This window comes from Pseudarthrobacter sp. NPDC080039 (genome assembly GCF_040702335.1).
Lineage (GTDB): Bacteria > Actinomycetota > Actinomycetes > Actinomycetales > Micrococcaceae > Arthrobacter > Arthrobacter enclensis_A.
Genome location: NZ_JBFBKY010000002.1, coordinates 220417 through 275963, shown reverse-complemented (window position 1 = coordinate 275963; position 55547 = coordinate 220417). Strand labels below are relative to the sequence as shown.

General features: G+C 66.1%; 54 protein-coding genes and 1 pseudogene (1 of these 55 running past the window's edge). 24 read left to right on the top strand and 31 right to left on the bottom strand.

What is annotated here, in order from left to right:
• Together mgtA and AB0313_RS03205 are read left to right on the top strand one after the other, a co-directional pair.
• A protein-coding gene (gene mgtA, locus AB0313_RS03210; protein WP_366303533.1) for a magnesium-translocating P-type ATPase crosses the window boundary here: on the top strand, nt 1–1554 show its 3' portion. 1164 nt of this gene lie to the left of the window's left edge; the window shows 1554 of its 2718 coding nt (coding positions 1165–2718); the start codon falls outside the window, past its left edge; its stop codon occupies nt 1552–1554.
• Nucleotides 1555–1677: 123 nt separating this feature from the next.
• On the top strand, nt 1678–3357 hold the full coding sequence (locus AB0313_RS03205) for a GAF domain-containing protein (protein WP_366303531.1): 1680 nt from the start codon (nt 1678–1680) through the stop codon (nt 3355–3357).
• Between the two features lie 28 nt (nt 3358–3385).
• Here AB0313_RS03205 and AB0313_RS03200 read toward each other — a convergent pair whose 3' ends face one another.
• The 3 genes from AB0313_RS03200 to AB0313_RS03190 form a co-directional block, all read right to left on the bottom strand.
• Nucleotides 3386–4072, bottom strand: a complete 687-nt coding sequence (locus tag AB0313_RS03200) for a response regulator transcription factor (RefSeq protein WP_366303529.1) — start codon at nt 4070–4072, stop codon at nt 3386–3388.
• A 90-nt stretch (nt 4073–4162) separates the two neighbouring features.
• Nucleotides 4163–4504: a hypothetical protein gene (locus tag AB0313_RS03195; RefSeq protein WP_366303527.1), complete on the bottom strand. Its 342-nt coding sequence runs from the start codon at nt 4502–4504 to the stop codon at nt 4163–4165.
• A 19-nt stretch (nt 4505–4523) separates the two neighbouring features.
• Nucleotides 4524–5063 (bottom strand): hypothetical protein, encoded by a 540-nt coding sequence (locus AB0313_RS03190; RefSeq protein ID WP_366303525.1) that lies wholly within the window; start codon nt 5061–5063, stop codon nt 4524–4526.
• 340 nt (nt 5064–5403) lie between these two features.
• Here AB0313_RS03190 and AB0313_RS03185 point away from each other — a divergent pair, with 340 nt between their 5' ends.
• Complete coding sequence (locus AB0313_RS03185) at nt 5404–6105, top strand: hypothetical protein (RefSeq protein WP_366303523.1); 702 nt, start codon at nt 5404–5406, stop codon at nt 6103–6105.
• A 16-nt stretch (nt 6106–6121) separates the two neighbouring features.
• On the opposite strand, the gene AB0313_RS03180 is transcribed toward AB0313_RS03185, so the two are convergent.
• The 4 genes from AB0313_RS03180 to AB0313_RS03165 form a co-directional block, all read right to left on the bottom strand.
• A complete protein-coding gene (locus tag AB0313_RS03180) occupies nt 6122–7192 on the bottom strand; it encodes a tellurite resistance/C4-dicarboxylate transporter family protein (RefSeq protein WP_366303521.1) in 1071 nt (356 codons plus the stop codon).
• Nucleotides 7193–7236: 44 nt separating this feature from the next.
• Entirely contained in the window at nt 7237–8145 is a 909-nt protein-coding gene (locus AB0313_RS03175; protein ID WP_366303519.1) for an SRPBCC family protein, read from the bottom strand.
• Nucleotides 8146–8243: 98 nt separating this feature from the next.
• Entirely contained in the window at nt 8244–9008 is a 765-nt protein-coding gene (locus AB0313_RS03170; protein WP_366303517.1) for an alpha/beta hydrolase, read from the bottom strand.
• A 4-nt stretch (nt 9009–9012) separates the two neighbouring features.
• Nucleotides 9013–9426 carry a TfoX/Sxy family protein gene (locus AB0313_RS03165; protein WP_366303515.1) on the bottom strand — a complete coding sequence of 138 codons (414 nt, stop codon included), beginning with the start codon at nt 9424–9426 and terminating at the stop codon, nt 9013–9015.
• 199 nt (nt 9427–9625) lie between these two features.
• Between AB0313_RS03165 and AB0313_RS03160 the strand changes: the two genes are divergently transcribed.
• From AB0313_RS03160 to AB0313_RS03135, 6 genes are all read left to right on the top strand, one after another.
• The gene (locus AB0313_RS03160; protein ID WP_141940482.1) at nt 9626–10153 is read left to right on the top strand and encodes a hypothetical protein; all 528 of its coding nucleotides are present in this window, start codon (nt 9626–9628) and stop codon (nt 10151–10153) included.
• Nucleotides 10150–11376 carry a divalent metal cation transporter gene (locus AB0313_RS03155; RefSeq protein WP_366303513.1) on the top strand — a complete coding sequence of 409 codons (1227 nt, stop codon included), beginning with the start codon at nt 10150–10152 and terminating at the stop codon, nt 11374–11376. The genes AB0313_RS03160 and AB0313_RS03155 overlap by 4 nt, the downstream gene beginning before the upstream one ends.
• Complete coding sequence (locus AB0313_RS03150) at nt 11373–11783, top strand: hypothetical protein (RefSeq protein ID WP_366303512.1); 411 nt, start codon at nt 11373–11375, stop codon at nt 11781–11783. Before AB0313_RS03155 ends, AB0313_RS03150 begins: the two co-directional genes overlap by 4 nt.
• Nucleotides 11770–12117 carry a PRC-barrel domain-containing protein gene (locus AB0313_RS03145; RefSeq protein WP_307307203.1) on the top strand — a complete coding sequence of 116 codons (348 nt, stop codon included), beginning with the start codon at nt 11770–11772 and terminating at the stop codon, nt 12115–12117. Before AB0313_RS03150 ends, AB0313_RS03145 begins: the two co-directional genes overlap by 14 nt.
• Before the next feature lie 202 nt (nt 12118–12319).
• A complete protein-coding gene (locus AB0313_RS03140; RefSeq protein ID WP_009372930.1) occupies nt 12320–12523 on the top strand; it encodes a cold-shock protein in 204 nt (67 codons plus the stop codon).
• 656 nt (nt 12524–13179) lie between these two features.
• Complete coding sequence (locus AB0313_RS03135) at nt 13180–13965, top strand: plastocyanin/azurin family copper-binding protein (protein ID WP_366303509.1); 786 nt, start codon at nt 13180–13182, stop codon at nt 13963–13965.
• A 76-nt stretch (nt 13966–14041) separates the two neighbouring features.
• Here AB0313_RS03135 and AB0313_RS03130 read toward each other — a convergent pair whose 3' ends face one another.
• Both AB0313_RS03130 and AB0313_RS03125 read right to left on the bottom strand, forming a co-directional pair.
• Nucleotides 14042–14653, bottom strand: a complete 612-nt coding sequence (locus tag AB0313_RS03130; protein WP_366303507.1) for a gluconokinase — start codon at nt 14651–14653, stop codon at nt 14042–14044.
• The gene (locus AB0313_RS03125) at nt 14653–16059 is read right to left on the bottom strand and encodes a gluconate:H+ symporter (RefSeq protein WP_141940488.1); all 1407 of its coding nucleotides are present in this window, start codon (nt 16057–16059) and stop codon (nt 14653–14655) included. Before AB0313_RS03125 ends, AB0313_RS03130 begins: the two co-directional genes overlap by 1 nt.
• Before the next feature lie 251 nt (nt 16060–16310).
• Here AB0313_RS03125 and AB0313_RS03120 point away from each other — a divergent pair, with 251 nt between their 5' ends.
• Nucleotides 16311–17135: an SDR family NAD(P)-dependent oxidoreductase gene (locus AB0313_RS03120; RefSeq protein WP_307307216.1), complete on the top strand. Its 825-nt coding sequence runs from the start codon at nt 16311–16313 to the stop codon at nt 17133–17135.
• Nucleotides 17136–17234: 99 nt separating this feature from the next.
• Here AB0313_RS03120 and AB0313_RS03115 read toward each other — a convergent pair whose 3' ends face one another.
• The 3 genes from AB0313_RS03115 to AB0313_RS03105 form a co-directional block, all read right to left on the bottom strand.
• A complete protein-coding gene (locus tag AB0313_RS03115; protein WP_366303504.1) occupies nt 17235–18953 on the bottom strand; it encodes an alkaline phosphatase family protein in 1719 nt (572 codons plus the stop codon).
• Nucleotides 18954–19013: 60 nt separating this feature from the next.
• Nucleotides 19014–20033, bottom strand: a complete 1020-nt coding sequence (locus AB0313_RS03110) for a DUF6454 family protein (RefSeq protein WP_366303502.1) — start codon at nt 20031–20033, stop codon at nt 19014–19016.
• Between the two features lie 137 nt (nt 20034–20170).
• Nucleotides 20171–21583: a PLP-dependent aminotransferase family protein gene (locus AB0313_RS03105; RefSeq protein WP_366303500.1), complete on the bottom strand. Its 1413-nt coding sequence runs from the start codon at nt 21581–21583 to the stop codon at nt 20171–20173.
• Nucleotides 21584–21608: 25 nt separating this feature from the next.
• Here AB0313_RS03105 and AB0313_RS03100 point away from each other — a divergent pair, with 25 nt between their 5' ends.
• Nucleotides 21609–22508: a DMT family transporter gene (locus tag AB0313_RS03100; protein WP_366303498.1), complete on the top strand. Its 900-nt coding sequence runs from the start codon at nt 21609–21611 to the stop codon at nt 22506–22508.
• Nucleotides 22509–22526: 18 nt separating this feature from the next.
• On the top strand, nt 22527–23150 hold the full coding sequence (locus AB0313_RS03095; protein ID WP_366303496.1) for an FMN-binding negative transcriptional regulator: 624 nt from the start codon (nt 22527–22529) through the stop codon (nt 23148–23150).
• A gap of 3 nt (nt 23151–23153) precedes the next feature.
• On the opposite strand, the gene rlmC is transcribed toward AB0313_RS03095, so the two are convergent.
• Both rlmC and AB0313_RS03085 read right to left on the bottom strand, forming a co-directional pair.
• Nucleotides 23154–24281 carry a 23S rRNA (uracil(747)-C(5))-methyltransferase RlmC gene (rlmC, locus tag AB0313_RS03090; protein ID WP_307307234.1) on the bottom strand — a complete coding sequence of 376 codons (1128 nt, stop codon included), beginning with the start codon at nt 24279–24281 and terminating at the stop codon, nt 23154–23156.
• A gap of 109 nt (nt 24282–24390) precedes the next feature.
• A complete protein-coding gene (locus AB0313_RS03085; RefSeq protein WP_307307237.1) occupies nt 24391–25074 on the bottom strand; it encodes an HAD hydrolase-like protein in 684 nt (227 codons plus the stop codon).
• Between the two features lie 73 nt (nt 25075–25147).
• On the opposite strand from AB0313_RS03085, the gene AB0313_RS03080 reads away from it, so the two are divergent.
• Nucleotides 25148–25609, top strand: a complete 462-nt coding sequence (locus AB0313_RS03080; RefSeq protein ID WP_141940497.1) for an Lrp/AsnC family transcriptional regulator — start codon at nt 25148–25150, stop codon at nt 25607–25609.
• 42 nt (nt 25610–25651) lie between these two features.
• Here the strand turns inward: AB0313_RS03080 and AB0313_RS03075 are convergent, their stop codons facing one another.
• Nucleotides 25652–27094, bottom strand: a complete 1443-nt coding sequence (locus AB0313_RS03075; protein ID WP_366303493.1) for an aldehyde dehydrogenase family protein — start codon at nt 27092–27094, stop codon at nt 25652–25654.
• Entirely contained in the window at nt 27087–28139 is a 1053-nt protein-coding gene (locus AB0313_RS03070; protein WP_366303492.1) for a homoserine dehydrogenase, read from the bottom strand. The genes AB0313_RS03075 and AB0313_RS03070 overlap by 8 nt, the downstream gene beginning before the upstream one ends.
• Before the next feature lie 287 nt (nt 28140–28426).
• Here AB0313_RS03070 and AB0313_RS03065 point away from each other — a divergent pair, with 287 nt between their 5' ends.
• Together AB0313_RS03065 and AB0313_RS03060 are read left to right on the top strand one after the other, a co-directional pair.
• The gene (locus AB0313_RS03065) at nt 28427–29869 is read left to right on the top strand and encodes an amino acid permease (protein ID WP_366303490.1); all 1443 of its coding nucleotides are present in this window, start codon (nt 28427–28429) and stop codon (nt 29867–29869) included.
• Nucleotides 29870–30014: 145 nt separating this feature from the next.
• Nucleotides 30015–30788 (top strand): IclR family transcriptional regulator C-terminal domain-containing protein, encoded by a 774-nt coding sequence (locus AB0313_RS03060; RefSeq protein ID WP_366303488.1) that lies wholly within the window; start codon nt 30015–30017, stop codon nt 30786–30788.
• Between the two features lie 25 nt (nt 30789–30813).
• On the opposite strand, the gene AB0313_RS03055 is transcribed toward AB0313_RS03060, so the two are convergent.
• From AB0313_RS03055 to AB0313_RS03045, 3 genes are read right to left on the bottom strand one after another with little or no spacing between them, the layout of a single operon-like run.
• Nucleotides 30814–31566, bottom strand: coding sequence for an IclR family transcriptional regulator (locus tag AB0313_RS03055; RefSeq protein ID WP_141946171.1), 753 nt, complete (start codon nt 31564–31566; stop codon nt 30814–30816).
• 47 nt (nt 31567–31613) lie between these two features.
• The gene (locus AB0313_RS03050; RefSeq protein ID WP_366303486.1) at nt 31614–32363 is read right to left on the bottom strand and encodes a cyclase family protein; all 750 of its coding nucleotides are present in this window, start codon (nt 32361–32363) and stop codon (nt 31614–31616) included.
• A complete protein-coding gene (locus AB0313_RS03045; RefSeq protein WP_366303484.1) occupies nt 32360–32809 on the bottom strand; it encodes a hypothetical protein in 450 nt (149 codons plus the stop codon). Before AB0313_RS03045 ends, AB0313_RS03050 begins: the two co-directional genes overlap by 4 nt.
• A gap of 124 nt (nt 32810–32933) precedes the next feature.
• On the opposite strand from AB0313_RS03045, the gene mmuM reads away from it, so the two are divergent.
• Entirely contained in the window at nt 32934–33866 is a 933-nt protein-coding gene (mmuM, locus tag AB0313_RS03040) for a homocysteine S-methyltransferase (protein ID WP_366303482.1), read from the top strand.
• Between the two features lie 54 nt (nt 33867–33920).
• Nucleotides 33921–34271, top strand: coding sequence for a hypothetical protein (locus tag AB0313_RS03035; RefSeq protein ID WP_366303480.1), 351 nt, complete (start codon nt 33921–33923; stop codon nt 34269–34271).
• A gap of 2 nt (nt 34272–34273) precedes the next feature.
• On the opposite strand, the gene AB0313_RS03030 is transcribed toward AB0313_RS03035, so the two are convergent.
• On the bottom strand, nt 34274–34822 hold the full coding sequence (locus tag AB0313_RS03030) for a dihydrofolate reductase family protein (RefSeq protein WP_307307265.1): 549 nt from the start codon (nt 34820–34822) through the stop codon (nt 34274–34276).
• A 224-nt stretch (nt 34823–35046) separates the two neighbouring features.
• On the opposite strand from AB0313_RS03030, the gene AB0313_RS03025 reads away from it, so the two are divergent.
• Nucleotides 35047–35538 (top strand): hypothetical protein, encoded by a 492-nt coding sequence (locus AB0313_RS03025; protein ID WP_366303478.1) that lies wholly within the window; start codon nt 35047–35049, stop codon nt 35536–35538.
• 27 nt (nt 35539–35565) lie between these two features.
• Here the strand turns inward: AB0313_RS03025 and AB0313_RS03020 are convergent, their stop codons facing one another.
• Together AB0313_RS03020 and AB0313_RS03015 are read right to left on the bottom strand one after the other, a co-directional pair.
• A complete protein-coding gene (locus AB0313_RS03020; RefSeq protein WP_366303476.1) occupies nt 35566–37737 on the bottom strand; it encodes an EAL domain-containing protein in 2172 nt (723 codons plus the stop codon).
• 152 nt (nt 37738–37889) lie between these two features.
• Complete coding sequence (locus tag AB0313_RS03015; protein ID WP_141161250.1) at nt 37890–38159, bottom strand: GlsB/YeaQ/YmgE family stress response membrane protein; 270 nt, start codon at nt 38157–38159, stop codon at nt 37890–37892.
• A gap of 178 nt (nt 38160–38337) precedes the next feature.
• Between AB0313_RS03015 and AB0313_RS03010 the strand changes: the two genes are divergently transcribed.
• On the top strand, nt 38338–39201 hold the full coding sequence (locus AB0313_RS03010; RefSeq protein WP_366303474.1) for an HAD family hydrolase: 864 nt from the start codon (nt 38338–38340) through the stop codon (nt 39199–39201).
• Between the two features lie 35 nt (nt 39202–39236).
• Here AB0313_RS03010 and AB0313_RS03005 read toward each other — a convergent pair whose 3' ends face one another.
• Both AB0313_RS03005 and AB0313_RS03000 read right to left on the bottom strand, forming a co-directional pair.
• Nucleotides 39237–40610 (bottom strand): UDP-glucose/GDP-mannose dehydrogenase family protein, encoded by a 1374-nt coding sequence (locus AB0313_RS03005; protein ID WP_366303472.1) that lies wholly within the window; start codon nt 40608–40610, stop codon nt 39237–39239.
• Nucleotides 40607–41764 (bottom strand): glycosyltransferase family 1 protein, encoded by a 1158-nt coding sequence (locus tag AB0313_RS03000; protein WP_366303470.1) that lies wholly within the window; start codon nt 41762–41764, stop codon nt 40607–40609. Before AB0313_RS03000 ends, AB0313_RS03005 begins: the two co-directional genes overlap by 4 nt.
• A gap of 259 nt (nt 41765–42023) precedes the next feature.
• On the opposite strand from AB0313_RS03000, the gene AB0313_RS02995 reads away from it, so the two are divergent.
• Entirely contained in the window at nt 42024–42881 is an 858-nt protein-coding gene (locus AB0313_RS02995; RefSeq protein WP_366303468.1) for a PRC and DUF2382 domain-containing protein, read from the top strand.
• Between the two features lie 431 nt (nt 42882–43312).
• The gene (locus tag AB0313_RS02990) at nt 43313–44629 is read left to right on the top strand and encodes a DUF6350 family protein (protein WP_366303466.1); all 1317 of its coding nucleotides are present in this window, start codon (nt 43313–43315) and stop codon (nt 44627–44629) included.
• A 14-nt stretch (nt 44630–44643) separates the two neighbouring features.
• Here AB0313_RS02990 and AB0313_RS02985 read toward each other — a convergent pair whose 3' ends face one another.
• On the bottom strand, nt 44644–45075 hold the full coding sequence (locus AB0313_RS02985; RefSeq protein ID WP_366303464.1) for a hypothetical protein: 432 nt from the start codon (nt 45073–45075) through the stop codon (nt 44644–44646).
• A 39-nt stretch (nt 45076–45114) separates the two neighbouring features.
• On the opposite strand from AB0313_RS02985, the gene purN reads away from it, so the two are divergent.
• Nucleotides 45115–45696, top strand: a complete 582-nt coding sequence (purN, locus tag AB0313_RS02980; RefSeq protein ID WP_141940515.1) for a phosphoribosylglycinamide formyltransferase — start codon at nt 45115–45117, stop codon at nt 45694–45696.
• Nucleotides 45697–45817: 121 nt separating this feature from the next.
• On the opposite strand, the gene AB0313_RS02975 is transcribed toward purN, so the two are convergent.
• A complete protein-coding gene (locus tag AB0313_RS02975) occupies nt 45818–47170 on the bottom strand; it encodes an MFS transporter (RefSeq protein ID WP_366303462.1) in 1353 nt (450 codons plus the stop codon).
• A gap of 142 nt (nt 47171–47312) precedes the next feature.
• Here AB0313_RS02975 and purH point away from each other — a divergent pair, with 142 nt between their 5' ends.
• Complete coding sequence (purH, locus tag AB0313_RS02970; protein WP_366303460.1) at nt 47313–48998, top strand: bifunctional phosphoribosylaminoimidazolecarboxamide formyltransferase/IMP cyclohydrolase; 1686 nt, start codon at nt 47313–47315, stop codon at nt 48996–48998.
• Nucleotides 48999–49064: 66 nt separating this feature from the next.
• Here the strand turns inward: purH and AB0313_RS02965 are convergent, their stop codons facing one another.
• Together AB0313_RS02965 and AB0313_RS02960 are read right to left on the bottom strand one after the other, a co-directional pair.
• Nucleotides 49065–49193: a hypothetical protein gene (locus AB0313_RS02965; RefSeq protein WP_307307301.1), complete on the bottom strand. Its 129-nt coding sequence runs from the start codon at nt 49191–49193 to the stop codon at nt 49065–49067.
• 22 nt (nt 49194–49215) lie between these two features.
• Complete coding sequence (locus AB0313_RS02960; protein ID WP_366303458.1) at nt 49216–50193, bottom strand: hypothetical protein; 978 nt, start codon at nt 50191–50193, stop codon at nt 49216–49218.
• A gap of 331 nt (nt 50194–50524) precedes the next feature.
• Here AB0313_RS02960 and AB0313_RS02955 point away from each other — a divergent pair, with 331 nt between their 5' ends.
• Complete coding sequence (locus AB0313_RS02955) at nt 50525–52744, top strand: NADP-dependent isocitrate dehydrogenase (RefSeq protein ID WP_366303456.1); 2220 nt, start codon at nt 50525–50527, stop codon at nt 52742–52744.
• Between the two features lie 97 nt (nt 52745–52841).
• Here AB0313_RS02955 and AB0313_RS02950 read toward each other — a convergent pair whose 3' ends face one another.
• From AB0313_RS02950 to AB0313_RS02940, 3 genes and pseudogenes are all read right to left on the bottom strand, one after another.
• A complete protein-coding gene (locus AB0313_RS02950; protein WP_366303454.1) occupies nt 52842–53336 on the bottom strand; it encodes a hypothetical protein in 495 nt (164 codons plus the stop codon).
• Complete coding sequence (locus AB0313_RS02945; RefSeq protein WP_366303452.1) at nt 53333–54610, bottom strand: serine/threonine-protein kinase; 1278 nt, start codon at nt 54608–54610, stop codon at nt 53333–53335. The genes AB0313_RS02950 and AB0313_RS02945 overlap by 4 nt, the downstream gene beginning before the upstream one ends.
• A gap of 285 nt (nt 54611–54895) precedes the next feature.
• Nucleotides 54896–55547 (bottom strand): annotated as a pseudogene (locus tag AB0313_RS02940) (hypothetical protein); the annotation flags it as partial.

Here is a 55547-nt window from a genome sequence, read left to right as displayed (position 1 = left end):
GCGCTGGATACCGCGCTGTGGGACAGTCCAGGGGCGGCCGGTTTTGAACCGGCCCGGTACGAGCGCGTGGACCTGATCGGCTTCGACCACCAGCGCCGGCGCACCAGCGTCCTGGTCCGCGAAGCCGGTGGCCCCTCCCGGATCATTACCAAAGGTGCACCGGAGGACGTCCTGGCCCTGTGCGGGCCCACCCCACCTTTCATTCAAGCGCTGCTGGACGAGCAGTTTGATGCCGGCTCACGGGTGGTAGCCGTAGCTACCCGGTCGGCGGCCGGGCTGGACCGACTCACCCCCGCCGACGAGCGGGGCCTCACCCTGGCCGGGTTCCTCGTGTTCCTGGACCGGCCCAAGGCCAATGCGAGGCAGTCGCTTGACCGGCTTGAGGCCCTGGGGATCTCGATGAAGATCGCCACGGGTGACAACGCCAAGGTGGCAGAGAAGGTTTGCGCCGACCTTGACGTGGACTCCGGTGGCACCCTCACCGGGGCGCAGGTTGAAGGAATGTCCGACGCCGACCTGGCCGCCGCCGCCCGGACGGCCACCATCTTCGCCCGCGTCTCGCCCGAACAAAAAGCACGCATCATCGCCTTGTTGCGCCTCAGCGGCGGATCGGTGGGCTTCATGGGCGACGGAGTCAACGACGCCCTGGCACTGCACAAGGCGGACATCGGCATATCCGTGGACACGGCAACGGACGTTGCCAAGGACGCCGCCGACGTCGTCCTTTTGGACAAGGACCTCGGGGTGCTGGCGGACGGCGTCATGGAGGGCCGGCGGATCTTCGCCAACACCATCAAATACGTATTGATGGGCACGTCCAGCAACTTTGGCAACATGTTCAGCGCCGCCACCGCTTCCGTGGTGCTGAGCTTCCTGCCCATGCTCCCTGGCCAGATCCTGCTCAACAACCTGCTCTATGATTCCGGCCAGCTTGCCATCCCGGGGGACCGCGTGGACCAGGAGCAGCTGCGGGCGCCCTCGCACTGGAACATCGCGTTCATCCGCCGGTTCATGCTGCTGTTCGGTCCCATCAGCTCACTCTTCGACTTCGCCACGTTCGCCCTGATGTTGTTCGTGTTCTCGGCAGCGCCGGGTGAGTTCCGCGCGGGCTGGTTTATCGAATCCATCGCCACCCAGACACTGATCATCTTCGCCATCCGCACCCGGCGCGTTCCGTTCCTGCGCAGCCGGCCGTCCGCGGGACTGCTCGCAGCGTCCCTTGGCGTGGTAGCCCTGGGGGTGTTCCTGCCGCTGTCGCCCCTGGCCAACGTGCTGGGCTTCGACCCCCTGCCCGTGCCGTTCTTCCTGGCACTTCTGGCCATGGTAGTGGTCTACCTGGTGCTGGTGGAACTCGCCAAGCAGTGGTTCTTCGCCCGTGACGCCCAGCAGCTGCCCGCCCCACCCCCGCCAATCCGGCGGCGGCAGGCCACCCACCATATCTCCCGGCGCGCCTACCGCTTCAGCGCCCCCGTCAAAATTCCGGCGGTTAGGCTGCCGGCGGGTGGGCCGGCCGGCAGGAGACGGCGGTCAAGGCAGGGAAGACCTGTGCCGTAATCGTTAAGGCGTCGGCCCCCGGGGGTTGTTAGCATGGAGGGTAGGGACGCTGGGGGCTCCTCAAAATGTATTCAAAGGTGATGCAGTTCGCCCTGAATGCGTTCGATCTTTGGAGCGTTTTTCATGTGGCGTGAACCAATCAGGCGGCGGACCCGCGAACTTTTGCGGGAATTTGTAGACAGGGCAGATGAACTTGTCCGGACCCAGGAACATGTCGAAGGCCTGCTCGGGGCGGTCGTTTCCCTTACGGAGGACCTGAGCCTGGAGGCAGTGCTTGACCGGGTGGTGCAGTCCGCCTGCGAGCTGGTGGGGGCGCGGTACGGGGCGTTGGGCGTGATCGGGGATGACCAGCAGCTCAGCCATTTCATCACGGTTGGCATCGATGAAGACGGTACCCGTGTCATCGGCGACCTTCCCACCGGCCATGGCGTGTTGGACCAGCTGATCCAGGAGCCCCGGCCGTTAACTCTTCATGACCTGGGTGAGCATGCCGTCTCCGTCGGCTTCCCGACCAACCGTCCGCCGATGAAGACCTCCCTGGGCGTTCCGGTGCGGGTCCGGGATGAGGTCTTTGGGAACCTGTACCTGACTGAGAAGATCGACGGCCAGGATTTCACGGCCGAGGACGAGGACCTGGCAGTTGCCCTGGCCTCCGCTGCCGGCGTCGCCATCCAGAACGCCAGGCTCTACGAGGACAGCAACAGCCGACAACGGTGGCTGGAAGCGGGAATGGAGGTCAGCGACCGGCTGAAGGCCCGGCCAGGCTCCGATACGGACAACCTGGAAATGATTGTGGACCGGGCACTGCATGCGTCAGTCTCGGCGTTGTCGCTGATTGCCTCCGTCGCCGGGGACGGGAGCCTTCGGTGCCGTACCGCACTGGGGGTTCAATCAATTCCCGCGGGTCAGGAGCTGCCGGCCGGGGAAGTGTTGGTCCGGGTGCTCGCCACCGGGGAGTCGGCGGCCCTGACGGACCCGCTGCAGGTGTTTGACGCGGCGTCAGCGGAGAAGCTCGGGCCGGTCCTGGTGGCGGCCTTGGGAAGTGACAGCGACGGCCAGCGCCAAAGTGTGTTGATCCTGGCCCGGGCTGCCGGGGCAGCGCGCTACACGGATGTGGACGTTGAACAGAGCGCGGTGTTCGCCTCCCGGATAGGCCTGACGCTGGACCTGCTGAAGGCGAACCAGTTACGGGAAGAGCATGCCCTCTTCATCGACCGGGAAAGGATCGCCGCGGACCTGCATGACCTGGTGATCCAGCGGCTCTTCGCTGCAGGACTGAGCATCCAGGGCCTGCGGCGCTACACCTCCGACCCCATTGCGCATGAGCGCCGCATTGCCGGGATCACCGCGGAGTTGGACGACTGCATCCATCAGCTACGGGACACCATCTACTCCCTGCAGGCCCGGGAACCCGACCGGGAGCTGCTCAGCGGCCGCGTCCTGCGCGCCGTCCAGGAAGCTGCCAACGCTGCCGGCTTCCTCCCCAGGATTCAGCTCTCGGGCCCGGTTGATGACGCCGTGGGCGATGAGGTGGCCGAGCAGTTGCTGAGTGTGCTTCATGAAAGCGTCAGCAACGCCGTCAGGCATTCAGGATCCCAGGACATCCAGGTTGTCCTCGCTGCCCAGGAGGGCGAGGTGGTCCTCACTGTCCGCGATCACGGGTGTGGTTTCAGGGACCCCCAACGGGTCAGCGGCCTGGACAATATGAAGAACCGGGCGGCCGCCCTTGGCGGATCCTGCAGCATCGACAGCACCCCCGGGGAAGGCACCAGCGTCAACTGGACAGTGCCCCTCCCGGATTGACGGCCCAGTTTCTTAGTACCGCAGTTTCTCAGTGCAGCAGCTCCCACGCCCGCGGGATGGGAGCAGGAAGCAGCTGGCCGCGCCGGCGGAAGCCCAGATTTTGGAGCACGGAGGACACGCAGGCGGCAATGGCGGCGTCGGTCAACAGCAGTTCCTGGCCGATCTGGTGGTTTGTCATGCCCCGCGCCATGAGGGCCAGCACCGTGCGCTCCGTCGGCGTCATGGATCTTAACCAGGGCGCCGAAGCTGTTGCATGGAGGTTCCCGGCCACTCTTTCCCTGACTCCGGCCCCGATTGTCGGAATCCCCGCGGCGGCGCTGCGAATGCAGTTGAGCAGTCCGTTATGGTCTCCGACCCGCTTGATCACGTACCCTGACGCCCCTGCCAACACTGCTGCCCGCACGGCATGCTGCTCATCCCAACTGGTCAGGATCAGGCATTTCACGTCGGGGGCTGCGGAGCGCAGCTCGCGGCACACCTCAATGCCCGTTCCGTCCGGCAGCCTGTCGTCCAGGACCGCGATGTCCGGCTGCAGGACGTGGATCAGGTGGATGGCTTCCGCGGCTGATCCGCTGTCGCCGACGATCTCGAAGCCATGGTGTTCAAGCAGGTCGCCAAGGCCCTGCCGGACCATTTTGTGGTCGTTCAGGATGAAGACGCGGATGGGCTGGGCAGGGGATCTGGCCTCATCCAGGGGTGCTGCTGGTGTATCCATGAAGACGCTCTCATCGAATCGATGCCCTCCCCGGCTGCCTCTGCGTGCCGCCGCCCCGTTCGAAAGGAACTCCAGTAAATCATTCGGCACTTACGGCCACGCAATTCCCAAGGCTGTACCGCCTCCCAAGGCTGTACCGCCGGAAGCCGGAATGTCACGCCTGGCGCCGCACACCGGGCATTTGGTGGTGCGGTCCGGACCCTTGACCCATTGGTGTGACTCCTCCAGCCGGTACTCGTACTTGCCGCCAAGCTGCTGGAGTTGGTTCAGCGCAACGCTGGCGGCCTCCCACGAGCTCCAGCGGCCCACCTCTGCGCCGGTGTCCCTGGAAATGGTATTGCAGCCGCCATCACCAAGTTCCGGGGCAACGGCCTGCCTGTTGGACGGCCCGTTCCCGCTGTTCACAGCCTTGTACTCTTCCAGGGTTGCCATGGTGCTATCCACCTCGAGATCAGGCCGCCTTCGGCTGGGGGCGGAGGAGGAAGTCTTCCAGCGACTCGAAGGTGGCCACGGCGTCCTCGAAGGCCGGGTTGCGGTGCGGATGGAGGCGGTGCAGGAGCCCGCCGTTGTACTGGAGGCGGCGCCGGGCGGTTCCCACTGCGCGGCCGGCGTACTCCAGGTCCCCTGGATGGCGCGGCAGTGCCCGGGTCACGCACTGGATGGAGGTCAAGGCGACAGCAAGGATGTTGGCGTCCAACTGCCGCCCGGCCGTCCGGTGGTTCCGCAGTTCGGCGGCAAAGCCGTCCCACACTTCGCGGGCTGCGATGCGCGCTACTTCCGTCCGGGCCTCGTTTGCCGGCAGCCCCCTGCCCGTGAGGTCTTCACAGAGGCAGTCGAAACGGGTGCGGAGTTCCTCTGCCTTCCTGCCCGCTTCGGTTCGGGTGGACACTGCGGATTTGAAATTGGACGGGTGAAGGAGCATCGCCCTCCGGCGTGCGGCTTCGGCCCGGGGCACGGGAACGGGACGGAACGTGAGGATGTCAGCGGACATGCCGGTCCTTTCAAATTCCAGCCAGCGTGCAGGGTGCGCTTGCGCGGCGGCGGGGCGACCTCTTTGCCGCCACCGCACGGATTGTCGCTGGGGTCTTCGGGGGGATTGCCTTCCGGCCTCGCTGCTTGAGGACCCGGTGGCGCTTTTACAAGCATGCCAAGCATCCTGAACCCTGCTATAGGGCTAAAGGTCCTGTCTCGGGCCTGGTCCCTTACTGGTTTGTTGGCTGCGGGCAGGTGGAAGGCGGGGGCTTTATGCCCTGTTTCCGGCAGGGGGCCGGTCCTAGCCTGAACGAAGGAAGCGCGGCGTACGGCCGCGTGCCGGACCCGGGAGGCACAGGGTGAAATCGGCAAACGCAAGCATCATCACAGGAGTCATCCTCATTGCGCTCGGCGTGCTGTTGCTGCTGGACAGGATGGGCGTGACGGACACGGGAGCATTCGTGGCGCCCCTGATCTTCGCGGCCGTTGGCGTGTTGTTCCTGTCGCTGTTCGTCCGGCGCCGGGAGAACTGGTGGGCGGCCATCCCCGGGTCCGTGTTCCTGGGCCTGGCCGCCGTCATCACAGCCACCCAGTTCACGGCCGGCACCTGGGGTGCAGCGCTCCTGTTCCTGTTCATGGGTGCCGGTTTCGCGGCCGTGTTCCTGCGGGAGCCCGGGAACTGGTGGGCCCTGATCCCGTCCGGCGTCATGTTCACCCTGGCGGTCATTGTGGCCCTGCCGCAGGCACTGCAGGGCACGCCAACGGCCGCCGTCCTCTTCCTGGGCCTGGCGGCCACCTTCGGCGTGCTTTCCCTGATCCCGGTGCGCGTTGATGAGGCCAGCAGCCAGACGGAACGGATGAGATGGCCGTTGATTCCTGCGGGCATCCTTGCCGTCATGGGCCTGATCTTCGTGCTGCAGGCCATGGCCGTGCTTATCCCCGTGGATTTCGCCTTCCCCGCGGTGATGATCCTGGCCGGCATCGCCCTCATGGTCTACGCCTACCTCGCCCACCGGGACGGACGCCAAAGGGCCCACGGCGCAGGGCCCAAGGCAGGCTGAACCCTTACGGGACAGTTCACGGCCGGGTCGGTGCAAGCAGCGTGGCCCACAGGTGCCACAGCATGCCGCCCAGGGTGGCCAGGAACGCGGCAACGGCCAGCCACAGTTCCGCGCGGCCAATGGCAGCCACCAGCGGGAGCTGGTCGGCGCGGCCAAGGTAGATGCCCGCCACGGCGTACATGCCCAGGGGAAAAATGACGCTCCACAGGCCCGGCTCGTAAGCCAACGGCACCCGGTGGACCAGGTGCCGCCACCAGCCGGCGGCCAGGAGCACGGGGAAAAGCCATGAGGCGAACGACCAGAACACCACCGAGGCGCCGGCCACCAGACCGCGCGTCGCATCCACCATGGGCGCTCCGGCCATCTCCACGATCCGGGCCCCCGCCAGGACGCTGATGGCCATGGCGCCCATGGCCACAAAGTAGGCCGGGCGCAGGTCCTGCGGCCGGATGGGGTAGGTCATCAGCCGCAGCGAGACGAAGATCCCCACGGCGGCGTACAGGATCAGCCCCACCGACCAGGCAACGACGGCGACCAGGGCCAGCGCCGCTCGCCAGTCCGGTACGGCCAGCGGCTCGATGGACGCGGCCGCGACCGCCACGGACTGGCTTGCCACGCACCAGATGAACCACGACCCGTTGGCGTCCTTCACCACTGGCCGCTCGGACCTGCCCAGCACGGCTGTCCAGGGCACGACGTAGCCGAGCACCACCCAGGCAAGCACCGCAACCACCAGGAGTGCCGCCGTCGTGCCATGCCATCCCGCCATGCCAAGGCGCGTGCCCAGCACGTTCGTCCCGGCGATGAACGTGAAAAAGCCGAAGGCCCGGCCCGGATCCAGGAAGTCGCCGCGCATGTCCGCCGGGAATCGGGCCAGGCGGAGCACGCTGAGCGCCAGTATCACCAGGTAGGAGAGCGCACACACCGTCAGGAGCGCCAGTGACAGGGCATGGAATCCTTCCAGTTCAAGTCCCACGGAGATGATGCCGCTGGCCATGGTGAGGGCGAAGTAGCCGGGGGTAAGCGTCCGCACCGCATGCTTTGCACGGGAGCCGAAGGAGTGCCGGGCGTCAGTGGCGGTGTCCATCCACCAAGCTTAAGGCCGTCAAATCCTGCGGTGCGGAGGGCGGTTCACCGTGCCCCGGCCTGGGCTTCCGCTCTTGCCTTGATGCCGGCCAGCTCCTCTGCCTGGCTGCGCTCCGACATCTTGATGGCCAGTGCGTCAACGGCGGCCTCCGCCATGTTCCGGGGGACCACATCGGACCGCATGCTGAGCCGGGTTCCGCCCTCTTCGGGCGTCACCTCCACTTTGAAGACAGGACCCAGGGCAGCTTTGGAGGTGAAGTGCCTGTTCGGTACGTACTCGGTGTATTCGTGGGTGGTCCTGAGCGGTATGCCAAGGACTGTCCACGCCGCCCGGAAGGTGGTCCCCACACCCTCGGGGGTGGTCTTGAGCTCCGAAATCTCAACATTGGGACCCAGCCAGACCCGTGGATCCTTCACCATGTCAAACACCACATCCACGGGCGCGGCGATCATGATGCTGTCCCGCCACGTCAGGGTCTGGCTGAACCCGGCGTCGCTTGATTCCGGAACCGCCTTCTTTCCGGTCTCCACCAGGCTCTTGACGTTGGCCACCATGCCCTGGATGTCGTCTTCGGTCAGCCGGACGAACAGTGCCTGGACGGGGACCCGGACCACGGGCGCACCAATTTCCAGGGCGGACTCCACCGTCAGTTCCGTGCCGCTGCCATTGACCGGCTCCAGGGAGAACGTGATGACCGGCCCCACGGATGCCTTGGAGACAATGCGCTTGTTGGGCACAACGTCCCGGTATTCATGCGTGACGTGCATGGGTATGCCCCACGTCTTGGCGGCCCACCGCGCAGAGGTGCCCACGCCGTCGGGCTTGATGTCCAGCTGGGTGACGTCGCTGTCTCCCGGGAACGCCTTCATCCAGTTCGTCGGGTCGCTGAGGAAGGTGAACACCGTATCCACGGGGGCCTTGATCACAGTGCTTTGAAGGATGTTCCTGCTCATGTTCTCGCTCCGTTCTGCCGCGCGCGGGTTCCCGCGCCGGCAGTTCCAGTGCAGTCCCCGGACGGGGGCGGAACCAGAGGAGAAAGTCCCAGCCGCAGCTAGGAAGCCCCGTCCGCCCGGCCCCAGTGCTCCCGCAGCAGCGTGGCGACGCGCTCGGGTTCCGCCCGGTGCGGGGGATCGAAGTGGTGGCGCTCCGGGAAGACTTCAAGCCGGAAATCGGGGAAGACACGGGAGAGCCGCGCCGCGTTGTCCGCCTGCTCATCCGGGCTGCTCATGCCGCCCAGCACGAACAGCACGGGTTTCGTGAAGGCCGCCAGGCTGTTCGGGTCCAGGTCATACGTAGTGAACGCCTGCAGGAAGGCGCTGATCCCGGCGGGGCGTTTCGCCATCCACGACGGTGGAGGGCCAGGCGGTGGAGGCGGCAGGACGGCGTCGCGCTTCACCTGCAGCCTGGTGAAGGCGGGCAGGAACTGATCAGGCGGCAGCGCAGCCAGCTCCCCATAGCGCTGCCAGAGCCTGGTGTGCGCAGGACTCCAGTCCCAGTTTCCCGCCCAGGCCGGCTCCAGCAGGGCCAGGCTCTTGAGCCGCTCCGGGTGCCTTGCGGTGAGTGCCAGGGCAGCGGCGCCGCCGCCGGAGTAGCCGAGCAGGTGGAAGGTGTCCCAGCCGCGCAGGTCGGCCTCGCGGAGCACGCCGTCCACCTCGGTGTCCAGGCTCCAGCCCGGCGGGGGTGCGTCCGTGGCGTAGAGCTCCAAGTCCTTCGCCACCGCGTCCACGGCCGGTCCCAGAACCTCCAGGAGCCTGCCGTAAGCGGGCCCGGCCGGGAGCACGCTGCCCGGCAGCAGGATGACGCGGTACGGTTCCATGCCGCTACCTTCCGCTGCCGCCGTCAGCCCTGCGGGTGGCGGGTTTCGCGGCCCGGGGTGCCTTAGGCGCTTTGCCGGGCAGCGAGCCGACATAATCCAACGCCTTGCCGGCCCAGGCCCGCGCCCGGGCGTCATCGCCGTCGCCCTCTTCATTCCATACGTCCGGCAGCCCGGTGTACCCGCCCATGGGCCGGTCCGCCGGGCCGAAGGGCACGGTCCGCTCGGACGACTCCAGCAACTCCCTGTCCTCAGGGGAGAGCTTCACACCGATGGTGGAACCGAACAGGCCCGCGAACATGTTGCCGTTGACGAACGCGCCCAAGTTCCCGAACATCGGTTTCACCACTACGTCCGGATGGTCCGGGACCACGCGGCGGAACCGCTCTTTTTCTTCCTGGGTTGCCTTGGGCATCTCCATGGCTTCATCTCCCGGTGGCACGGTTGTTCCGCAGATCTGGATGCAGGATATGCCTCTTTGACAGCGGCGGATAGGGGACCCGGGAGGCCGGGCACAACCGGCAATTGATCGGCATTTGAACAGGACAAACTTCGCCGGCGGGTGTTATACCTGACCGTAGGCAACTAAGTCTTTAGGCTGCCTGCAGAGGGCGAATTCCGTGGATCCGGGGCTTTCCCGGGGGCTGGAGGCAAGGGTGCTGGTCAACGCAGCCCGTGCCCGGGCGGCCGGATGGCGCGCCCGGTCCTGCCGGAAGCGTCTGTATGGCGGCATGGCCCTCGCCGGACTCGTCCTGCTCACCGCCTGCAGCGGCGGCACCAGCCAGTCGGTGTCCACTGCCGTCAAGGACAGCTCCTCCGCCGTCGCCACTGCCCGGATCGCCCTCCGCCAGGACATGGACGGCAAGCTGACGCGCGCCGCTACCTCCACAACCCTTGACGATGAGCTCAAGGAGATCCAGACCAGCCGGAGCACGGTCCTGAAGCTCTCGCCGGCCACCCCGGAGGACCGCGATACCCAAAAGCAGGCGCTGGACGTGCTGGACCAGTGCGCCGCGGGTTTCGCCACGGCGCGGGCCGCACTGGCAACGAACGACGGCGGCAACCCCTCGCTCCCCGACGGTGACAAGGCCCTCGCCGGCGCACAGGACGCCCTCAAGCAGCTCGAAGACAAGGTGGGATCAAAGTGAAGCGGCTGCTCGGCGTCGCGCTTGGGATCCTCACCGCCATCGGCGGGTTCGTGGACATCGGGGACCTGGTGACCAATGCCGTGGTGGGTTCCCGCTTTGGCCTGTCCCTGGTGTGGGTGGTGGCCGTCGGCGTCGTGGGGATCTGCCTGTTCGCCAACATGTCAGGCCGCGTGGCCGCGGTGTCCGGCCGTGCCACCTTCGAGGTGATCCGTGAACGGCTGGGCGCACGGGCAGGGCTGGCCAACCTTGCAGCATCGTTCCTGATCAACCTGATGACCGTGACCGCGGAAATCGGGGGTATCGCCCTGTCGCTGCAACTGGCCAGCAGCGTCGACTACCTGCTGTGGATTCCCGTGGCGGCGGTGGCGGTGTGGCTGGTGATTTGGCGCGTCCGGTTCTCCATCATGGAAAACGTCACCGGCCTGCTGGGGCTGACGCTGGTCATCTTCGCCGTGGCAGTGTTCCTGCTCAAGCCGGACTGGGGGGCACTCGCGGGGCAGCTGGCGCCCACGGTGCCGCAACAGGAAACGTTCTGGAGCTACAGTTACTACGCGATCGCCCTGTTTGGGGCCGCGATGACACCGTACGAAGTCTTCTTCTTTTCCTCCGGCGCTGTGGAGGAAAAGTGGAGCGTGAAGGACCTCGCCCAGTCCCGGATCAACGTCCTGGTGGGCTTCCCCCTGGGCGGGCTGCTGTCCGTCTCCATCGCAGTGTGCGCCGCCATCGTCCTCCTCCCGGCAGGGGTTTCGGTGACCTCGCTGTCCCAGGTGGTCCTGCCCGTGGCCCAGGGTGCCGGCAAGCTCGGGCTGGCATTCGTCCTGGTGGGCATGGTGGCGGCAACCTTCGGGGCAGCGCTGGAAACCACCCTTTCCAGCGGGTACACCCTGGCGCAGTTCTTTGGCTGGTCCTGGGGCAAGTTCCGCCGTCCCGCCCAGGCCGCCCGCTTCCACCTGTCCATGATTGTGTGCCTGCTGGTGGGCATGGCTATCCTGGCCACCGGCGTCGACCCCGTTTTGGTGACCGAATACTCGGTGGTGTTTTCCGCGATCGCCCTTCCCCTGACCTACCTGCCCATCCTGATCGTGGCCAACGATCCCCAGTACATGGGCGAGCACGTAAACGGGCGCGTCGTGAACGTGCTGGGCATGGTCTTCCTGGTGATCATCCTGGTGGCCTCCATCGCCGCCATTCCCCTGATGATCGTGACAGGAGCAGGCTCATGACGTCCGCGTCCGCCCCGCTGCCCAGGGCCCCGAAGGTGGGACGGCGCATCCTCGATGCCCAGCTGCACCTGATGGACCGCCAGGTTTTGGACCACGACGGCGTCCCGGTCACCACCGTGGACGACCTTGAGGTGAGCGGGCCTGCCTTGGACGTGGAGATTGCGCCGGGGTCTCCCGCCCCGGTGATCACCGCGCTGCTGACCGGGTCGGTGCTGGGCACGCGCATCTTCGGCGGCAGGCCGCCGTCGTCCCGGCTGATCCGCATCCCGTGGAAGGACGTGGCGGAGGTGGGCGTGGTGGTGCGGCTTGGGGTCAAGGGTGAGCCGCTGGACGCCAGCTGGGTGGAGCGATGGGTCCGGGACAAGATCATCGCGCGCATTCCGGGAGGCAGCCATGATCCTCGGTGACCTGCTGGGCACGCCCGTGCTGGATGCCGACGGCGGCCGGCTGGGCCGCGTGGCCGACGTCCGGTTCGTGCTGGACGGCACGCCGCACCAGCTGATGGCCGAGCCTCGGCTGCTGGGGCTGGTGGTCGGCCCGCACAGCGCTTCCTCGTTCATGGGCTACGAGCGGAACGGCCTCACCCGGCCCCGCATGATTGCCCGGATCCTCCGGTGGCGGCATCGCGGATCCTTCCTGGTGCTGTGGGAGGACATTGCGGTGGTGGGCAACCGCTCCGTCCGGCTCCGGCCCGGGTTCACCCGCTACAGCACTGCACTGGATGACCATGCGCAGGCCTGACAGGGGCCTGAACAGGGAAGCGATTAGGTGTGCGCCGAATCTCCTGTAGTGTGGAACCTGTTGTTGTGTTTATGCAGTTGGTAGTTCAGGCAGTACGCGCGGTCGAAAGTCCGTGTTCTTCTGAAGTAGCGGTTTTTGAACACCCCACGCCGGAGGGCCCGAAAGTCGGGACATTCCCTCCACCTTCACGAAGGACAAAATAATGGCTACTGGTACCGTCAAATGGTTTAACGCTGAAAAGGGCTTCGGCTTCATCTCCCCGGACGACTCCTCACAGGACGTTTTCGCGCACTACTCCGCGATCAACTCCAACGGCTTCCGCTCCCTCGAAGAGAACCAGAAGGTTTCCTTCGACACCGAGCAGGGCCCCAAGGGTCCCCAGGCCACCAACATCCAGGCTCTCTAATTCCATAGAGTTCCGGGACCGTTAGGTTTCTCGAAAGCAGGCCCTGCCGATTTTTCGGCAGGGCCTGCTTTTTTATGCCGCAAAAGCGGGCCTTGACCGCAGTAAGCGGGGTTGCGCTGCAACGGTTATGGCTGGCAAGGACGGTCATGACGGGACGCCGTCTGCGCGGCCTGCAACCAGGCGAATTCCGGTACCTCGACAAAACACCGTCGAAGGAGCAATCTGTTAGGTGCGTACGCTTCCAGCGTGCCAACCCGACGCCTGCTGGGGCGTGAGGAATCATTTGGATCAGCGCGGCACCAGTTGGGGGGTGCAGGTCCGGCAGTTCCTGCCGGCACCGGCTGCCAGCCCTTCCCGGCACCGGCAGCCGGCACCTTCACTCCGAAGAATCGTGGCCGGTCCGGTCCAAGAGCAGTGGGTTGAATCGGCTGCAGCCATATATCGGCACCTCGCCGATGGCCGTTCAAGAAGGCATTGCTATGAAGCATCATCGGGGCATCAAATCGAGATCCGACAAACTCGCATTTATTGTGGCATGTGCTGTTGCAGTCCTGGCGTCATTGGCGTCAGCGGGTCCTGCGGCAGCAAGCGGCTGGGGACCCCGCACCTGGGAGGTGCAGGTGGGGTCAGAATCCCGCGACCAGGAAATCCAGGGTATGGCTTTCCTTCCATCAGAGATTTTCATCAACGAGCACGACACCATTGAGTGGCAGGCGAATGCCGCTGAAATCCATACCGTGACATTCCTTGCAGCCGGCCAGTCGCTGGAGTCCACACAGCCGTTCAACCCGGGAAACGCCGATGAATTGCTGAAGCGAGGGGGAAGCAGCTACGACAGGCATTCGTATTACAACTCAGGCCTCCTGGCCAACGTTGACGTTCCCGGCTTCCCTGTCGCCAGCAGCTACACCCTGACGTTCCCGCGGGAAGGTGACTTTACCTACTACTGCCTGGTCCACGGCATGATGATGAAGGGGATGGTGCATGTCCGCGAGCAGGGCACCCACTACCCGTACAGCCAGGCCGACTACGACAAGTCATCCAGGGCGCAGGAGCGGTCCATCCTCCGGGACGGTCACAAACTGGACGCCTCACTGGCTAAGCAGGCCACCAACCACAAAGTGATGGCCGGCGGTGACGACGGCGTGGCAATGGTCATGCGCTTCGTCCGTCCCACCGTGACGGTGCACCGCGGCGAGTCGGTGGTGTTCACCAACTCCGGCATGGGCGCTCCGCACACCGTCACTTTTGGTACTGAACCGGCGAATGTCTTCGCACCGTCCGGCTCGCCGTCGAATTTCACGGGCGGCGACCTCAGTTCGGGAATCATTCCTCCCGGTGGCTCTTTCACCGTGACGTTCCAGGCGACGGGAACATTCGACTACATCTGCGCACTCCATGACTACATGGGCATGACGGGCCAGGTGAAAGTCGTAGATTAACCAAATCAACGCGCCCGGCGGGAGCGTTCGCTCCAGCCGGGCGCGTTGGCGGTTCCACCTCCTGGGGCGGACAGGCCTAGGAAGCGGCCAGATCCCCAGACTGCGCCGGCGCGGACGACCGGCCCGGGTGGGGGTGGCCCAGCGCGCTTGAACCGGAAGCCGGAGCGAGGCCCAGGCGGCTGACCACCTCGGCGGCTTCCTCGGCGGGGGTCCGCCCCACATCCACCACGATGGTGTTCTCATCCGGGCCCGGCGGCTCCAACGTGGCGATCTGCGAGTCCAGCAGGGAAGCAGGCATGTAGTGGTCCATGCGTGCCGTCAGCCGGCGGCCTATCTGTTCCTTGGAGCCTGACAGGTGCACGAACACGACGTTCTTTTCGCGGAGCCGGTCCCGGTAGATCTTCTTCAGCGCGGAGCAGGTAATGATGCCCGGGATGCCGGCCATCGTGTGTTCGATGATCCACGAGGCGATGGTGTCCAGCCAGGGCCAGCGGTCGTCGTCGGTCAGAGGGATCCCGGCAGCCATCTTCTCCACATTTTCCGCCGGGTGCAGGTCGTCGCCTTCCTCCAGGTCCCAGCCGAGCTGGCCGGCAAGGATGCCCGCCACCGTGGACTTGCCCGAGCCGGACACACCCATGATGACCAGGACCGGCTGCTGGACAGACTCCGGGGTGGGTGCGGCCTCCATCAGGGGACCACCACTGAGAGGACCATGACCAGCGCGAAACCGACCACGGAGATGAGGGTCTCCATGACTGACCAGGTTTTGAATGTCTGGCCTACGGTCAGGCCAAAGAGTTCCTTGACCAGCCAGAAACCGGCATCGTTCACGTGGGAGAGGAACAGGGAACCGGCGCCGACGGCGAGGACCAGCAGGCCGGCGTGGCCGGGGGAGAGGCTGGACGCCAGCGGCGCAACGATGCCTGCCGCCGTCACCGTAGCCACGGTGGCTGAACCGGTTGCGAGCCTGATGGCGACCGCGATGAGGAAGCCCAGGACCAGGACGGAGATGTTGGCTCCGGTGGCCCACTTGGCAACGGCATCACCGACTCCGGCTCCGATGAGGGTCTGCTTGAATCCACCGCCAGCGCCCACAATCAGGATCACGGCCGCGATGGGGCCAACGGATGCGCCGATCTTGGTGCCGATCTTGGCGCCCGTGAAGCCGACGGCGTAGCCGAAGGTCACGAGGGCCAGCAGGACTGCGAGGGTCATGGCCACCAGGGGTTCACCGATGAAGTCGAAGAAGACGCGGGCCGCGCTGGGGTTCTTGGAGTTGGGGTCAACGATGTCCACCACGGCCTTGAGGAGCATCAGCACCACGGGGAAGACGATGGTCAGCAGGGTCACGAGGAATGTCGGCTGGCGCTTGACGTCAGGATCGGCCTGGGTGTGCTCGGTGTCGATGCCGCCGGCTACCTTCGGGGCGTCCACGGGGACCCAGCGGGCGGCGTAGATGGCGAACAGCGGGCCGCAGATGATGACGGTGGGAATGGCGATCAGGAGGCCAAGGGCAAGGGTGATGCCCAGCGGGGCGTTGAGGCTGGCGATGGCCACCAGCGGACCGGGGTGCGGCGGGACCAGGCCATGCAGGACTGAGAGGCCTGCGAGGGCCGGAATGGCTACCCGCATCAGCTTCCGGCCCGAGCGCTGGGACACCAGGACGATGACCGGCAGCAGCAGGACGAGGCCGATCTCAAAGAACATCGGCAAACCGATGATGACGGCGACCAGCGCCATGGCCCACGGCAGGACTTTCGGGGAGACCTTGCCCAGCAGGGTGTCCACCACCCGGTTGGCCCCGCCGGAATCAGCCAGGAGCTTGCCCAGCATGGCGCCGAGCGCGATCAGCAGGCCGACTTCTTTCAGGGTGCCACCGACACCATCTTCGAAGTTGCTGATGACCTTCCCAAGTTCAACCCCGGACGCGAGGCCCACGAATGCGGATCCGAGGACCAGCGACAGGAACGGGTGGAGCTTGAGTTTGACGATCAGGAAAACGATCAGCGCGATGCCGATGGCGGCGACGACGACCAGTTGGGTGTCGTGCCCGTTCCAAGGCTCTGCGGCGGCGGGAAGGAGAAGGGATTGCATGAGGCTTCCTCGGTTGGAGTGCAACCGCCAACGGTGCTGGTGGCGGGCTCCAATAAGTATGACGTATGACACCAAAAAAGTGAATAAGTAGGACTTTACGAGTCTAGGGAAGCTATCGCGGCGCCCACGGGCGCGGAGAAACCCTGGCCCCCGGCCAACCTGGGCGACTGCAGGGAACAGGCGGCGCCGCGCCGTCGTTGTTTCCTGCGCGTGCTACTGTGCGCGGAACGGCACCCAGCAAAGGACACCCCTTGACTCCTCGCACCATTGTGATCACCGGCGCCAGCGACGGCATCGGAGCGGCAGCCGCACGAACCCTGGCCAGGGCGGGGGAGCAGGTGGTGGTCGTTGGCCGGTCCGCCCAGAAGACCAGCGCCCTCGCCGGGCAGATCGGCGCGGACCACTACCTCGCAGACTTTGCCGACCTGGCACAGGTCCGCGAACTCGCTGACACACTGAAGGCCAAGTACCCGCGCATCGACGTGCTGGCCAACAACGCCGGCGGCATCATGGGCAAACGGACCCTCACGGTGGACGGGAACGAATCGACCTTCCAGGTCAACCATCTGGCCCCGTTCCTGCTCACCACGTTGCTGATGGACACCCTCACTGCCAGCAGCGCCAAGGTGATCAACACGTCCAGCGCCGCCAACAACTTCGGCAAGCTGGACCTCTTCGACCTCACGGCCGAGCACGGCTACAGCACCAACCGGGCCTACGGGACGGGCAAGCTGGCCAACATCCTGTTCACCTCCGAGCTGCACCGCCGGTTCCACGACAAGGGGATCACGACGGCGGCATTCCACCCGGGCGTGGTCCGCACCAACTTCGCGGCGGAGTCTTCAAGCCCGTTCCGGCACGTGTACACCACGCTGCTGAACCGTTTCATGCTCAGCCCGGACCAGGGGGCGGACACCATGCTCTGGCTCATCAACGGCACCGCCGGGACGGACTGGATCTCCGGTGCCTACTACGCCAAGCGCGCGTTGGCCAAAGCCAGCGCCCAGGCGTATGACGCCGGGCTGGCGCGCGGACTGTGGGAGAAGAGCGAGGAACTGGTCAAGGCTTCTGCCTGACCGCCGCGTTACTCACGGCGCACGCCGTCGTGGTCTGCAAACAACAGGGGCCGGGCCGCGAAGTCGCGGCCCGGCCCTGGTGTTGAGGCGCTGGACGGGTTACCGGCTGGCGGGCTCCGATTCGTTGCCCTGGATGTTCCCGTTGTGGCTGATGGATGCGACGGCGCCGGTCTGTTCGTTGAGCAGGACCTTGTCGTTGCGTTCGTGGTGGAAGTTGAACATGGCATTCATGGACCCGGCAGTGGCGTCGGCTGAGGAGTCGCCGATGGTGCCGGTGTGCCAGTTGTCCTCGATGAACCGCAGGATGGAGGCCTGGTCGGTTTCGGTGTGGTCCACGAAGTTCTTCTTCGCGAACGGGGAGATGACCACCAGCGGCTGGCGGGGGCCGGGGCCGCAACGGTCAGCGTAGCCCCCTGCTACCGGGACGCCCTTTGCTGCGGCGTTCAGGCACCACGCGGCGTCGTCCGTGCCCGTGGAGGCGTTCTTCGGCTGGGCGGCGACGTGGTCGTACCAGCCGTCGGAGTCGTCATACGCGAGCACGACGGCGGTGTTGTCCCAGTTCTTGGACTGCTGGATCTGGTTGATGGTCTTGGTGACGAAGTTCTGTTCGTCCACGGGATCCGAGTACGCAGCGTGGCCGTCCTGGAATTCCGAGGCCTTCAGGAAGGAAACGGCGGGCATGTTGTCGCTGTCCACGACCTTGCTGAAGTCGGTGAGGTCGTACTGGTGGTTGGCCTGGCCGTTGTGGCCGATTTCCGCGTCCGATGCCGGCGGGAGGTGGTGCGGGTTGGCGGTGGAGGCGTAGTACTGGAAGGGCTGGTGGTGCGGGGAGTAGTCCACCACGGAAGCGCCGGCGGCGTTGGTGTGGCCGGCCAGGCATGATGCCGGCGTGCTGCTGGTGGCGGGGGTTGTGGGTGCGAAGCCGCCCTGGAACCAGCCCCATGACGTCCCCTGCGCATTGAGCAGGTCGCCGATGTTCTTGCCGGTCATCCCGGCGAGGTTGTTGGCCTTGGCGTGGCTGCTGTTGGAGCAGTCGTCGTAGACCGGGTCGGGGTCGTTGATGACCGTGCCCACGCCGTTGGCGTCAGGCTGGCGGACGGCGCTCGATCCCGTGGCCGGCGTGGCCACGGGCTGCCCTGCGGCGTTGTACTCCTTGACGCCGTGGGTCTGGCCCGAGATCAGGTTCAGCGCGCCGGGGGTGGACGGGCCGAAGACGGTGCTGAAGTGGTTGTCGCTCATGGCGTAGTTCTGGGCGTAGTTCCAGATGCCGGTGACCGTGTTTCCGTCGTAGTAATCCATGGTCAGGCCCGGGCGTCCGTACTGGTTGGTGCCACAGGCGTCACGGCTGGTGAACTGGACGAACTTGTCCATCGCCCCGCCGTTGTAGGCGTTCTGTTCGGCCTTGTAGCCGTGGTCCTGGTCGCAGGTGACTGCCTGCATCGGGGAGAGCCGTGCAGGCTGGACGGAATTGGGGTTGTTCGGTGCCAGCAGCCCGGCATTAGCCAGGGTGTTGATGTCCTTGGGGGTGTCCTCCGCTGCGGTGAACGCGGCCGCGGCGGCGCCGGAGCCCTGCTGGGTCTCACCGGCAGTGTTGGCGGCCTTGGGGTAGGTGGCGAAGTAGTGGTCGAACGACACGTTTTCCTGGAAGAGCACTACGACATGCTTGATCGGCGTCGCCGTCTGGTCATGGGTGCCGGCGGTGGCGGGTGCGGCGCTGAAGCCGACCAGCCCGGCCGTCAGTGCTGAAGCCGCCATGGCAGCCGCGCCGGTGGCGGCAGTGACGCTTTTCCTGGTGAATCTTGGTGCCGGGTAAGGCATGGGGTATCCAATCATTCCTGGGGGTTCCCGGCCGCTGTCCGCGGCAGGGTGGGGGAAGTGCTAGTGGGCCGGGGGGACGTCGGCCTGGTACGTGAGGATTTCGGTGCCGTTGCCTTCGTCGCCGTTGTCCGGGGCCACCGTCATGGTGAGGTGGCCGCCGTCGGCGGTCATTTTGAACGGGTTGCGGGTGGCCGCGTGGCCGGCCGTTGACCATTTCTGGAAGGGGACCTCACGGGTCACCTGGTGCGACTTCAGGTCGATCATCGCCATGCCGCCCAGTTCGTAGGTGGCCGCCGTGCCGCCGGCAGGCGGGGTCTGCGGAAGGTTGGTAACCCCGCCGCAGAGCATCCTGGCGTTGGGAACGTACTGACAGTCCTGGTAGTCGATGAAGTAGTTCGGGTTCTCCCACGTGGACAGTTGTTTGCCCTGGAGGTCCCACTCGGCGAACCGCCGCGAGCCCCAGGTGTTCCCCACCAGGTGGCCGGTCTGCTTGTCCAGGACGATTCCGCCGAAGTGGTCCTTGACCTCGAACTGCTTGTGGACGTCCAGGGTCTGCGCATCCACCTTGTAGATGATGGCGCTGCTGTCTGGCCGGTACTGGGCCACCGGTACCCAGACGTTGGTGCCGTCGAAGTCGATGCCGCCCGGGTGGTACATGTCGCCTTCGCCAAGGATGATGTCCTTTTGCAGGTTCCCGGCCTTGTCCATGACGAACAGGTGGCCGATGCCCTTGCCCGGGGTGCGGTCGTAGCCGTCCTGGGGCGTGGGGTATTTGACGGTCGGTTCGAGGATCTGGACGGCCGAGAGGAAGATGTGGTCCTGGCTGTAGGCGATTCCCTCGGTGTGGTACGTGGGGAAGTTCAGCTTCAGCTTGGACGTCTGCTGCCAGGCCGTGGTCCGGGTGACGGAGTCGAACGCGTCGGCCAGGTCGGTGTTCGTTTCATGGTGGGTTCCGGCGGCGGGGCCGGGGGCCTGCTCCGGGACGGTGGCCTGTGCTGCGGCAGTACCGGCGGCGGCGCAGGCAGCGACTATCAGGGACGCCGCCACGGTGAGGGCGCGTCGGGATGGCTTGGAGCTCATGGAGGGGGCCTCTTAAGGTTGGGGTCTCAACAGGAGTTCCCAAGTTACTAATGGGTACTTAACCGGGCATGGCCCCCCGGTGAACTGCCGCTGTCGCGGGATTGTCCGGTTGGGGCGCGGCGGCCGCCCCGGTCTCCCTATCCGCTGTTCCGCGCCAGGGCTTCACCGATGATGCGTGCACCCTCCGGGTAGGCCGCCGGGTTGGGGCCGGAGTAGTTGAGGCGGATGAAGGCGCCGGCGGGTTCGGCCGGGAACCACTCCGTTCCGGCGGCGATGATCACTCCCGCGTCTTCGCAATCACGCACCAGCCGCGGCAGGTCCGTGGTGTCCGGCAGGCGCAGCCACAGGTTCAGCCCGCCTTTGGGCAGGTTGCCGAGGTGTGCCTGCGGCACGTGTTCCCGGACGCTGGTGACCAGCAGGTCCCGGCGCGACTGGAGCTGCTGGCGGAGGCTGCGCAGGTGGGTCTGCCAGCCGGGCTGCGTCACTACGTCCAGGGCGGCGGCCTGCAGGAGCCCGCTGACGTACATCGATTCGGCGGCGCGGTGGGCCAGGATGCGTTCGCGCGCCGGTCCGCGCACCACCGCGGCGGCGATGCGGACGGCGGTGGAGACGCTCTTGGTCAGCGACCGGATGTACACCACGTGGCCCGAGTCGTCCCGGGTTGCCAGGGGTATGGGGTCCGAGGTGATGCCGAAATCGTGGGCCCAGTCGTCCTCCACCAAAAAAGCACCGTGCCGGCGGGCCGCGTCCAGGATTTCGTCGCCCCTGTCACGCGCCCACTGCGCACCCGTAGGGTTTGAATAGTTGGGCTGGATGTAGAACGCCCGTGCTCCGGTCTCGGCGAAGGCACGGTCAACGTCGGCAGGGTCCGGCCCGTCCGGCCCTGTGGGCACGGGGACCAGCCGCACCCCGGTCTGGGCGGCGGCCAGGATGGCGCCCCAGTACGACGGCGATTCGATGAGCATCGGCTGCCCGGCCCCCACCAGTGCGCGGAAAATGGAGCTGAGCCCGCTTTGGCTGCCAGGCAGGATGATCACGTCGTTCGGCGTCGGCGGCGTCACTCCCACGGGGGTGGCCAATCCCAGTTCCCGGGCAAACCATTGCTGCAGTTCCGGCATTCCGGCCGCGGGAGGCCGGGACAGGGCGGCATCCCCGCGGGCGGCGCGGGCGAGGGCCGACCGGACCAGCCGTTCGGGCAACAGCTCCCGGTCCGGGTAGCCGGAATGGAACCAGATGGCGTCGCCGGGAACGGTGCGCATGGTGCCCGACGACGACGGGAGCGGAGAGGACGGCGAGCGCAGCGCCGCTGTTTGCCAGCCATAGTCCGACGGGCGGGCCGTGCGGACGGCACTGACGAACGTCCCGACTCCCGGCCTGCTGTCGATCAAGCCCTGAGCGGCCAGCGCCTGCAGTGCTTTCTGGACCGTCACGGGGCTCGCCTGGTGCTCGGCCACCAGGGAGCGGGTCGGCGGCAGCTTCGCGCCCGGCGCCGCTCCGGCGATCCACTGCCGCAGGGCCGCGGTGATCCGGGAGCTGCTATCGTTATTCATGAAAGAACATAGTAGCGCTACTCAGATGAACGACCCAGTGATACTGCCCCGTGCGGGCACCGGCATCTGGTGGGGCCTCCTGGGCGTGGCAGCTTTCTCCTTCACCGTCCCCTTCACCCGCGCGGCCGTGGCGGGGATGCCTCCGCTGTTCATCGGCTCGGGCCGGGCCGTGGTGGCCGCCGTCCTGGCCGCCGCGGCGCTCGCTCTCACCCGCCAACGGCTGCCCCAGCCCCGCACCTGGGCGCGGCTGGCGCTTGTGGCCGGCGGCGTCGTCGCCGGCTTTCCGCTGCTCACGTCCTACGCGTTGACCGCTGTGCCGGCGGGCCACGGAGCCGTGGTCATCGCCCTCCTGCCGGCAGCCACTGCCACCGTGGCCGTCCTGCGCACCGGTGAACGGCCGCCAGCTCTCTTCTGGGCCGTGACATTCCTGGGCTCGCTGGCGGCAGTCGGGTTTGCCTTCCTGCAGTCCGGCGGGGCGGGGCACCTGCAATGGGCGGACCTCCTGCTGCTCGGCGCCGTGGCCTGCGCCGCCGTCGGATACGCGGAAGGCGGCCTGCTGGCCCGTGAACTTGGCTCCTGGCAGACCATCGCCTGGGCCCTGGTCCTTGCCTCGCCGGCCATGCTGGTCCTGGCAGTGCTCTCCCTCCTGGACCAGCCGCCGTCGGCCTCTCCCGTCCAGTGGGCCGCCTTCGGCTACCTCGCCGTGGTCAGCATGTTCCTTGGCTTTTTTGCCTGGTACCGCGGCCTGGCCCTGGGCCCCATGGCGCACGTGAGCCAGATCCAGCTCCTGCAGCCGGTAATGAGCATTGCCTGGGCAGCGCTGCTGCTGGGCGAAGCACTCACGTGGACCACCGTCATCGGTGCCCTTGCCGTCATCGTCTTCGCAGCCGCGGCCGTCCGGGTCCGGCTCACACCCGCCCCCTGAAGCACCGAAAGGATTCCCATGTACATCCCCGCCCACTTCGCCGCCGGTCCCGACGCCATCCAGGACCTCCTGGCCCGCCCAGGCGCGGCCAACCTGGTGACCATGACCGACGCCGGCCTGCTGGCAACGCTGCTGCCCTTCGCCTTCAGCCGGGACGTGGGGGAGTACGGTGCGCTGCAGGCGCACATGGCACGGAACAACCCGCAGTGGTCCAGCCCGGCAACCGGGGAGGCGCTCGCCGTCATCCAGGGCCCCGACGACTACATCTCGCCGTCGTGGTACGCGTCCAAGGCCGCGCACGGCCGAGTGGTGCCGACGTGGAACTACAGCACCCTGCACGTGTACGGGAAACTCACGATCCATGACGACACCGGCTGGCTGGCACGGCACGTCCGCCACCTGACCGGGCTGCACGAGGGCGGCCGCGAGCATCCGTGGGCCGTGGAGGATGCCCCGGACACGTTCATCGCGGGCCAGTTGCGCGCCATTGTGGGAGTTGAGCTGGTGATCACCCGCGTCGAGGCCAAGGAGAAACTGAGCCAGAACCGCTCCGATGCCGACGCAGCAGGGGTGGCCGCCGGCCTCCGGGCCGAAGGGCGGGAAGCCGCCGCGGCAGCCGTCGAACGCGTGCGGGTGGGGTAAGCCTCAGGCGGCACGTTCCAGCAGCACCATCACCTCGTAATGCGTGGTCTGCGGGAACATGTCCAGGACCCGGGCCCGCTTCGGGGTGAAAGAGGGGAGTGCGGCCAGATCGCGGGCCAGCGACTGGGCGTTGCAGCTGGAGTACACCACGTGCTGCACATCGGAGGATTCCAGCCAGCCGCACAGCTCCCGGCCGATGCCGCGCCGGGGCGGGTTCACGATCACCAAGTCCGGCGATTGGTCCGCCGCGAGGGCAAAGTCGGTGGCGTCGCCGGCATGGAACTCCATCCCCTCCAGTCCTGCTTCGGCGCTGCTGAGCCGGGCCGAGACGATCGCCTCGCTGCTGGTTTCGATGCCGGTGACCGTGCGGGACGGGGCGGCGCTGTGGAGGGCAAATCCGCCCACGCCGCAGTACAGGTCCCACACGGAGGCCGGCGCCAGCTCGTTGACCCACTCGCGTCCCTGCCGGTACAGGGCCGCGGCCATGTCGGTGTTGGTCTGGAAGAAGCTCTGCGGGCGGAGGTGCAGGTTGATGTCATTGACCCGCATCTCCAGGGTGGACTGCTCCGTCAGCAGGATCTCGCGCTCGCCTTCGAGGACCGCCTTGTGCTCGGGGAGCAGGTTGACGGAGACCACTTCGACCTGCGGCAGGTCGGCCAGGAGGTCCGGCAGGTGTTTCCGTATCCGCGGCAGTGTCTGCTCGGACCGGAGGACCAGGCGGAGCATGATCGCGCCGTCCGGGGATTCCGTGATGATGACGTGCTTGAGTTCACCGGTGCGGCGCGGGACGTCGTAGGGGGTCAGGCGCAGGCGGCGGATGTAGTTGGCCAGCACGGGGAAGACGGCCCGCAGGCCGGGGGAGCAGACGCCGCACTTGCGCAGGTCCACGCCGTGCCCGTCGGCGTCGAGGATTCCGATCGTGGGGTTGTGCGCCGTCCCGCCGACCACCATCTTGGCCTTGTTGCGGAAGCCGGACTCCTGGCTGGCCACGGGCGGCAACCACTCGAGTTCCTGGTGTTCGGCGAGGAGAGCCTGGCAGTGCGCCTGTTTGCCAACCAGCTGTTCGCCGTAGGGCCGGCCCATCTGCGTGCAGGAGCGGCAGGTGCCGGCATCAAAGTAGGAACAGTGCATGACTGCATAAGTTTACCCGGTCGCCTTCCCGGCCGGGGTGCAAAGGTACGACGACGGCACCGTGGGGAGCGCCGTCGTCGCGCCTTGAAGGAACCTTGCCGGGGGGCCGCTAGCCCAGGACGGCCGGAAGGACTGCGGCTGGCGAGGATGCCACGAAGGCGTCCCCGGCTTCTTCCTCCGCGACACCGTAGCCCCACCCCGCGAAGACGGCGGGAATTCCGTGGGCGGCGGCTCCTTGGACGTCGAAGCTCCGGTCTCCCACCATGAGCGGACGGGACACGTCCACGGCCGCCGCGGCCAGCCTGTCCAGCAACTCGGCAATCACATCCGCCTTGGTCCATCTCCGGTCCTGGTCCGACGCACCGCAGATCCTGACGAAATAATGGTCCAGGCCAAAGCGGCGGGCCATCAGGAGCGCCTGGTCCTCCGCTTTCGATGTGGCCACCGCCATCGGCACACCGGCAAAACGCAGCTGCTCCAGCAATTCCCGAATCCCCGCATACGGCGCTGATTGCTGCGCCCCCTGCTCCGCGTAGAGCCTGCGGTAATGCTTCAGCGCCAGCCGGGAACGGACCTCGTCCCTGTCCAGGCGCTCCCTGAAGGATTCAAGCATGGGCGGCCCCACCAGCCGGAGCAGTTCCTCCTGCGGGACGGGTGCCCCCACGGCTGCCAGGGCCTGCGCGGCGCTGGCTGTCACGCCCGCTGCCGAATCCAGGAGGGTGCCGTCCATGTCGAACAGCACGCAGCTGGCTGCCGCCCCGCTGCTTTGGACGGGCTGGTGCCGAAGTATCATCTCTTTGTGCTTTCGTTCTGGAGCCGGGCCGACTCTTGTCTGCTGTTGGGAAGTCATGCGGTGAAGGGTGGACATGGATCGGGCGAGTCTTGACCGGATCGACCAGGGCATCCTGGCCGAACTGACGCGCAACGCGCGGATCAGCCACGCGGAGCTTGCAGCGAAGGTGCTGCTGTCCCGGAATGCCGTGCGGCAGCGGATCGACCGGATGGAACGGCAGGGGTACATCCAGGGCTATACGGTGGTGGCGGGCGCCCCCGGGCAGGGTCTCGTCTCGGCATTCCTGATGGTTTACCGGAAGGACAGGGTGCGCGGAGCGGACGTTATTGCCGTACTGCAGGCAATCCCTGAAGTGGTCCTGTGTGACGTGGTCAGCGGTGACTTCGACCTGCTGGTCCGGGTGGAAGCCCGCTCCCTGGAACGCATCCAGGAAATCTGGGAACAAATAGCAGCCACCCCCGGCGTCGCGGACACCGTTACGGCGATGACGCTGTCCAACTACGTGCGCCGGGCTGCACCGCTGATGCCAACATAGGACCGCGCCTTCACGCTCCGCATCCTCCCGGTCGCTGGGGGATCAGGGGGAAAGAGGCTGGCCCCTTCCCTCCTGGTGTTTGATGCAGACAACTTTGGGCTGGGTCATCTCCTCGTAGGCGAACCTGACTCCTTCGCGGCCCATGCTGCCGTATTTGGATCCGCCAAACGGCATTCCGTCAAACCGGTAATCCGAGGAATCGTTGATCATGATCCCGCCGGCGTCGATGCTGCCGGCCGCCTTCAGCGCCGAATTAAGGGAACTGGTGAAGATTCCGGCGTGCAGGCTGAAGTCGACGGCGTTCGCCAATGCCACAGCCTCGTCGAAGGTTGCGAACGGCTGGAGCATTACCACCGGCCCGAACACTTCCTCCGTCCACAGGCTGCTGCCCTCGGGCACGTTTTCCAGGACCGTGGGGTGAAGCACGTTGTCTTCCCGGATGTTGCCGGCGATGACCTCCGCCCCGGAAGCAACGGCCGCATCGATTTTGGCTGCGAGGTGGTCCACGGCGCCCGCAGTGATCATGGGACCGACGTCGGTGGTTTCCCCAGCAGGGTCGCCGGCCCGCAACTGTGCCGTCTCCCGCAGGAAACGACGGCGGAACTCGCCATAGACGGAGTCGGCCACGAGGATGCGCTGCACTCCAACGCAGTTCTGGCCGGCGGCCCAAAACGCTCCGGAGACGCACGCCTCAACGGCGGCACCGAGGTCCGCGTCATCCATGACGATGACCGGCGCATTGCCGCCAAGATCCATGGAAAGCTTCTTGAGCCCGGCCGTCCGGGCGATGGCTTCGCCCGTGGAGAACCCGCCCGTGAAGGACACCATGCGGATCGCGGGGTTCCTGACGATCGCCTCCGCAACCTCCCTGTCCCCATGGACCACCGTAAGGACTCCGCCGGGCAGGCCGGCCTTGGCGAGGACGTCTGCCAGCATCTGCGCGGACAACGGTGTCAGCGCCGATGGCTTGAGGATGACAGCGTTTCCTCCGGCGATGGCGGGGCCCACCTTGTGGGCCACAAGGTTCAGGGGATCGTTGTACGGCGTAATGGCCGCGATTATCCCCAAGGGTTCGCGCGTGAACCAGCCGGTGCGGTCTTCAGAGCCCTGATAGGAGTCAAACGGGATTGTCTCGCCGGCGTTCCTCCGTGCCTCGGCCCCGGACAACCTCAACGTGTTCACCGCCCGAAGGACTTCTTTGCGCGCCTGCCGGATGGTTTTCCCGCTTTCCGCCGTAATGGTCTTCGCAAAGTCCTCGCGCTGCCCGTCGATCATCGCGGCGGCGTCATCGAGGACTTTTCCCCTGGCATGCCGCGAGAGGGCCCGCGCCTGCGCCGCTCCGGACCGGGCCCTGGCCACGATCCGGTCCACCGCCCCCGGCGATGACAGGGGAACCGCGCCAACCACCCGGCCATCGTAGGGACTCAGCACCTCGCGGAAGGCGGGCAGTACCTGGTCAAGGGGTAGCAGAGTCGATTCACGCATTGGCCGTCTCCCGGCTCCGTGCCTCGTGCATGGCAATAATGTCCGACAGCAGGGCATATGCCGTCTCCATCCGCCCTGCCCCGGGGCCGGCAACCGTTACCGCCCCAAGGAGATCGGTACTGAATGACACCGCGTTGTTGGCGCCGGAAACCCCCGCCAGCCCGTGGTCCAGGGGCAGCGCGGCCGGGGCGACTTGCGCAGTTACCGTGCCGTCCGGATTCCGCCGGGCGGAGCCGACCAGCTTCCACCGCCGGCCTTCGCTCCCTGCCTGCCTGAGGTCGCCGGGGGTCAGCCCTGAAATGCCTTCACGCTTCACGTCCGCAAGCGTCAAGTTCGCGCCCAGCAGTTCATTGGCCAGGATCAGGACTTTGAGCTGGACGTCGTAGCCATCGATGTCGGCAGTGGGATCCGCCTCGGCGTAACCCCGTTGCTGGGCTTCCCGGACCGCTTCGTCGAAGCTGAGGCCGTCTTCCATCCTGCCCAGAACGTAGTTGCTGGTGCCGTTGAGGATGCCTTCAAACCCGTGCAGGGAAAGGCCTGGAAACAGCCGCTTTGCGAAGCGGAGGACCGGGGTCCCGCTCATCACGGCACCTTCGAATTCGAAATGCAGTCCGTTCTGCCGGGCCATGGCCTTGAGTTCTGCGCCGTGCAGCGCAACGGGACCCTTGTTGGTCGTGCAAACGCTCTTGCCTGAGTCAAGGGCCCAGCGGACATGTGAGGCTGCCGGTTCGCCGTCTGTGGGGTTGGTGAACGTCGCCTCGCAGATGATGTCCGCCGGGCACGTCCGGATGATGCGTTCGTTGTCCGCCTCTGCGGAACCCCCGTGGTCCCGGAACGTCGCCGCACCCGGCACGAGCCGCAGGGCCTTTTCGAGGTCGATGCCTTCGCCGCGCACCAGTGAACCAAGCCGAAGGTCCGTGATGGCAACAACCCGGAGACCGAAGCCAAGATCACGGCGGAGTTCGCCGCCCCTGGTTGCGATCAGTTCGGCGAGTGTCCTGTTGACGCCACCGAAACCGATCAGCGCAATGTCGAAAGTGGTCATGGTGTTCCTTCGTTTTGGTGATGGGATGCTCCAATCGTGGCCCCGCCGGCTGTCCGTGACCCCATGTCCAAACGCACTGCCGGGCAGGCGAAACGACCATTCCACCGGCACATCGACATAAGAGGTAACCGTAGTAAACGTGCAACATTGGCATCCTCGTATGATTTTGATGACTAAAAAGCGGTGTCTGTGTTACTTTCGTCACTGTCGACGCGCTCTAGCTCTTCCTGGACACGGCAGCCGAACTGCGGCCGTCCTTCCGACCATCCCCCCACTGGAGGCCTCTCTTGGAAACTTCTACCCCCGTCCCGCTCAGGCCAGAGAGGGGTGCATCCCTTTCGGCGGAATCAGGGCTTCGCCGCTCCATGGGGCCGCGGCACCTCGTCATGATCGCCATGGGCGGCGTGATCGGTTCAGGCCTGTTCCTCAGCTCCGGCTACACCATCTCCCAGGCCGGCCCCCTTGGGGCAGTCATCGCCTACCTGGTGGGCGCCTTTGTGGTCTACCTGGTGATGGCCTGCCTGGGGGAGCTGGCCATTGCTTATCCGGTGTCGGGTGCGTTCCACATCTACGCCGCCCGTTCCATCGGCCCAGCCACGGGTTTTACCACCGCGTGGCTGTACTGGTTGTGCTGGGCGGTTGCCATCGGCTCGGAATTCACTGCCTCTGGCCTGCTCATGCAGCGCTGGTTCCCCGGGGTGGACGTCTGGGTCTGGTGCCTCGTATTCGCGGCCACGCTGTTCGGCCTGAACGCGGTGTCATCCAGGTTCTTTGGCGAGTCGGAGTTCTGGTTTGCCATCGTCAAGGTCGGTGCCATCATCGCGCTCATCGTCCTGGGCGGTGCAGCGCTCCTGGGCTTCCACCCGCTGAGTGAAACCGGCAACCACCCGTTCCTCTTTGAAAACTTCAACACGGACGGCGGACTGTTTCCGAACGGATTCACCGGCGTTCTGGTGACGGCGCTCGCTGTCTTCTACGCCTTTTCCGGCTCCGAACTCATCGGTGTGGCTGCAGGGGAGACCAAAGATCCCGCCACCAGCATCCCCAAGGCAATGCGGAGCACCGTCATCCGCCTTCTCGTGTTCTTTGTCGGTGCCATTGCCGTTATTGCCGCGACCATCCCCTATCAGGAGGTGGGACTCGACGAGAGCCCGTTCGTGACGGTCTTTACGGCCACAGGTCTTCCTTTCGCCGCTGACATCATGAACTTCGTCATCATCACGGCGCTGCTTTCGGCCGGCAACAGCGGATTGTTCTCTTGCGCCAGAATGCTCTACTCACTCGCCGATGAAGGCCATGCGCCCCAGGCCCTGAAGAAGCTGACACGGCGGGGTATCCCCATGATCGCCCTCTCGGTAAGCATGCTTGGAGGGCTGGCCTCACTCATCAGCAGCGTGGTCGCTCCGGAGACGGTGTACCTCGCCCTGGTATCGGTGGCGGGCTTCGCCGTCGTGGGGGTATGGATGTCCATCGCCGCCTCGCATTTCTTCCACCGGCGGTCATTCGTCAGGAACGGAGGGGACGTGGCCGGGCTTTCCTACCGCGCCCCGTTCTTCCCCCTGGTGCCCATCCTGGCCTTTACGCTTTGCCTGGTCTCCCTTGTGGGCATCGCACTTGACCCCACCCAGGTAGCGGCCCTCTACTTCGGGATTCCCTTCGTTGCAGCCTGCTACGTCTACTTCCACTTCAGGTATGGACGCAGGGCGCGCACTCACGCGCCGGCAGCGTAGAACCACACGCACATCTGTGGCCTGGTGCAGGCGGCGGGGCCGCCGGCGCCGGGCCACAGCCGTGTATCGACCGGGTTGTCCCTGCTTGCCCGGAGAGCTGTCCGTGTGAAGATAGGCTGGTTGCCGGTCGGAAGGAGCATCAAGGGTGGATACCTCCCCTGAGGCGTCGTCGCTGGCGCAGGGACTGCGGATTGTGCGCGTGGTGGTTGACCGGGAAAAGGCCGGCAAGCAGCTCCTGGGCGTCTCCCAGCTGGCCGCCGAGTTGGACATGGATCAAAGCCGGGTATCGCGCCTGACGCAGGAGCTTTGCGACCTGCGCCTCCTGGAGCGCCGGGAACGTGGCCCGTTCCGGGTGGGAAGCGGCTTCTTCGCTCTTGCGGCAACGCTGAATACCGGGTGGCTGCGCGACGCCGGAGCGGAATTGGAGGCGCTGGTGGCTGCCACGGGGCTGCGGGCCCGGGTCTCGGTCCGGGATGGATTCCGGGTAATTCTCCTGCTGGCATCCAGCAACGATTCCCGGGCCGGCAGCTTTGTGCAGCCAGGCATGGTGACGCCTGTCTGGTGCACGGGGGCCGGGCGGGCCCTGCTGTGGGACCATAAGCAGCACGCCGTCGAGGTGCTGCTTTCCGACGTGAATTTCGTCGGGGTGGGCGGGCCCCGGGCTGCCCATTCCACCCAGGACGTATGGGAGTTGATGGTCCGGGACAAAAAGCAGGGTTTCGTTGCTGCCGTGGAGGAGTTCGAACACAGCATCGTCGAAGTGGCGGTGCCCATCCGTGAGGCGCAGGACGGCATCCTGGCTTCGCTCAGCGTCCTGGGCAGCAGCGCGGAGGTGGCTTCCCGTGCCGGCGAACTCGCAGACGCTCTTCATCAGGCTGCCACCAGGCTGGGCTCTGCGCGTCCCGGCGGGGGAGCATGACGTGCTGAAAGGCGGGCGCCTTCTGCTAGTTGTTCGCGGCGGGGCAGCCCAGCATGGCTTCAAGCCACTTCCCGCGCGCCACCAAGGCGCGGGCATGGTGATCAGTCAGCGGTTCAAGCCGGCTCTTCAGGCCGACAACCTGCAGCGCAGCCACTACTTCGCCTCTGAAGTCCCGGACGGGAACAGCCAGCGAATAGAGGCCCGGTTCCGCTTCCTCGTCGACGATTGAGTAGCCGCGCGTCCGGGCGGCGTCCAGTCGCGACAGGAAATCCTCTACGTCGGTGGGCGTGTTCGGGCCGTGCCGCTGAAAAGGGACTTTGGCGAATACTTTGCGTATCTCCATGTCCGACGCCTCCCAGAACAGGGCCTGCCCGGCGTCGCTGCAGTACGCGGGGTAGGGCCGACCGAGCCAGGAACCCACCATTTTGCTGCTTGCCGGGATGCTTTCGCCCACCGTCACCGTGCTGTCCCCACTGAGGATGCCAAGGAAGCATCCTTCGTCTGTTTCGTCCGAGAGCTGCTCCAGGGCCAGCATTCCGTCGGTGTGCAGGCGGCGCCGCGTCAGCAGGTGCGCATCGGTCAGGAGGCTCCAGTCAAGGGCGAACGTCCGCTGCGGGGTGCGCCGCAGGAACCCTTCCTGCTCTGCTGTCCGCAGGCTGCGGGAAACCTGGCTGCGGTCCCTTCCAAGGTCGGCGGCGATCTCTGCCACAGTGCCGCCGGGGAGGCCCCGTGCATGGCGCTCCCCGGCAGCCAGGACTGCTGAAAGTCCCCGTCCCATGCTTGAAGTCCTCGACATGGTCCGAGTCTAGATGACTGTCCCTTCGGTCAGCAGATGGCAAACGCGCGTGCGGGAAACCCGCTTCCTTCACGTGGTTTGGCCCAGCTTGCAACGATTACCGCGCCTGCTTCCGGAACGCCGCTGAGGTCGGCCAGAAGTTCAATCTGCCAGCGGTCCTGCGCAAGGATGTAGGTCTCAAGGCCGAAGTCTCCCTTGGACGTGGCTGCACCCGGGTCCGTGTCCGTTTGCTCGTGGCCGATGGCTGAAATTGCCCGCTCCTCGATAAGGAAGGAGAGCACTTCCCGGGACCAGCCGGGAGTATGGCTGACCCCGTCCCCATCCCGGTTGGCCATGGCCGCACTGTCCGGCCAGCGCCGGCTCCACCCTGTCCTCAGCGCCACGAAGGAGCCCTCCGGAATTCTCCCGTTACGGTCCTCCCATGCCCGGATATCCGCCAAGGCCGGGGTGGAGTCCGGGTCGGTGTCAACGCGGTGGGTAATGTCGAGGACCACCAGGGGCAGGATCATGTCCTGCACCGGGATTTGATCCAGGGTGCGGCCGCCGCGGATGAAGTGGGACGGGGGATCCACGTGGGTTCCCCATTGGCCGACGATGGAATACCGGTGGGCAGTGAAGCCGTCACCTTTTTCCAGGTCGAAAAGGGTCTCCCGCTGTTCATCCGGAAAGGCAGGAAAATGCGGCTGGCCGGGATGGAAGGCATGGGTGAGGTCGATGAAGGTCTTTCCACTCAGGGCGGACTTCAGCATGGGCCAAAGGCCTGTGGCGGTGTCGATCATGATGCCGCCGCCCCGGAGCGCGCCGTGCTGTTCAGGCCACCGGTAACGGTCAGGGGCCCCGTGACTTCGATGACGGGCAGTTCCCATGGGTGGATGTCCACCAACTCCTGCAGGAACTGTTCCACCACGGCGTTCTCCGTGGCTGCGTCGAAGTAGGTGGTGAAGACAAAGGTGGGTGAAACGGTCTTTTCCCCAACCCTGCCGAGAGTTGGTGCGGCGCCGTCGCCGCAGGTAAACCCTTCCAGCCCGAGCCCCGACTCGAAGACGTGTTTATAGTTCCCAAAGTCGCCAAGGTCCTGGAACTGCTCAACGGTGTTCAGCAGTTCGGCGACGCCCGGATCCAGTTGCAGCGCCGAGGCTTCCCCGGTGGCGATGCGGGTGAAAGTTTCCGCGCTGATGGGCCAGTGCACGCGAAGTTTGCGGACGGTATTCAGCTGCACACTCACGTGCGGTCCTCCTATGGTCACGGGTAGTTGCCTGTCATAGTGGCATACAGTGATATTCATTACAAGCATGCAAAATTGCATATAATGAACATCAAGAACTTACTGTCGATCCCCGGGAGCCACCATGACCCACCGTGAATCCCTGTCCGGTCTCATCGCTCGCCGGGCGGTGCTGGTCTCCGACGGGGCCCTTGCCACGGAGCTGGAAGCCCGCGGCTGCGACCTGAACGACTCCCTGTGGTCCGCCAAGGTCCTCCTCGAAAAACCCGCACTGATCCGGCAGGTACACCGGGATTACTTTGCTGCCGGCGCGGACATCGCCACCACGGCCAGCTACCAGGCCACGCCCCAGGGTTTCGCCGCGCGGGGTTTGGGCCGGGAGGAAGCCCTGGGGCTGGTCGCGCTGTCCGCCAGGCTGGCGGATGAGGCAAGGCAGGAGTACCTGGCGGACCATCCGGACGCCGGGCCCCTGCTGGTTGGCGGTTCCGTTGGCCCGTATGGCGCCTATCTCGCAGACGGTTCCGAGTACAGGGGGGACTACGCCCTCACCCCGGGGGAGTTCGAGGACTTCCATGCCCCCCGCATAGCAGCGCTGGTTGATGCCGGGGTGGACTTCCTCGCCTTCGAGACGCTGCCTTCCTTCGCCGAAGCGAAGGCGCTGATGGAGCTCGGCCGGGCATCCGGCGTCGACACCTGGTTCTCCTTTTCACTGCGCGACGGCGGCCACATCAGCGACGGGACACCGCTGGCCAACGTGGCGCAGCTGGTGGACGGACAGGCCCACGTCGCGGCGGTGGGGGTGAACTGCGTGCCGCTTAATCTGGTGGGACCGGCGCTCGCTGTCCTGCGCAGGCACGCGGACAAACCGCTGGTGGCGTATCCCAATTCGGGGGAGAGCTACGACCCAACCACCAAGACGTGGAACGAGGTCCGGACCGCAGCCCCTTCAAGCCTTGCCGGCAGTGCCGGGGAATGGCTGGCACTGGGAGCCCGCATCGTGGGCGGCTGCTGCCGGACCACGCCGCGGGACATCGCGCACTTGGCCGCACATGCATAGCAGCCGGGAACACCGGGCTCTCCATAGGTGTTAAAAGCTATGGAGAAGAGAACGATGGACAGCAGAACTTACACAGCACTTGTAGTACCGGCCGCCAATTCGGAGCCCATCCGCATTGGGCAGGTGGACCCGGATCCCCACGCTCTGGAAGCTCTCGTGGGCGGCCCTCTGGAGTCGGTGATCCGCGGCGACTGGCATGTCTACCTGAACGCGGAAAGCGTCACGATGCTCCTCCCGGTAAACTTCCGCGCCGGGCAGATGATGCATGAATGCGGCCTGGACCTTGACGGGATCCGTGGCACCGCGGTGTTCCTGGGCCGCGGCGAACACGGTGCGGAGGCGGACATCCCCCACCACCTGGCCAGGCTTGCCGGCGAACTGTTCGGCGCACAGCTGGCTGCCTGAGCCTACGCCCGTACCCCGTAAGTGCTCAGGACGTTGCCCTTGCTGGTGGTCTTCTGGTCCTGCAGCACCAGACGGGTCAATGGGTCGCCGTCTTCAAACAAGCGGCGGCCGGTCCCCGCGATGACCGGATGGGTCATCAGCTGCAGCGAGTCCAGCAGGCCGGCGAACAGCAGCTGCCGCACCACCGAGATGCTTCCACACACCGCAATTTCCCCACCCTCGCGCTCCTTCAGGCGCCCTACGAACTCCTCCAACGGCGCATCCATCAACTGTGAATTCCGCCACTCCAGCGGCCCGCTCAGGGTGCGCGAGGCGACGAACTTTTCCACCGGGTTGATGAAGGCTGCAAAGTCCTGGTCTGCGGAGGCGTTCGGCCAGTAGCTTGCCCATTCCTGATAGCTGACACGGCCCAGCACCACGGTGTCCACCGTGTTCATCATCCGCGCAAGCCCCGCGCCGAGTTCGTCGTCGAAGCTGTCGAACTGGAACTTGAACGGTTCGGACACCACTCCGTCCACGGAGTGGAACAGGCCGGCAGTGACGTTGCGCATGGAGCCTCCAAAAGTTTGAGCGGACAGGCCTTACGGTATTAGGCCCGGTGCCATCCGGGAAGGCTTTTGGGCTACCTTTCCGGCCAGTAAGGCGTACGACGGCGGGTGGTCGCGTTAGCTTCATCACTCGCCGTGTTGCCTTGCGCGGTTTCGTCCCGGCGGGGCCCCATACTGGTCTTTGAACGGCTTTATTGCCGTCCCCCCGGCCAGGCAGGAGGAAGTGCATGGAAACCCTGAAAAAAGTCGTGACCAACCAGTATTTCCCTGCCGGCGCCGTACTGACTGGCGTGCTGCTGTTCTGGGCGGTGGGCATGCTGGGCGGACTGTCCCTGCTCAACAACAACCAGCCGCCGCTGACCACCCTCACCTGGCTGCTGTTCGTCTACGCCGCCGCCGTGCTGACCCCCATAGCCGGGTTGCTGGCCGCCGCGGACCTGCTGCGCCGCTGGCGCCGCAACCGTGCTGCCGCACACAGCCCCGCAAGCTCCGCCGTCGAGGCAGCCGCCCCCATCCAGGAAAGCGTCACTGTCCAGGAAGCCAGCACTGTCCAGGGCACCAGTGCCGAACCTGCTGCCACGCCGCCGCGTGATGCGGCGCCGTCGGACTCCGTCACTCACACATCCGGGCAGGGCGGACCTTCTGCGGGTGCTTCCCAGCCCGCATCCCCATCGTCCGCGCCCGCAAAGACGCCGCGGCCTGGCCGCAAGGCAGCCTAGTACCGGACCCCTCTCACGGTCTTCCTGCTACCGCCCCTTCAAGGCGTTGAGCGCCTCTTCGGCGTGGTGGAGGGCGTGGCCAAGCCGTTCGCCAGGCTCCGGCAGCGAAAACAGGTAGCCCTGCAGGGAGTCGCACTCCAGGGCCGCGAGATAGTCCGCCTGCGCCGCCGTCTCGATTCCCTCGGCCGTGACGGTGAGGCCCAGGCTGTGGGCCATGTTGATCATGGAGCTGAGGATGGGCAGGCGCTCGTTGCCGGTCCGGACCATCGACACGAACGTCCTGTCGATTTTGACCGTGTCCACCGGGAGGTCCTGCAGCCGGCCCAGCGAGGAGTAGCCGGTGCCGAAATCGTCCAGCGCTACCCGGGCCCCCGCGTCCCGCAAGGTGCTCAGCTGCTGGATCAGGCTGCAGTCATCGTCGAAGAACACGCTCTCGGTCACCTCAAGGACCAGCTGGTAGGGCGCCACGCCGCTGGCTTCGGCCAGCCGCAGGACGGTGCCGGCGAATTCCGGTTCCTGGAGCTGGACGCCGGAGACGTTCACTGCCAGGGACCGTGAGGGATCCTCGTTGAGCCACCCCGCCAGCTGCACCATCCCGGCGGCCATCACTTCGGTGCCGATCTCGCCGATCAGCCCGGTGCGTTCGGCAAGGGGGATGAAGATCGACGGCGGCACCCGTTCGCCACCGCGGTCCCACCTGGCCAGCGCTTCAAACTGGACCACCTGCCCCATGCGGTGCGAAACGATCGGCTGGAAGTCGACGGTAATTTCGTTGCGGGAGACGGCGAGCTGCAGCCCGCTTTCCATGTGCGTACGCTGCACCAGCGCCTGCATCATGTCCGGATGGAACCGCAGGAAGCGGTTCTTGCCGGCAGCTTTGGCGGCGTACATCGCGATGTCCGCGTGCCGCAGCAGTTCGGAGGGGCCCATGCTGTCCTGGCCGAGCGAGGCCACGCCAAGGCTCAGGCTGGGACGCTGGACCGTGCCGTTGATGGTCACGGGCACGTGCAGGCAGCGGACAATACAGGCCGCGATCGCGTCGGCGTCCGGGCAGGCGGTCAGCAGCACCACGAACTCGTCGCCGCCCAGCCGTGCCACCACGTCTGCAGTGGGGACGCAGCCGCGGAGCCGGCGTGCCACTTCAATCAGCATGTCATCGCCGGCCTGGTGGCCCAGGATGTCATTGACTTCCTTGAAGTCATCCAGGTCCAGTAGCAGGACATCCACCGTCTTCAGCCGCGGTTCCTGCAGAGCCTCCGACAGGGCGTCATTGAAGACAGCCCTGTTGGCGAGTCCGGTCAGGGGGTCCTGGAAGGCCATGGCGCGCAGTTTTTCAGCCTGCACCGCAAGGTCCATCATGGCCCGGTGCGCCTGTTCCTGCGCTCTCCTCCTGGGCGTGACATCGCGGAAGCTCCACACCCTGCCAACGATCCTGGTGCCCACCCGCTGAGGCCGGGAGTAACGCTCGAAGGTACGGCCGTCGTTGAGCTCCACCACGTCGTGGCTTTCGGCTGCTGGATCACCCTGGACTTCGCCCAGCCGGGCCGTGAAGGATTCAGGGTCGGCCACCTGCTCCATGACCAGCCGCAGCGCAGGCTCCTCACTGTCCGCCTCCATGACGTCAGGTGGAAGCCGCCACATGGAGAGGAATTGTTCATTGAAGCCGGCCACGCGGCCGTCGGTGCCTATCACCAGGATGCCGTCCGCAGTTGATTCCAGGGTGGCCGTCAGCAGTGACATGGCCTCACGGAGGTTGGCGTCGGCGGCCTTGCGGTGGGCTGTTCCGCGGGCAGACAGCACCAAGCGGGCACCGGGCGGGTCCGCTTGGGCCGTATGGGAATCCGGCGCCCCGGCCACGCCTGTCCGGGGGAGGAGGGCGGCGGCCACTTCCAGCGGGAACTCGGTTCCGTCCCTCCGCAGCCCCTGAACCTCACGCGGTGGCGGAGAAGCTTCCGGCTGCCTGAGGACCTCCTGCAGCAGTTGGCCAACCTCTTCGCGGAATCCCTCCGCGATCAGGAGCCGGTGGTCCAGGCCGGTAAAGGCATCCCGCTGCAAACCGAAGAGCCTGGCTGCTGCAGCGTTCGCTGCCAGGACGGTGCCGTCAGCGGTCAACGCGAGCAGCGCGTCCGGGCTAGCGTCCAGGACCACCCCAAAACTCTGTAATGCCACATTGTTGCCATGCTCCAGAAAACCGGTCATTGCACCACCCCTTCGCCATCATAAACGGCGATGGCATCAATTGGGCATGAATGCGGAACGGCAAACAGGCCTTGTGGATGCTTAACGTAAAAAGCGCCGTCCTCCCATATGGAGCCCGGCGCTTCTTACTGATGATTTTATTCGTGGAGCGGCTATACCCTGCGGCCGCTGCGGTTCGTGACGGCGCCGTAGATCAGCAGGACGATGATGGAGCCAAGGATTGCCAACAGCCAGGTCCTGAGGTCGAAGAACTCTGCCAGGCCGCCGCCGAAGATCAGCGATCCGATCCAGCCGCCCAGGATGGCCCCGACAACGCCCAGGACCATGGTCACTACCCAGCCGCCGCCTTGGCGCCCCGGCAGGATGGCCTTTGCAATGGCTCCAGCAATCAGGCCCAAAATGAGAAATCCGATAATGCCCATGTTGCCACTCCTTGTCAGTCAGTTGTGCCGGGTCCCCATTTCCGGTTCCATCATTCAATCAGCAGGCTTACTATTCTGCAAGACTTTGAATATCACAGGATGGCTGTCACTTTCCGTCACCAATATGCACTTCGCCCGTATGATGGCAACCTCTGCAGCAAACCCAAGGAGCACAGGAATGCCCAGCCGCACCGCCAGGTCCCGTGCCATCTTCCTTGACATTGACGGGACCTACGCCGACCACGGACTCGCCCCCGAAGCCCACGTGGATGCCGTGCGTACCGCCCGGCGGCTTGGCCACCTCGTCTTTGTCTGCACGGGCCGGCCGCTGGCCATGGTTCCCGGCCACATCCTGGAGGCCGGCTTTGACGGCACTGTCACGGGCGCCGGCGCCCGGGTGGAGGTCCACGGCGAGATCCTCAAAGATGCACGTTTCGAGCCGGAACTGGCAGCGCGCATTGTGGCGGCCCTGGATGCCCACAACGCCGCCTACATCCTGGAAGCCCCGGAGGCCCTGTACGGACGCACCGGGGTGGACCGGCGGCTCAGGGAAGTGCTTGGTCCCATCTTCGCCGGGCGCGCGCAGCATGACGGGATCCTCAGCACGGACGTGGATCCGCTCGAGGACATCCTGGGACCGATGCGGTACAGCGACGACCTGCGGTCAACCTCGTACGCAAAGATCTCCTGCTTCGATTCTCCTGTGCCGCTGGGCCGGGTGATGGACGACTTTGGCCCGGAAGTTGGACTGATCCCCAGTTCACTGTCCGCCCTGGGCGAGCGCGCGGGGGAGATTTTCATGGCGGGCATCCACAAGGCGGTGGGCATCCGAGTGGTGGAAGAACGCCTGGGCCTGGACCGCGCGGACATCGTGGCCATCGGTGACAGCGCCAACGACATCGAAATGCTTGAGTACGCTGGCGTCGGCATCGCGGTGGAAGGCGGCCATCCCGCTGTGCTTGCCGTGGCGGACCGGGTCACCGCCCCGCCAGCCGGCAACGGCGTTGCGGCGGCCTTCGCCGAACTGGGACTCCTGGGGTAGGTCCGGAACCCGTCCCCGCTGCACGGGGCCGGGCGTCAGCGGGCCGCCGCTGCCGTCAGGCCGCCCGAAGTGGCCGCGGTTCCCAGGCCGCGCACCACCCAGCCCTCTTCCTGCCAGGCAGCGGCATCCAGCACATTCCTCGCGTCCAGGACCACCCGCCGCCGCACCAGCTGCCCTGCCGTGGCCGGGCACAGGTGGCGGTACTCGTCCCATTCGGTTAACAGCAGCACCAACTCAGCGTCCTGGAGCGCCTTCTGCGTGGAAGACTCGAAGCGGAGGCCGGGATGGCGCAGCCATGCATTGTTCACGGCCTTGGGGTCGGTGACGGTGACATGGGCCCCGGCGGCGGCCAGCCGGTCCGCGACATCCAGGGCAGGGGAGTCCCGGATGTCGTCGGTGTCGGGTTTGAAGGCCGCGCCCAGGACGGTGACCGCACGCCCGGCCACGGACCCGCCGCACAGTTGCGCCGCCAGGCTGACCGTGCGCACGCGCTGGCCAACGTTCACCGTATCAACAAGGCCCATCCAGTCCTCCACGGCGGATATGCCCAGCGTGGCAGCCTGCGCGCGGAAGCTGCGGATGTCTTTGGGCAGGCAGCCGCCGCCGAAACCAAGCCCTGCGTGGAGGTAGCGGCTGCCGATCCTTGGGTCCAGCCCCATGGCCTCACTGAGTTCTGTGACGTCGGCGCCGGCCGCGTCGCACAGGCCGGCGACTGCATTGATGAAGCTGACCTTGGTGGCGAGGTACGCGTTGGCGGCGGACTTGATGAGCTCTGCCGTGGCGAAGCTGCACACCAGCCGCGGGATGCCGGCGGCGAGCAGCGGTCCATAAACCGCATCCAGCGCAGCCGTCACCCCCAGCGCTGCGCCGGTGGCCGGGTGGAAGGCTGCGGCCCGGCCGCCTTCCACGCCATACACCAGCCGGTCCGGCACCAGCGAGTCCTTCACCGCGGTGCCCTGCCGCAGGAATTCAGGGTTCCAGCCGAGCAGCACGTCCGGCCGGGTGGCCAGTTCGCCGCGGAGCATTTCCACGGTGCCTACTGGCACCGTTGATTTACCGACGACGACGGCGCCCGCGGCCAGGTGCGGAAGCAGCGCTTGGGTGGCGGAGACCAGGTAGGTGAGGTCTGCGGCGTCGGAAGTCTTTCCCTGCGGGGTCCCCACGCACAGGAAATGTACCTGCGCGTCCCTGGCGTCCGCAGGGTTGGTGGAGAACCGCAGCCTGCCGCTGGCCCTGCCGTCCCGGAGGAGTTCGTCAAGGCCGGGCTCGTGGAAGGGCGCTACGCCCCCTGCAAGGTGCTGCACCTTGCCGGGGTCCACGTCGACTCCAACCACTGTGTGGCCCATGGAGGCCAGCGTTGCAGCGTGGACAGCGCCCAGGTAGCCGCAGCCGATCACGGAAATTTTCACAGCTGTGCCCCCTTGCGGCTGGTTGGGCCGGCCACCGCGGGAACGGCCGCGACGGCGTCCTGGTAGTGCTGGACCAGGTCAGCGCAGAGCGCCGGCCATGTCCTGCCCTGCACTGAGGCGTGCGCTGCCGCCGCGAATGCCCGGCGCTTGGCGTCGTCACCCACCAGGTCCTGGACGCGGGAACGCATTGCGGACAAGTCCCCGGGCTCGTAGAGCCATCCGGTCCGCGAATTTTCCACCAGGTCGAGGGGGCCGCCGCGCCCCGTGGCCACTACCGGCACCCCTGATGCCATGGCCTCCTGGATGGTCTGGCAGAAGGTTTCGAACTCGCCGGGATGGACGAACAAATCGAAGGACGCCATGGCCCGGGCCAGGTCGTCGCCGCCGAGGAACCCGGTGAACAGGGCGCCCGGGAGTGCGTCCCTGAGGATCGCGTGCTGCGGCCCATCGCCGACAACCACCAGCTTTGTGTTGGGGATGCCGGTGAGGGCGGCAAGGTCCTCCACCTGCTTTTCTACGGCGAGCCTGCCCACGTAGCCGATGATCCGCTCACCGTTGGGGGCCACCGTGGCCCGCCAGCCGGCGTCGCGCTTTTCCGGCGAGAACCGCGCCGTGTCCACGCCCCGGCGCCACATCCGCACCCTGGGTATGCCCCTGCCGCGCAACTGGTTCAGCGCGAACGTTGAGGGCACCAGCGTGCGCGTGGCCAGCAGATGGATGTTCTCCACCCGCGTCCATGCCCAGTTTTCCAGGAAGGGCACCCCGTACCGTGCAGCGTAGCTGGGAACCTCGGTTTGGTAGACCGCTACTGTGGGAATGCCCAGCTGGTCCGCAGCCTGGGCGGCCCGCCAGCCCAGGACGAACGGCGAGGCAAGATGCACCACGTCAGGTGCGTACTCGGCAAGGATTCGCTTGACCCGGTACACACCTCCCAGTGCCACCCGCACGTTCGTGTAGCCGGCCAGCGGAACGGCCGGAAGCCTGTGAACCTCCGCTCCCTTCACCTGGGCGGCCGCCTCGCCGTCATGGGCCGAAGGGGCGATGACAAGCACCTCGTCGCCGCGCTCCTGGAGGTGGTCCAGGACCCGCAGGATGGAATGGGTGACGCCGTTCATCAACGGCAAAAAAGATTCTGCAACGATTGCGATCCTCACCCCTCAACCGTGGGCGCTTTCCCTGAAATGGCGGGGGAGGAAGCGTTACCCGGAGGAAAAGGCCGGATGAACAACTGCTCACTCTCCCCAAAGAAAATTACTAAGTAGGCTTGGCATTTGATGCTAAGCATGCTTACGGTAGTGGGGCAGTCAGCGCAGAGCCTCAAGCAGCCGGGGCGGAGGCCGGATGTCGGGAGATTGCCCCGGTCCGGAATATCCACTGCTGGCCCCCAGTGCAAAGACAATCCAAGGAGACGTCATGCTTAACAGGGAAAACCTTGAAAACCTGCTCACCAAGGGCGGCAACGTTGTCGGTTCCGACGGCACCAAGATCGGTTCGATTGGACAGCTGTACGCAGACGATGACACGGGTGAGCCCACATGGGTCACCGTCAAGACGGGCCTTTTCGGCACCTCTGAATCCTTCGTCCCCGTCGAGGGCGCCCACAACCAGGGCGAGGACCTGGTGGTTCCGTTCTCCAAGGAACATGTCAAGGACGCTCCCCGCGTGGATGCGGACGGCCACCTCAGCCCTGAGGAAGAGGACCGGCTGTACACGTACTACGACCGTGGCGCACGCACCTACAGTGAAGCCCAGTCCGGCACTGCCGGCGACGTGGACCTTCAGGGCGACGCCGACCTGAACGCGGGGACGCCTACTGCCGGTATTGGTGCAGGACGCGATACCTACGACCGCGACACCGAGGCCCGCGGGGCAGTGGGGCACGATACGTCCGGCCCCACGACGGACGATGCCATGACGCGCTCCGAGGAGCAGCTGCACGTTGGCACGGAGCGCGAAGCCACCGGCCGGGCGCGCCTGCGGAAGTATGTCACCACGGAGAATGTCACCAAGACCATTCCCGTGGAACGTGAAGAAGTCCGGATCGAGCGCGAACCGATCACGGACGCCAACCGCGGCTCGGCCCTCGACGGGCCCGCCATCAGCGAGGAAGAGCATGAGGTGGTCCTGCACGAGGAGCGCCCCGTGGTGGAGAAGGAGGCCGTTCCGGTGGAGCGGGTCCGGCTGGACAAGAACGTTGTCCGGGACGACGTCACGGTCAACGAGGACGTCCGCAAGGAAAACATCGAAACGGACGGCGACACCCGCCGCTGATCCGGCAGGGATTCACCCCCGCCGGCGGGCAGGCTGACTGGATCAGCACCCCCGACACGGTGAACGGCGCCGGGAGCCTACTTGGAGGCTCCCGGCGCCGTCGCGTTTAAAGACGCTGGTGCAGCCGCGCTGGAAGCGGCGGCTGCACCAGCCAGTAGGACGAATATCTTCAGAACTTACGGTTCATCTCTCATTCGCGGCTCCTGTTTTCCCGGCTTACGGCAATCCGGGCCTTCGCTGGCGCCGGGCGGCCGGCGGCCAGCGGAAATCGCGGTACCCCCTCGGCGGGGCGGCGGGTGTTGGCTTCTACCAATTTTACGGCCGGCCCCAGGAAAAAGCGCCGACGGGCCGGGCGTTCGATTGCGATCAGTACGGCCGCGGAGCCTGTCGTTCGCGGGCGCGGCGCACCCTCCGTGACACCATGGAACACGATGAAACTGCGCGCTGATCAGACCGGAGACCGTGGCCTTCCCATGCCCTTGTGGCTGCAGGGGGCCCTTGAAACGGCGCAGGCGGCCGTCATCTCCGCGCTGGTGGTGGTGGCGCCCATCGTTGCCGTGTGGGCCACCGCCGGTTTCCAGAACGGGCAGTTCGAGGTGCTCGCCCGGCTGGCCGGCCAGTCCTGGCTCCTGGTCCACGGCGTGCCGCTTGGGCTTTCGGGGGCAGGGCCCGCCACTGCGAGCCATGGCGGCTCGGGCGTCCTGAGCCTGATTCCCCTGGGCCTCACCCTGATCCCGTTCCTTCTCGCATGGCGTGCCGGCCGCCGGCTCGCCCGTGCCTCCTACACCGACCAGTTATGGCAGGCGTTGCTCGGTTCGTGGGCGGTTTACGCGGCCTTCGGCGTCGCCACCGGCTTCGTTTGCCGCACTGCCGACGTCGCCATCAATCTCTGGTACGCCATGCTGGTTCCCCTGATTCCATACGGGCTGGGCATGGTGGTTGGCGCCCGGCGGGAAGCAGGCTCCTGGAGCCGGCTCATCGGCGTCGACGCCGTGGACTGGATCTCCCGCACCAGCCAGCATTCGCGCTGGGCCGGCTCGTATTTGGCATCGGCCGCGAAAGCAGGATTCGTGGCGGCGGTTTCGGCGCTGACCCTCGCCGCAGCTTTGCTGGCCGTGGACCTGTTCATCCACTGGAACCTCGTGGTCTCCGTCTACGAGGCGCTCGGAGCCGGACCCGTGGGAGGCGCCGCCCTCACCATCGCGCAGCTGGGCTTCCTGCCCAACCTGGTGGTCTTTGCCCTGGCGTGGACGTCCGGGGCTGGTTTTGCGATGGGGGCCGGTTCCCAGGTCGGTCCGCTGGCCACCGCCGTCGGGCCGCTCCCGTCCATTCCTGTCCTGGCGGCCATCCCCGCGGGACCCCTGGGCTACGCGTTCGTCGCCCTGATCGTTCCGGTGCTTGCAGGGGTCATGGCAGGCTGGTGGTTCCTCCGGGAGGGGGAGAACCACTTCGACGAGTGGCTCGCCATCAAGGTGCATGCCCGTTGGTTCACGGCAACCCTCTCCACCCTGGTGCTCGCTGCGCTCGTGGGGGTGGCGGCGGGCCTGCTGACGGCCTGCCTGGCATGGATCGCCAGGGGATCAGCCGGCCTCGGGCGCCTGACCGACATCGGCCCCGACCCCCTGTGGACTGGACTCTGGGTGGCCGCAGAGGTGGGTGTCGGCGTCGTGATCGGTTACGCAGCGGGACCATGGCTGGAACGGGAGAAAACAGCAGGCTCGGAACGGCACGGGGAACTGGTCCATTAGGGACCACTCCGCGGCTAGCGGACCTTCGTGGGCAGGACGTTCTGGAACTGCACCATGCAGGCATGGGAGGCCCGGTCCGTCAGCGCCCGTCCCAGGCAGGCCTGGTAGTCGCGCACCTGGTCAAACAGGACCATTGTGGTGACGATCAGCAGCACCATGACCACGGCCACCACCAGGCCGGAAATGGTGCCCACGAGAATCAGCTTGGATTCCTTCAACCGGGTGGCCCGCACCAGGAGGACCGCTCCCAGGACCAGGCTCGCTGCGGTAAGCAGCGCTGTCAACCACAGATAACCGACGTCCAGCTGGTACACGAAGAACGAACCAAGGACCGAGACCACGAACGTCCGGAACAGTGTGTGGGTCTTGGCCAGGGAGGCCTTCGCCGCGTCGCTGAGCGGGGGCTTCAGCTGCTGCTGCCCGCTCCGGCCCGGTTCGCTGTTCATGGTTTCCAGCGTACGCGAGCCTGCACCTAAGCTGGACCAATGCGTATCGTCGTCCTCGTTTCCGGAACCGGGTCCAATCTCCAGGCAGTCATCGACGCCGTCAAGGCAGGGGAGCTGGATGTTGAGATCGCAGCCGTGGGCGCCGACCGCCAGGGAACCTACGGCGTGGAACGGTCGGCCGCCGCCGGCATCCCCACCTTTGTGGTGGACTTCAGGGCCTATCCGGACCGCGCCGACTGGAACGCCGCGCTCACCGAGGCCGTGGCCGCCTACCGGCCCGACGTGGTGGTGTCCTCCGGGTTCATGCGGATCGTCAGCCCGGACTTCATCGGGGCGTTCAACGGCAAGTACCTCAACACCCACCCCGCCCTGCTCCCGGCCTTCCCCGGAGCCCACGGTGTGCGGGACGCGATGGCGTACGGGGTGAAGGTCACCGGCTGCACCGTGCACTGGGCCGACGCCGGCGTTGACACAGGACCCATCATTGCCCAGGAAGCCGTGACCATCGGGGACACCGACACCGAGGAAACCCTGCACGAACGCATCAAGGTGGTGGAGCGACGGCTCCTGGTGTCCACGCTGGCCGCGTTGGCCGCAGACCCCGCGTACTCCGCCGCCTAGCGCCCCTTTGCCACGCGCATCCTCACTTCCAGGGGGCGTATTACTTTGCGCGCCCTAAATAAGGTGCGCGAAAGGGAACGTGCGCGTCCAAAATGGATCAGCGAGTCGCAGTGGACGAAGGCTACTGCAGCCGGCGCCGGCGTGTCTCGGGGGAGAAGAACGCCATCCACAGCACGGACGCCAGGACCAGCGCACCGGCCAGGGCGAATGAAGTGGCCAGGCCGAGCTCGGGCCAGAAGTAATTAGCGAAGACCAGCGGCCCAAAGCCTGCGCCCAGGCGGGAGAACGTTGAGGCCCAGCCGAACCCGGTCCCGCGCAGTTCCGTGGGGTACAGCTCGGACACGTACGCGTACAGGACCGGGATGGCCACCTGCACCACGAACCCGAACACCAGCAGCCAGAACACCGCGGCCGTGGGGATGTCCACCACGAACGCCACGATCACCAGGATCAGCGCAGACAGCGGCCCCGTGATTGCCAGGATCCACTTTCGGCCAACCCGCTCCACCAGGAGTGCCGCCACCACTACTCCCAGGAATCCGACGGCGGCCATGGACGCCGTGGTGACGAAGGCTTTGTACTCGGCGAATCCCGCGCCGATCAGGATCCGCGGCATCCACGTCAGGGACAGGTAGTACACCAACAGGATGCTGAAGAAGAGGGCCCAGGCCGTGGCGGTGATTCTCCAGTTGAACTGCCAGACCGAGCGCAGCTGGGTCCAGGCGCTGCCGGCCGAGAGCCGCGGCACGTCCCTGGCGTCGGGGAGGCTGTAGGCCCGTGCCTCCGCCCCTGTGGCTTCCACCAGCCCGTCAATGATCCGGGCCGCTTCCTCCCGCCGGCCCTTGCGGATGAGGAACAGCGGAGACTCCGGCACGCTGCGCCGGACCCAGAAGACCAGGAGCGCGGGCAGCACCATCACCAGCAGGGTCAGCCGCCAGTCGCCCGAGAGGGCCACCAGTCCGGCCGAGACGAACCCGGCGAGGGCGGCGCCCACCGGCCACCAGCCATCCATCGCCGTCAGCACCCTGCCGCGCTGTTTCCGCGGCGTGAACTCGCCCACCAGTGCGTAATCCACGGGGATGCAGCCGCCCAGTCCGAAGCCGGCCAGGAACCGGAAGACGCAGAACCAGATGAAGTCAGGGGAGAACGCGCCCAGCACGGTGAACACCGAGAACAGCAGCAGGGTTGCGGTGAAGGCCTTCCGGCGACCCACTGTGTCCGCGATGGTTCCCCAAATAAAGGCACCCAGGGCCATGCCGATGAGGTTGGATGTTCCCACCCAGGCGGCCTCGCCGGCGGAGAGGGACCAGTGCTTGGACAGGAGGGGAATCAGGATGCCGTTGAGTGTCACATCCCAGGCGTCGAACATGAAGCCAAGGCCCCCCACCAGAAAAATCCTGCCCTGGACTTTCCATCGCCAGGGAAGTTCCTGGACCACCTGTTCGCCGCTGGGCACAGTGGTGTAAGTGTTCATCGCCGCCTCCTGTTGAAACTCTAGCCGGGCCCCGCCGCGTTCACACTCCGGAGGACGCACGGGGCAACCGCGCCCTTCGCGATAAACTGGCCCTATCCCCACCAACCGCGGCCGTGGTCCGCGAGATAAGACGGAGACATTTGTGAGCTTCACGCAGCATGAGCGCGTATCCATTGACCGTGTACCCATCCGCCGGGCCCTGATCTCGGTTTACGACAAGACCGGCCTGGAGGATCTCGCCAAGGGCCTGCATGCAGCGGGCGTGAAGCTCGTGTCCACCGGTTCCACTGCCAAGAAGATTGCCGCCGCAGGCATCCCGGTGCAGGAGGTGGAGGAAGTCACCGGTTCGCCCGAGATGCTGGACGGCCGCGTCAAGACCCTCCACCCGCGCGTCCACGGCGGCATCCTGGCCGACCGGCGCGTTCCGGCGCACATGGAGACCCTGGCCAGCATGGACATTGAGGCCTTCGACCTGGTGGTGGTAAATCTCTACCCGTTCGTGGAGACCGTCAAGTCCGGTGCCGCGCAGGACGATGTGGTGGAACAGATCGATATTGGAGGCCCCGCCATGGTGCGGTCGGCAGCCAAGAACCACGCCGCCGTCGCCATTGTGGTGGACCCGTCCTTCTACGGCCAGGTCGTGGAGGCTGCCGCAGCAGGCGGCTTCGATCTGAAGACCCGGCGCCGCCTCGCCGCCAAGGCCTTCGCGCACACCGCTGCCTACGACAACGCCGTGGCCACCTGGACCGCAAACCAGTTCCTGGACGAGGACGGCGACGGCGTCATCGACTGGCCCGCCTACGCCGGCCTGTCCCTGGAACGCTCCGAGGTCCTGCGCTACGGCGAGAACCCGCACCAGCAGGCTGCGCTGTATGTGGACAAGGCTGCGCCGGTGGGCATTGCCCAGGCAGACCAGCTGCACGGCAAGGCCATGAGCTACAACAACTTCGTTGACGCCGACGCTGCCCTTCGCGCCGCCTACGACTTCAGCGAACCCGCCGTCGCCATCATCAAGCACGCCAACCCCTGCGGCGTTGCCGTGGGTTCCGCCGATGCCGCCGACCCCATCGCTGATGCCCACGCAAAGGCCCACGCGTGCGATCCCGTTTCCGCGTTCGGCGGCGTCATCGCTGCCAACCGCACGGTAACCGCCGGCATGGCCAACACCGTCAAGGACATCTTCACCGAGGTTGTCATCGCCCCCGGCTTCGAGCCCGAGGCCGTGGAAATCCTCTCCAAGAAGAAGAACATCCGCCTCCTGGCCCTGCCCGAGGGCTACGGGCGCTACCCCACGGAGTTCCGCCAGGTCTCCGGCGGCATGCTGGTCCAGGTCACCGACAAGGTGGACGCCGACGGCGACAACCCCGCCAACTGGACCCTCGCCGCGGGCGAGGCCGCGGATGAGAAGACCCTCGCGGACCTCGCCTTCGCCTGGACCGCGTGCCGGGCCGCGAAGTCCAACGCCATCCTCCTTGCAGAGAACGGTGCCGCGGTCGGTATCGGCATGGGCCAGGTCAACCGCCTGGATTCCTGCCGGCTGGCTGTGGAGCGGGCCAACACCCTTGGCGTGACGGTAGAGTCCGACGTCGAAGGTGCCGGCGGTGCCTCCAACGCCGACACGAGCGGCGCACCCGAGCGTGCCCGCGGTGCCGTGGCAGCTTCGGACGCGTTCTTCCCGTTCGCCGACGGCCTTCAGATCCTGATCAACGCCGGCGTCCGCGCCGTCGTCCAGCCCGGCGGCTCCGTGCGCGATGAGGAAGTCATCGCCGCCGCCAACGCGGCCGGCATCACCATGTACTTCACGGGTGCCCGGCACTTCTTCCACTGAAAGTCCAAACAGCCGACGGCGCCCGTCCCCTGTGCAGGGGACGGGCGCCGTCGTCGTTGTGCTTGCTTAGTCCTGGTCCTCAGGGGGTTCCGGCTGGGGGAGACGAATTTCCCGGGGCTTGGCTTCCGCCATCCGCTCTTCCGTCCAGTACTCGAGGACTTCTTCGGGGGACTGGTTCAGGTCTGTGTGGCTCACGGAACCCTCGTCGGGCTGCGGTTTAGGAGGCTGCTGCAAGGTTGAAGGCCTTCTGGATGGTCGCGCCCCAGTACGGGCCGTACATCACGGCTGAGCCGTTGTAGCCGTAGCTGTTGATGGAATTCTGCAGGCCATCGGAGCCGGTGGTGGAGTCCGTCTGGATGAACCAGGGACCGCCCGAGGAACCGCCGGTCATGTCGCAGGGGATGCCCTGCGTGCCGAACTGGGGATTGTTGGTGTCCTTCGTGGCTTTGCCGGTGCAGCTCCACAGGGACGTGCCGTCGAACGGTGAGGCCTGCGGGTAGCCGTAGGCCTTGTAAGTCAGCCCATAGGCTTGGTTGAAGGCAGTGCCGGAACCGCCAACGACGTCAGTGAGCAGCTCGCCCTTGCTGTCCGGGTTGACCACGGCGAAGCCGGTGTCGTAGGTCATGTCGCCGTTGGAAACCCACTGGGTGGGGGCATACAAAGCCTTGGCGGTCCACTTGCCGTACGGCGCCGCGCCGTTGTCGTACGCCGGCACGAAGACGAAATTGGTGGCATACGCGCCGCTCTCATTCACGCAGTGCCCGGCGGTGGCTACGGTGCTGTGGTTACCCGAGGTGACAGCGTTGCCGGAGCACACATAGTTGGTGGTACCCATGGTGAAGAAGACCTTGCCGATGTGTGAAACGGGGCTTTCACTCTGTGCGATCCTGGGCTTGCCCTTGGTCCCCTTGGTGGTTGTGGCCTTGCCCTTTTCCACGAGAAGAGGGTTTGAGCGGTTGCCGCGTTCCAGCGCCTTGCCGGCCAGCGTGTCGCCAGGCACTGCAGCCTGCATGCGCTCAGGAGTCCAATAGTCTGCTGCGCCGCTGGCGTCCACTGCGACGCTGGCGATGGACGGGGTGGCCTTCCCGTCGGACGGGGCCGCCGCGGCAGAGGCCCCACCAGCCGAAACGAGCGCAAGTGCGGCGGCGGCCGAGAGAGTGAGGAGGCCGGAGGCCAGAGACCTTGTGCGTGTCATTGTTGTCCTGTCTGAACGGGGTTGGGCCCGGGATCGGGAGTGACTCAGCGAATTTATCGTTACCCGGCAAGTTTGTACACAGTAATGAGATACCAGAAACGGCCTTAAGTCCCTTCCGGCGTGTCCTTGCGCGGGTCGGTGACGACGGCGGGTCGGGGCACCCGGGTGCCCCGGGGCGCCGTCGGACGTCTCTATCGCTGTAATCCGGCTCTCAAGCGCGGTAACGCGGGAGGCCCGTTAAGGTTCGAACCGTCGTCCTCGGGTAAGTTGTACATGGTGAAATAGACCGAATTTTTCACAACCAAGCCGACCCACAGGGAGACGCCCGCGCATGTCCAAGATTATCTACACCCACACCGACGAAGCGCCGATGCTGGCTACCTATTCGTTCCTGCCGATCATCGAGGCCTTCGCTTCGACAGCAGGTGTGGAGGTGGAGACCCGCGACATTTCGCTCGCCGGCCGCATCATCGCCGTCTTCGGTGACTACCTGACCCCCGAGCAGCAGATCGGTGACGCCCTTGCTGAACTCGGTGAGCTGGCGAAGACGCCGGAAGCCAACATCATCAAGCTGCCCAACATCAGCGCCTCCATCCCGCAGCTGAAGGCGGCCATTGCAGAGCTGCAGGGCCAGGGCTACGCGCTCCCGGATTACCCGGACAACCCGTCTTCCGATGAGGAAACCGCCATCCGCTCGCGCTACGACAAGATCAAGGGCTCCGCCGTGAACCCGGTCCTGCGTGAAGGCAACTCGGACCGCCGCGCACCCCTGTCCGTCAAGAACTACGCCCGCCAGAACCCACACTCCATGGGCGCCTGGACCCCCGACTCCAAGACCAACGTGGCCACTATGGGCCAGAACGACTTCCGCTCCAACGAGAAGTCCGTGGTCATCGAGTCCGAAGGAACCATCTCCATCCAGCTGGTCCGCGAGGATGGCTCGGTGAAGGTCCTGAAGAAGGCTTTCCCTGTCCTGGCCGGCGAGGTCATCGACGGCACCGTGATGCGCGCCGCCGCACTGGACGAATTCCTCAAGGCCCAGGTGGCCCGCGCCAAGGAAGAAGGAGTGCTGTTCTCCGCACACCTGAAGGCCACCATGATGAAGGTCTCGGACCCCATCATCTTTGGCCACGTGGTCAAGGCCTATTTCTCCGAACTGTTCGAGACCTACGGCAAGCAGCTCGCCGCAGCCGGCATCAGCCCCAACAACGGCCTGGCAGCCATCCTCAGCAGCCTCGAGGACCTGCCCTCGGACGTCCGTGAAGGTGTCCAGAACCTGATCAAGAAGGGCCTGGAAGACGGCCCCGCTTTGGCCATGGTGGATTCCGACAAGGGCATCACCACCCTGAACGTTCCCAGCGACGTCATTGTGGACGCTTCCATGCCCGCGATGATCCGCAGCTCTGGCCACATGTGGGGCCCGGACGGCAAGGAAGCCGACACTCTGGCCGTCCTGCCGGACAGCTCCTACGCCGGCATCTACCAGGTTGTCATCGATGACTGCCGGGCCAACGGCGCCTACGACCCCACCACCATGGGCACCGTCCCCAACGTGGGCCTCATGGCGCAGGCGGCCGAGGAATACGGCAGCCACGACAAGACGTTCGAGATCCAGGAAGCCGGCAAGGTCCAGGTCGTTGACGGCAACGGCAGCGTCCTGATCGAACACGACGTCGTCCCCGGTGATATCTGGCGCGCCTGCCAGACCAAGGACGCCCCCATCCGCGACTGGGTCAAGCTGGCTGTCACCCGCGCCCGCGCCTCGCAGACCCCGGCCGTCTTCTGGCTGGACGAGGAGCGCGCCCACGACGCCAACCTCATCGCCAAGGTCAACGATTACCTCAAGGAACACGACACGGAGGGCCTGGACATCCAGATCCTGTCCCCGGTCAAGGCCATTGCTTTCACCCTGGAACGCATCCGCAAGGGTGAGGACACTATCTCCGTCACCGGCAACGTGCTTCGCGACTACCTCACGGACCTGTTCCCCATCCTGGAACTGGGCACCAGCGCCAAGATGCTCTCGGTTGTTCCGCTGATGAACGGCGGCGGGCTCTTCGAGACCGGCGCCGGCGGCTCCGCCCCCAAGCACGTCCAGCAGCTGCTGAAGGAAAACCACCTGCGCTGGGACAGCCTGGGTGAATTCCTGGCCCTGGCCGTCAGCTTCGAGCACCTGGCTACCACCACCGGCAACGCCCGCGCCCAGGTGCTGGCCGACACCCTGGACCGGGCCACCGGCACGTTCCTGCTGGAGAACAAGTCCCCTAGCCGCCGCGCCGGCGAGCTGGACAACCGTGGCAGCCACTACTACCTGGCCCGCTACTGGGCCGAGGAACTGGCCAAGCAGACCGACGACGCCGACCTGGCCGCCGCGTTCAGCTCGGTCGCCGGCGAGCTTTCCGCCAAGGAGGAAACGATTGTGGGCGAGCTGGCCGAGGTGCAGGGCTCTCCGGTGGACATCGGAGGCTACTACCGCCCGGACGACGCCAAGGCTTCGTCCGTGATGCGTCCTTCCGCCACGCTTAACAAGGTCATCGCCAGCCTGAGCTAGCGACGGGCTGCTGCGGCAGCTTTGACATAAAAGAAGCGGTGCTCCGGTCCAAGACCGGAGCACCGCTTCTTTAGTATTTGGTTCTGTCCGCCCGGGGTCAGTTCTTGCCTTTGCCCTTGTCGCTGTTGTTCTTCCCAGTGTCCCCGGCATTGCCCGGTGCCGGGGCAGGAGCTGCCTGGGACACAGGAGCTTGCGGCGTGGGGGATGTGCCTTGCGTCGGTTGGCCTGCGGCGTTGGAGGCGTCTTGGGCGGCCTTTGCGGCAGCCTGCTGGGCGGCGAGGATATCGTTCAGGTCAGCACGGACAGCGGTGGCCACAGTGGTGATGCTGCGGCGCCGTTCCTCGGAGACCTGGCCCTTTGACTGCGCCGCCGACAGGTCCGTCTCGAGCCCTTCCAGGGCCTTCAGCGCGGTGGCGGGGTCGTTCTGGGAGGCCGCCGCGGTCACTTCCAGCACCCGCGCCTGGAGTTGCGTGGCGGCTTCGCGCTGCAGCCCGCTGTTACTCGGGGCGCATCCGCTGAGGACGCCGGCCGCCGCCACAAACGCGAGGCACCCAGTGAGGACGCGGCCGCCGCGACCCGCTAAAAGGGTCACGGCTCCACGCTCTTCTGAAGCTCCTGCAGGTGGTCGCCCAAAACGCCTGTCACCGTGGGGTAGGGCACCACGTCTGCGGGCCGCGCGGAGACGCTCATCATCACCGCTGCGGCGCCTGCGGCAATTACCAGGACACCGATGACAACAGCCAGCCAGACCCGCCGGCTCCATGGAAGTCGGGGCTTCTTAGCGGCCGTGGCCGCGGGCGAAGCGGCTGTGGCCGTCGAAGCAGGGGGCGGGGCAGCAGCTGCGGCCGCCTTCCGGTCGGATACCCTGGCAGGGGATCCGGGAACCATCGCCCCCGTGGCTTCGGCAGCCTCACGCACTTCATCCACTGATTCTTCGGCAGTGATGGTGGGAGGGTGGAAAGGCATCGCCGGCAGTACCCGGGTGGATTCAGGAGCCAGTTCTCCCGGCGTTGATGCTGGGGAAACCAAAGCCTGGCGCAGGGCAGTCTCAATGTCCACAGCATTGGGCCGCTCCAGCGGCTCAATGGCTGTCATGGAACGGATGAGATCCGCCCATTCGGAGGGAACGTCGTCGGGAATCTCCGGGGCGCGGTGGAGCCGGGCCACGGCGGATTCCACCGCGCTGCCGGGATACTCCACGGTGCCCTTGATGCATTCCAGCAGCACCAGGCCCAAGGAGTAGATGTCTGTGGCCGAAGACAGCGGCTTGCCGAGGGCCTGTTCCGGGCTGAGGTAGGCAGCGGTCCCCACCATGGTTCCCGTTGCCGTCAGCCGGGTGGAATCGACGATCCTGGCGATGCCGAAATCCGTGAGCTTGGGTCGCAGCGGCTCGCCCGGACGGATCTGGACCAGGAGGATGTTGCCCGGTTTGATGTCGCGGTGGATGATGCCGAGGCCGTGCACATAGGCCAGAGCATCGGCGATCCCGGCACCAATGACGGCAAGTTCTTCAAGGGGCACCCGGCTGTGCCGTATGCGGCCGCGGAGGTCCTGGCCCTCCACCAGCTCCATGGTCAGGAACGGGCGCGGCTCGTCCGGTATCCGGTCATCAATGCCGGCGTCGAAAAGCGTTACCAGTCCGGGGTGGTTCAGGGTGGCGAGGAGCCGGATCTCGGCTTCCTGCCGTTTCAGTTCCTCGGCATCCGGAGCCTGGGGAGCGAACAGCTTCAGGGCCACATCGCGGCCCAGATTCTCATCGCGGGCGCAGTACACGGAGGACATTCCGCCGCGTCCGATGACGTCACCCAAACGGTAGCGACCGCCGACAACTTCATTCTTGATGGAGCTAGGCGATTCCGCCACCATGACCGTTCCTCCCGGTGCTCTGCGGCACTGTCGTACCTCAAATTATACGGGCGGGACACCGGAACCAGCGATTGACCTAGGCTTTCGCGTGCGACACGCCGACGGTCCGGCGGCGATTCCAAACACTTTCGCCGCCGGACCATTGGCTACAAGGACATGTGTGCTGACGACATGTTTTGTATGGTTGTTTCGTTTCGGGGCTGCCGTCCTCCTTTCTCCAGCCCGCAGGGCGGCCCACTTCAGGCGCACATCTGCGGGCTGTTCTCCCGTTCCGGAATGGGGCTTCTAGGACACCTTGCGCTTGCGGAGCACCAGCAGTCCGGCAGCCAGGAGCAACAGGGCCACAGGGACCAGGGTGCCGTCCCACCCCGTCTTGGCGAGGCCGCTGTGGGCAGCCCCCGTGTTGGCAAGAGACGAATGACCGCTGGCCGTGGTGTTGCCCGATGCTGTTACGGGGGTGATGGCTCCGCTGACAGCCCTTGAACCGGCCGGTGCTGCCGGGAAATCACCCATCCCTGCCGTCCCGGCATCGCCAATCATGCCCGTCTGATCATTGCCGGCAGTCGTCCCACTCCCGGTGCCGGCAGTGTCGCTCGGCCCCGGGTCCGTGGTGCCCAAATCGACGGCGCCCGGGTCAAGGGTGCCGGCGTCTCCGATCATGCCGTCACCCGGGGTCGCGGTACCGGGGTCCGTGGTGCCTGGCGCGTTGGTGCCCGGTGTGCCGGTGCTGGTGTCGGCGCCGGCTCCGATGCCCACGTTGATGCCTAGATCGACCGCGGGATCAAGAGCTCCGTTCCCCGCAGTTCCGCTGCCCAACCCGGCGCCAAGGTCTACGGTTGCGGCGAGGGCTGCCGTCGTTGCGTCCGTGGTTCCGGTCCCGGTGGTGGTGCCCCCGAGGCCGAGGTTGACGTCGGCTGTGGCGGCCGGGTCGGTGGTT

Excerpts from the sequence above, each read along its gene's own strand:
- AB0313_RS03200 (WP_366303529.1), bottom strand. The coding sequence starts at position 4,072 with ATGGATACACCAGCAGCACCCCTGGATGAGGCCAGATCCCCTGCCCAG.
- AB0313_RS03205 (WP_366303531.1), top strand. The coding sequence starts at position 1,678 with ATGTGGCGTGAACCAATCAGGCGGCGGACCCGCGAACTTTTGCGGGAA.
- AB0313_RS03195 (WP_366303527.1), bottom strand. The coding sequence starts at position 4,504 with ATGGCAACCCTGGAAGAGTACAAGGCTGTGAACAGCGGGAACGGGCCG.
- AB0313_RS03015 (WP_141161250.1), bottom strand. The coding sequence starts at position 38,159 with ATGGGCATTATCGGATTTCTCATTTTGGGCCTGATTGCTGGAGCCATT.
- AB0313_RS03070 (WP_366303492.1), bottom strand. The coding sequence starts at position 28,139 with ATGACCACTTTCGACATTGCGCTGATCGGTTTCGGTGGCGTCAACAGG.
- AB0313_RS03180 (WP_366303521.1), bottom strand. The coding sequence starts at position 7,192 with ATGGACACCGCCACTGACGCCCGGCACTCCTTCGGCTCCCGTGCAAAG.
- AB0313_RS03150 (WP_366303512.1), top strand. The coding sequence starts at position 11,373 with ATGACGTCCGCGTCCGCCCCGCTGCCCAGGGCCCCGAAGGTGGGACGG.
- AB0313_RS03035 (WP_366303480.1), top strand. The coding sequence starts at position 33,921 with ATGGACAGCAGAACTTACACAGCACTTGTAGTACCGGCCGCCAATTCG.
- purN (WP_141940515.1), top strand. The coding sequence starts at position 45,115 with ATGCGTATCGTCGTCCTCGTTTCCGGAACCGGGTCCAATCTCCAGGCA.
- AB0313_RS03085 (WP_307307237.1), bottom strand. The coding sequence starts at position 25,074 with ATGATACTTCGGCACCAGCCCGTCCAAAGCAGCGGGGCGGCAGCCAGC.
- AB0313_RS03135 (WP_366303509.1), top strand. The coding sequence starts at position 13,180 with ATGGCTTTCCTTCCATCAGAGATTTTCATCAACGAGCACGACACCATT.
- AB0313_RS03020 (WP_366303476.1), bottom strand. The coding sequence starts at position 37,737 with ATGACCGGTTTTCTGGAGCATGGCAACAATGTGGCATTACAGAGTTTT.
- AB0313_RS03170 (WP_366303517.1), bottom strand. The coding sequence starts at position 9,008 with ATGGAACCGTACCGCGTCATCCTGCTGCCGGGCAGCGTGCTCCCGGCC.
- AB0313_RS03125 (WP_141940488.1), bottom strand. The coding sequence starts at position 16,059 with ATGCAATCCCTTCTCCTTCCCGCCGCCGCAGAGCCTTGGAACGGGCAC.
- AB0313_RS03080 (WP_141940497.1), top strand. The coding sequence starts at position 25,148 with ATGGATCGGGCGAGTCTTGACCGGATCGACCAGGGCATCCTGGCCGAA.
- AB0313_RS02955 (WP_366303456.1), top strand. The coding sequence starts at position 50,525 with ATGTCCAAGATTATCTACACCCACACCGACGAAGCGCCGATGCTGGCT.
- AB0313_RS03145 (WP_307307203.1), top strand. The coding sequence starts at position 11,770 with ATGATCCTCGGTGACCTGCTGGGCACGCCCGTGCTGGATGCCGACGGC.
- AB0313_RS03115 (WP_366303504.1), bottom strand. The coding sequence starts at position 18,953 with ATGCCTTACCCGGCACCAAGATTCACCAGGAAAAGCGTCACTGCCGCC.
- mmuM (WP_366303482.1), top strand. The coding sequence starts at position 32,934 with ATGACCCACCGTGAATCCCTGTCCGGTCTCATCGCTCGCCGGGCGGTG.
- AB0313_RS03030 (WP_307307265.1), bottom strand. The coding sequence starts at position 34,822 with ATGCGCAACGTCACTGCCGGCCTGTTCCACTCCGTGGACGGAGTGGTG.
- AB0313_RS03105 (WP_366303500.1), bottom strand. The coding sequence starts at position 21,583 with ATGAATAACGATAGCAGCTCCCGGATCACCGCGGCCCTGCGGCAGTGG.
- AB0313_RS03175 (WP_366303519.1), bottom strand. The coding sequence starts at position 8,145 with ATGAGCAGGAACATCCTTCAAAGCACTGTGATCAAGGCCCCCGTGGAT.
- AB0313_RS03140 (WP_009372930.1), top strand. The coding sequence starts at position 12,320 with ATGGCTACTGGTACCGTCAAATGGTTTAACGCTGAAAAGGGCTTCGGC.
- AB0313_RS03075 (WP_366303493.1), bottom strand. The coding sequence starts at position 27,094 with ATGCGTGAATCGACTCTGCTACCCCTTGACCAGGTACTGCCCGCCTTC.
- AB0313_RS03110 (WP_366303502.1), bottom strand. The coding sequence starts at position 20,033 with ATGAGCTCCAAGCCATCCCGACGCGCCCTCACCGTGGCGGCGTCCCTG.
- AB0313_RS03130 (WP_366303507.1), bottom strand. The coding sequence starts at position 14,653 with ATGGAGGCCGCACCCACCCCGGAGTCTGTCCAGCAGCCGGTCCTGGTC.
- AB0313_RS03050 (WP_366303486.1), bottom strand. The coding sequence starts at position 32,363 with ATGATCGACACCGCCACAGGCCTTTGGCCCATGCTGAAGTCCGCCCTG.
- AB0313_RS02945 (WP_366303452.1), bottom strand. The coding sequence starts at position 54,610 with ATGGTGGCGGAATCGCCTAGCTCCATCAAGAATGAAGTTGTCGGCGGT.
- AB0313_RS03095 (WP_366303496.1), top strand. The coding sequence starts at position 22,527 with ATGTACATCCCCGCCCACTTCGCCGCCGGTCCCGACGCCATCCAGGAC.
- AB0313_RS03100 (WP_366303498.1), top strand. The coding sequence starts at position 21,609 with ATGAACGACCCAGTGATACTGCCCCGTGCGGGCACCGGCATCTGGTGG.
- AB0313_RS02995 (WP_366303468.1), top strand. The coding sequence starts at position 42,024 with ATGCTTAACAGGGAAAACCTTGAAAACCTGCTCACCAAGGGCGGCAAC.
- AB0313_RS03190 (WP_366303525.1), bottom strand. The coding sequence starts at position 5,063 with ATGTCCGCTGACATCCTCACGTTCCGTCCCGTTCCCGTGCCCCGGGCC.
- AB0313_RS03165 (WP_366303515.1), bottom strand. The coding sequence starts at position 9,426 with ATGGAGATGCCCAAGGCAACCCAGGAAGAAAAAGAGCGGTTCCGCCGC.
- AB0313_RS02990 (WP_366303466.1), top strand. The coding sequence starts at position 43,313 with ATGAAACTGCGCGCTGATCAGACCGGAGACCGTGGCCTTCCCATGCCC.
- AB0313_RS03055 (WP_141946171.1), bottom strand. The coding sequence starts at position 31,566 with ATGGGACGGGGACTTTCAGCAGTCCTGGCTGCCGGGGAGCGCCATGCA.
- AB0313_RS02960 (WP_366303458.1), bottom strand. The coding sequence starts at position 50,193 with ATGACACGCACAAGGTCTCTGGCCTCCGGCCTCCTCACTCTCTCGGCC.
- rlmC (WP_307307234.1), bottom strand. The coding sequence starts at position 24,281 with ATGCACTGTTCCTACTTTGATGCCGGCACCTGCCGCTCCTGCACGCAG.
- AB0313_RS02985 (WP_366303464.1), bottom strand. The coding sequence starts at position 45,075 with ATGAACAGCGAACCGGGCCGGAGCGGGCAGCAGCAGCTGAAGCCCCCG.
- AB0313_RS03010 (WP_366303474.1), top strand. The coding sequence starts at position 38,338 with ATGCCCAGCCGCACCGCCAGGTCCCGTGCCATCTTCCTTGACATTGAC.
- AB0313_RS03025 (WP_366303478.1), top strand. The coding sequence starts at position 35,047 with ATGGAAACCCTGAAAAAAGTCGTGACCAACCAGTATTTCCCTGCCGGC.
- AB0313_RS02975 (WP_366303462.1), bottom strand. The coding sequence starts at position 47,170 with ATGAACACTTACACCACTGTGCCCAGCGGCGAACAGGTGGTCCAGGAA.